The sequence below is a fragment of the Mycobacterium sp. genome, from assembly GCF_002863225.1.
Classification (GTDB): Bacteria; Actinomycetota; Actinomycetes; order Mycobacteriales; family Mycobacteriaceae; genus Mycobacterium.
In genome coordinates this window covers 1-56,414 of the sequence record NZ_PKEK01000048.1, presented here as the reverse complement: position 1 = coordinate 56,414, position 56,414 = coordinate 1, and the positions used below count along the sequence as shown (strand labels likewise).

The window sequence follows — 56,414 nt, the reverse complement described above, 5'->3', positions numbered from 1 at the left end:
ATCGCCGCCAACCGCGAGGCGGTGCTGCAACGCGGTCGCGCCCAGGTGCGTTAGGCACCTGGCGCCACGGGGGCAAAGAGCAGCGCTGTCAGCCGCTGAGTTCTCTGAGGACGCGGCAGGGGTTCCCGGCGGCCAACACCCGCGCCGGGATGTCTCTGGTGACGACGCTTCCGGCCCCGATCACCGCGTCGTCGCCGATGGTCACGCCCGGACACACGATGACGCCGGCCGCCAGCCAGACGTTGTCTCCGACGACGATTGGGGCCGCGGACTCGATGCCTGCTCGCCGAGCCGCGTAGTCGTCGACGGGATGCAGGGCCGTCAGCAACTGCACGCGCGGTCCGATCTGGACGTTGTCGCCGACGGTGATCGTCGCGCAGTCGAGGAAGATCGCGTCGTAGTTGACGAAGCAGTCGGCGCCGATCGTGATCTGGGTGCCGTAGTCGCACTGAAAACGCGGAAGGACTTCCGAACCCTCGCCCAGTCCTGCGAGCAACCGCCGCAACGCTTCCGGCTCCCCGGCGTTGAACATCTCGACCAAGCGCTGGCACGCCTTGCGGCCCGCAACCAGCTCGGGATCGTCGGCCCGATACGGCTCGCCGTCGAGCATTCGATCGCGTTGGCTCTTCACTGTCCGGTCACCAACCAGCGACCCGACATCGCCCGCCACCCGACAAAAGCCAACCGAAGCACGATGAAAAGGCTCAGCCCGGACCAGATTCCGGCCAGCCCCCAATCGAAGCGCAGCGACAGCCAGATCGGCGGCAGAAAGCCGACGACTGCACTGACGACCGTGGCCGTGCGCATGAACGCCGCATCCCCGGCGCCGAGCAGCACCCCGTCAAGCGCGAAAACGACTCCGGCGATCGGCAATTGGGCGACCATGAACCACCAGGGCACGCCGACCGCCGCCAGCACCGACGCGTCATCGGTGAACAATCGGGGCACGACCGCGGCACCGGAGGCGAAGAGTGCCGCCAGGCCGGTGGCCGCAGCGGCGGACCACACCGTCACCCGCCGGGCCGTCGAGGTTGCCTGCGGCGCATCGCCGGCGCCCAGCGCGGCACCGACCAACGCCTGGGCCGCGATTGCCAGCGAATCAAGCACCAGCGCAAGGAAATTCCACAGCTGCAGCACGATCTGGTGCGCCGCAACCGCCGCGGCGCCAAAGCGTGCGGCCACCGCGGCGGCGGAGACGAAACAAGCCTGGAACGCCAAGGTCCGCACCAGCAGGTCGCGCCCCAGCACGATCTGAGCCCGCAGCGCGCCGCGATCCACCCGTGCCGGCACATTCTCGGCGAGCAGGGCGCGCCCGAACAGCAGCGCGGCCAACCATTGACCCGACAGGTTGGCGACCGCCGACCCGGCCAAGCCCAACCGCGGCACCCCCAACCACCCGTAGACCAACACCGGACACAACAGGGCCGACAGGCCGAAGCCGGCGATCACGTAACGCAGCGGACGAACGGTGTCCTGCACGCCACGTAGCCATCCGTTGCCCGCCATCGACAGCAATATCGCCGGTGCGCCCAGGATCGCGATGCGCAGCCACGGCAGCGCCGCATGCGCGATGTCGTCCGACCCCGCGATCACCGACACCAGCGGAACCGCCGCCGCCTGCACCACGACGACGATCGAGACGCCGAGGGCCAGCGCCAGCCACGTCGCCTGAATGCCTTCGCCAACTGCCGCATCACGCTCGCCCGCACCGAAATAGCGGGCCGAGCGCGCGGTGGTGCCGTAGGAGAGGAAGGTCAGCTGCGAACCGACCATGCCGAGGATCAGAGCTCCGATCGCCAGACCGGCCAGGCTCAGCGCGCCCAGCCGGCCGACGATCGCGGTATCGAAGAGTAGGTAGAGCGGTTCAGCGGCGAGCACGCCGAGGGCCGGTACCGCCAGCTTCGCGATCTGGCGACCACCCGGCTGCGACCGAACCGGCTCGCTCACCCCAAAGCGGCGCTCAGCGCAGCCACGACCTCGTCGACGGAGCCCGTGGTCGAATAACCGGCGGCCAGCTTGTGTCCACCGCCGCCGAAGGTGGCCGCCACGGCGGAGAGGTCGACGGCGGCCTTGGCCCGCATCGACACCGACCAATGCTGCGGATCGATCTCCTTGAACACCGCGGCCACCTCGGCCTGCTGCGTCGTGCGAACGATGTCGACAATGCTTTCGACTTCTTCCGGCCGGGCGGTGGCCCACTCCTGGTTGGTGACCACGGCGTAGACCAGGCCGCGACCGCCGGCGGCCTCCGGCACCAACTGCGCCGAACCCAGCACCCGGGACAACATCGACAGCCACGCAAACGGATGGGTGTCCATCAGCGACCGGGTGATCGCGGCGTTGTCGATACCCAACTCGACCAGCCGTGCCGCCAACCGGTACGCACCTGCACTGGCCCAGCGGAACGACCCGGTGTCGGTGGTCAGGCCCGCGTACAGGCAGTAGGCGACGTCGGTGTCGATCGGCTTGTCCCACGCGTCGAGCAGCTCAGCCACCATCATCGTGGTCGAGTCTGCTGACGGCTCAACGAAATTCGCGGTGCCGAACATCTGGTTCGACGCGTGGTGATCGATCACCAGCACCTCGTGTCCGTTACCGGCCATGTCGCGGAGGTCGCCGAGCCGATTCATGCTCGGAATGTCCACCGTCACGACGAGGTCGACATCTCGGCGCATCGCACCGGGATCGACCAGCAGCCGTCCGCCGGGAAGCGACCGCAACGACTCCGGAAGCGCGGCCGGCGCCGCAAAGCTGACCTCGACGGACTTGCCGGACCGGTCGAGTACCAACGCCAACGCCAGCCCCGCGCCGATGGTGTCGGCATCGGGGTGCACGTGGCAGACCACCCCGACCGATGCCGCAGCGTCCAGCACCTTGGCAGCGCCGATGGCGTCCACCCGGTCTGCTGCGTTGGAATCAATCTTCGAATTCGTCGTCGTCACCGGCGCCTCCCCCGTTATCGGTTGGTGGTGCCCCCAGGTTCATAGCCCCGGCTCCTCCGCGGGCCGCAAGGCCCGAATCGTCGTCCGGGATGTCGTCTTCGTCGCCGGATACGCGGTACGGATCCGGGTCGCCGGCCGGTGTAGCCCCTTCTCGGACCCGAGCCACGTCAGCGTCGGCGGCACGGGCGCGGGCCAGCAGCTCCTCCATCCGCTGCACCGAGTCCGACACCGTGTCGCGGGTGAAGGTCAGCGTCGGCGTGAACCGGACTCTGGTGCCGGCGCCGACCTTGCTGCGCAGCACACCCTTTGCGCGCTCGAGCGCCGCAGCGGCCCCGGCGTAGTCGGGTTGCTCGTCCAACGAGGAACCCATCACCGTGTAATACAGCGTCGCGTCGTGCAGGTCGCCGGACAGCTTGGCGTCGATGATGGTGACTCCGACCAACCCCGGGTCTTTGATCTCGTACTCGATCGCCGTCGCGACGATCTCAGAGACCCGCTTGGCCAGCCGGCGCGCCCGCGCCGGGTCAGCCATGCCGCAGGTTCAGCTTGTCGGAGCTCATACTCAGACGCGCTCCTTCTCCACCAACTCGTAGGTCTCGATGACGTCGCCCTCTTTGAGGTCGTTGTAAGTCAGCGTCAGACCGCATTCGTAACCGTCGCGGACCTCGGTGACATCGTCCTTCTCCCGCCGCAGCGAGGACACCGTGAGGTTTTCGGCCACCACGATGTTGTCGCGAAGCAGCCGGGCCTTGGCGTTGCGGCGGACGACCCCGGACTGCACCAGGCAACCCGCGATGATGCCGACCTTGGACGACCGGAACAGCTGGCGAATCTCGGCGCGGCCCAACTGGTTCTCTTCGTAGATCGGCTTGAGCATGCCCTTGAGCGCGCTCTGGATCTCGTCGATGGCCTGGTAGATCACCGAGTAGTAGCGGATGTCCACACCCTCGCGGTTGGCCAGCTCGGTCGCCTTGCCCTCCGCGCGGACGTTGAACCCGATGATGATCGCGTCCGACGCCGACGCCAGGTTCACGTTGGTCTCGGTGACGCCACCGACACCGCGGTCGATGACGCGCAGTTCCACCTCGTCGTCGATCTCGATGCCCAGCAGGGCTTCCTCCAGAGCCTCGACGGTTCCGGAGTTGTCGCCCTTCAGGATCAGGTTCAGCTGACTGGTTTCCTTCAGCGCGGCATCCAGGTCGTCCAGGCTGATGCGCTTACGGGAACGTGCCGCCAGGGCGTTGCGCTTGCGGGCGCTGCGCCGGTCGGCGATCTGGCGGGCGATCCGGTCCTCGTCGACGACGAGCAGGTTGTCACCGGCACCGGGCACCGACGTGAAACCGATGACCTGGACGGGCCGCGAGGGCAGTGCCTCGTGGACGTCCTCGCCGTGCTCGTCGACCATCCGTCGAACGCGGCCGTAGGCGTCACCGGCGACAATCGAGTCACCGACCCGCAGCGTGCCGCGCTGGATCAGCACGGTGGCCACCGGGCCGCGACCACGGTCGAGGTGCGCCTCGATGGCTACACCCTGAGCCTCCATGTCGGGGTTGGCCCGCAGGTCCAAGGCTGCGTCGGCGGTCAGCAGAACCGCTTCCTCCAAGGCCTCGATGTTGGTGCCGGCCTTCGCGGAGATGTCGACGAACATCGTGTCGCCACCGAAATCCTCTGCCACCAAGTTGTATTCGGTGAGCTGAGCCCGGATCTTCGCCGGATCGGCACCCTCTTTGTCGATCTTGTTGACCGCCACCACAATTGGCACGTCCGCCGCTTGCGCGTGGTTGATGGCCTCCACCGTCTGCGGCATCACACCGTCGTCGGCGGCGACCACCAGGATCGCGATGTCGGTGGCCTTGGCACCACGGGCACGCATGGCGGTGAACGCCTCGTGACCCGGGGTGTCGATGAAGGTGATCAGCCGCTCGCTGCCTTCGAAATCGACACCGACCTGGTAGGCACCGATGTGCTGGGTGATGCCACCGGCCTCGCCCTCGCGGACGCTGGCGTTACGGATGGTGTCCAGCAGGCGGGTTTTACCGTGGTCGACGTGACCCATGACGGTCACCACCGGCGGGCGGATCTCGAGATCCTCTTCGCCGCCTTCGTCTTCGCCGTAGGTCAGGTCGAAGGACTCCAGCAGCTCGCGGTCCTCGTCCTCAGGACTGACGACCTGGACCACGTAGTTCATCTCGCTGCCCAGCAGCTCGAGTGTCTCGTCGCCGACCGACTGCGTGGCAGTCACCATCTCGCCGAGGTTGAACAGCGCCTGCACCAGCGAGGCCGGGTTGGCGTCGATCTTTTCGGCGAAGTCGGACAGCGAAGCGCCACGGGCCAGCCGGATCGTCTCGCCGTTGCCGTGCGGCAACCGCACCCCACCGACAACCGGGGCCTGCATGTTCTCGTATTCGGCGCGTTTCGCCCGCTTCGACTTACGGCCGCGTCGCGGAGCACCGCCGGGACGTCCGAATGCGCCGGCAGCACCACCACGCTGGCCGGGGCGTCCGCCGCCCCCGCCGCCGGGACGACCGCGGTAGCCGCCGCCTCCGGGTGGAGCGCCGACACCGCCGCCGCCGCCACCGCCGCCGCGGTAGTTACCGCCACCGCCGCCGCCGGGACGACCGCCGCCGGCAGGGGCGCCCGGGCGACCGCCGGGTCCACCGGGACGGGGACCACCGGGACGCGGCGGGCGACCGGCCGCGGCCGGACGTGGGGGCATGTTGCCTGGTGAAGCGCCACCGGGGCGCGGGGCACCGGGACGCGGCGCACCTGGTCGCGGCGCCTGTGGCCGTGGCATGGCGGGCCGCTCGACGGGTTGGGCCGAGGAGAACGGGTTGTTGCCGACGCGCGGTGTGCGGGCCGCCGGCTTCGGAGCCGCCGGGCGCGGGCCGGGCGTGGGGCCGGGTCGCGAGGGGCTGGCCGGTGGCGCCGCGGCAGCCGGCGGCTGCTCTACCGGGGGTGCGGGGGGCGCCGGCGGTTCGGGCACCGGCGGCGCGGACGGCTTGGGGGCGGCAGGCTTCGCCGCTGGTACCGGGGCCTTCGCAGCGGGCTTTGCCGCCGTCGAGCCGTTGCCGGATGCTTTGTCCGGGGCGGGCTTGCCGCCACCGAATGACTCACGCAGTCGACGCGCCACGGGCGCTTCTACCGTCGACGATGCGGATTTGACGAATTCGCCCTGTTCGCCTAAACGGGCGAGAACTTCCTTGCTGGTAACACCGAGTTCCTTAGCCAACTCGTGCACGCGGGCCTTGCCTGCCACTACATCTCCTGTCTATGAGGCGACAGCGGTAGTAGGCCGCGCCTCGGGTTTAGCTATGACACATGGTCATCGGGACTTCACGGTGTGCTCATGTTCTTTGCTGCCTGTTCTGTTGGCGGGGTGGTCGGCGCATCCAGAGCCTCGCAGAGACTCAAGGTACTCGACCACCGCTGACGTTTCCGGCGCGCCGGCGATGCGCAGCGCTCGAGCAAAAGCTCGCCGCCGGATTGCTTCTTTGGCGCACTGTGGCGCGGGATGCAGCCAAGCACCCCGCCCCGGCAGAGTACCTGCTGGGTCAACGGTCACGGCATAGCTGCCGGTCCCGGTCGACACAGCCACCACTCGGAGCAGTTCGACGGCCAACTCTCGCTTTCGGCATCCGACGCACGTCCGTACCGGTCCTTCGGTACGTCGATGCGCCGATGCTGAAGACTCGCGCTGGATCACGGCTCAGTTTACCTGCACCCGAGTGGTGCTCAGCACCGCCTACGCGTTGGTCAGAACGCTAGAGCTCCTGCGCCAGTCCCTGCGTCGCGTCGTGCCCGAGCCCGTCGTCGTCCTGTTCGGGCGCGTCCCCGCGAATGTCGATCCGCCAGCCGGTGAGGCGGGCCGCCAGCCGGGCGTTCTGGCCTTCCTTGCCGATTGCCAGCGACAATTGGAAGTCGGGTACCACCACCCGCGCGGCGCGGGCGTTCTGGTCGATGACGGTGACCGACACCACCTTGGCCGGCGACAGCGCGTTGGCGACGAACCGCGCCGGGTCGTCGTCGAAGTCGATGATGTCGATTTTCTCTCCGGACAGCTCGCTCATCACGTTGCGCACCCGCTGCCCCATCGGCCCGATGCAGGCACCCTTGGCGTTCAGGCCGGGCACCCGCGAGGCGACCGCGATCTTCGAGCGGTGGCCGGCTTCGCGCGCCACCGCCACGATCTCCACCGAGCCGTCGGCGATTTCGGGCACCTCCAGTGAGAACAGCTTGCGGACCAGATTGGGGTGCGTGCGTGACAGCGTGATCACCGGCTCGCGCGCTCCACGGCTGACGCCGACGACGTAGCAGCGCACCCGGTCGCCATGCTCGTACGTCTCACCGGGAACCTGCTCGGCCGTGAGGATCACGCCTTCGGAGCCCTTGGTCTCACTGCCCATCCGCACGACGATCAGACCTCGTGAGTTGGCCCGGCTGTCGCGCTGGATCACTCCGGCGACGATCTCACCCTCGTGGGTGGAGAACTCGCCGAAGGTGCGCTCGTTCTCCGCGTCGCGAAGCCGCTGCAGCATCACCTGGCGAGCGGTGGTCGCAGCAATTCGGCCGAACCCCTCGGGTGTGTCCTCCCACTCGCTGAGCACGTTGCCGTCTTCGTCCAACTCCCGGGCCAGCACCCGGACCCCACCCGACTTCCGGTCGATGTCGATATGGGCGTCCGGCTGATGGCCTTCGGTGTGGCGATACGCACTGAGCACTGCGGCCTTGACGTCTTCGAGTAGGTCGTCGAAGGAAATCCCACGCTCCACCACGATGGCGTGCAGGGCGGCCATGTCGATGTTCATCCGCCACTCCTCTCGCTCCGGGATCGCACTGGCCGGTCTACCGGTGTCGGCGGGTTCATGTCCTGCCCTCCGTCTCTCCGCTTCGATCGGCTGTCGCGAGCTCCAACTCCCGCTGAGGTGGCGGTGAAAACTCAACCTGGACAACGGCTTTGGCGACATCACTGAGTGCAATCGCCTGCACTGTCCAGTCCCGGCCGTCGCGGGTCACCAAGTTCAGCACGCCGTCGCGGGTTTCGCCGACCCGCCCGGTGACCTGCGTGCCGTCAGCCAGCGCCAGCTCGATCTTGCGGCCCCGCGCGCGGCGGAAGTGCTTCTCGGTGGTCAGCGGGCGGTCGACACCCGGCGAGCTGACTTCCAAGACGTAACTGCCGCCGATGTCGCGGGCGGCGTCCAGCAGGTTCGAGGCCGACCGGGACAGCTGGGCAACGGTGTCCAGCTCGAGTGCGGTGTCGCCATCGGCGATCACGGTGATTCGGGGTGGCCGCGCCCGCTCATCGATGACGACGTCTTCGATTTCGTAACCGGCGCGCGCGAATTCGCTATTGAGCAGCTCGATCATCTGCGTCTGTGACGGTAGCCCGGTGGCCACGGCGAGCTCCTCATCTTGAGTTGTCCAGTCAGCCAGCCCCGCGGCGCCGACTTCGGCGATCGCTGTGAGCAGCCTTCAACGATACGCCAGGAATGCCTTGTTAGACGTGATCGTTGCCAGGTCACCTGGTGTTACAGCCCGTCCCCGCCGCAATGGCAGGATGTGGCAATGCCGCGCACCGATCCAGTTTTCGAGCCGGTCGTCAACCGGCGGCGGATGCTGACAGGTGGTGTGGCGCTCGCGGTGTTCGCCGTCGCCACCCCTGCGTGCAGTCCCCCGCCCCCACCGCCGCCGGCGGTCGACGAACTCGAAGCCCAGTTGACTCTGGCGCGCCACGACAGCGAACTAGCTACCGCGGCCGCCGCTGGAGCCTCGCCGGCCGTCACCGCGGCGCTCCAGCAGGTCGCCGCCGAGCGCACGCAGCATGCACAAGCCTTGACCGCCGAGATCAAGCGCCTGGCGCCCACCTCGTCGTCTTCAGCTACCAGTCCCACCCCCACCACATCGGCGGTCTCGGCTCCCCCGCCGCCACTGGCGACCGTGATCAGCTCACTCAAGGGATCGGCGGACAGCGCGGCCTCGTTGGCGGCCGAATCGTCGGGTTATCGCGCGGGGCTGCTCGGCTCGATCGCCGCCGCCTGCACCGCGTCGCACTCGGTGGCGCTGGCTTTCGGGGCGTCCGCGTCGTGACCTCCACCGAGCCGTCGAACGCCGGCACTCCGGCCGACAAGGCATTGAGCGCCGCGCTGGCCAACGAGCATGCCGTCGTCTACGGCTATGGGATGGTCTCGGCGCGCTGCGCACCCGACGTCAACACCTTGGTGTCGTCGGCGCTCAACCAACACCGCGAACGGCGTGACCAGGCCATCGCTATGCTGGCCGGCCGTAAGGTCACCGCTCCGGTGGCGGCCGCCGGCTACCAACTGCCGATGCCGGTGGTCACGCCCACCGACGCGATGAGGCTGGCGGTCAGGATGGAATCGGACAGCGAGGCTGCCTGGCGGGCATTCATCGAACAGGCACAGAGCAACGAAGACCGGACCTTCGGCGTGACGGCGCTGACCCGAAGCGCCGTGCTGGCTGCCCGCTGGAAGCAGCAGCTCGGCGACTCGCCGATCACGACGGCTTTCCCGGGCGCCGACTAGCGGCCGGCGATTGCGGCAGTGATGTCGGTGGCCAGCCCGGCGCCGACGACCACCTCGCGGGTCTCGCCGCTGAACCGGTTGCGGAGTTCCACTTTGCCGTCCCCCCAGCCACGGCCCACCACCACGATCCACGGGACACCGAGGAGCTCGGCGTCCTTGAACTTGACGCCAGGCGACACCGTTCGATCGTCGAGCAGGACCTCGATGCCGAGCCGATCCAGGTCGCCGGCCAAAGTCGTTGCCCCACTGCGCGCTTCGGCGTCCTTATTGGCGATCACCAGGTGCACGTCGAACGGCGACACCTCCGAGGGCCAGCGCAGCCCGAGCTCGTCGTGGTGCTGCTCGGCAATGACCGCCACCAGCCGCGACACCCCGACTCCGTAGGAGCCCATCGTCAGCCGTACCGGCTTACCGTCCTCGCCGAGCACGTCCACCGTGAAGGCGTCGGTGTATTTACGGCCCAACTGGAAGATGTGACCGATCTCGATGCCGCGCGCGGCGACCAGCGCACCGCGGCCGTCCGGAGAGGGGTCGCCATCGCGCACCTCGGCGGCTTCGATGGTGCCGTCGGCGACGAAGTCACGGCCGGCGACCAGGCCGACAACGTGCTTGCCCTTCTCGTCCGCGCCGGTGATCCAGCTGGTGCCGTCCACCACCCGCGGGTCCACCAGATAGCGAACACCGTTGTCCAGCAACGCCTTCGGCCCAATGTATCCCTTCACCAGGAACGGATACCTGGCGAAGTCGGCGTCGTCGAGCAGGGCGTACTCGACCGGGTCGAGCGCGGCGCCCAGTCGCTTGTCGTCGACTTCGCGGTCCCCCGGCACCCCGATGCCCAGCAGCTCCCAATCACCGCCCGGCTGACGGACTTTCAGCAACACATTCTTCAGAGTGTCGGCGGCGGAGACGCTGCGGCCCAAATCTGCGGTGTTCGCCCACTCGACCAGCGTCGCGATGGTCGGGGTGTTGCCGGTCTCGTGCACCACCGCCTCGGGTTGCCCCTCGACGGGCCGGCTTTCCGGCCGCGCGGTGATGACGGCTTCGACGTTGGCGGCGTAGCCGGATTCCGGGCAGCGCACGAAAGTGTCTTCGCCGATCGGACTTTCGGCCAGAAACTCTTCTGACGCCGAGCCGCCCATGGCGCCCGATACCGCGGACACGATGACGTAGTCGATGTCGAGTCGGCCGAAGATGCGCTGATACGCCTCGCGGTGCGCGTGGTAGGCGTCCTTGAGTCCGCTGTCGTCGATGTCGAAGGAGTAGGAATCCTTCATGATGAATTCACGGCCGCGCAGGATGCCGGCCCGTGGCCGCGCCTCGTCGCGGTACTTGGTCTGGATTTGATACAGCGTCAGCGGAAAGTCCTTGTAGGAGCTGTACTCTGCCTTGACCGTCAGCGCGAAGAGCTCTTCGTGTGTCGGGCCGAGCATGTAGTCGTTGCCGCGCCGGTCCTTCAGCCGGAACACCCCGTCGCCGTATTCGGTCCACCGGTTCGTGGTCTCGTACGGTGCACGCGGCAGCAGGGCCGGGAACAAGATCTCCTGCCCGCCGATCGCGTTCATCTCCTCACGCACGACGCGTTCGATGTTGCGTAACACCCGCAGTCCCAGCGGCAGCCAGCTGTAGAGACCCGGCGCGATAGGTCGCACGTAGCCGGCGCGGATCAGCAGCTTGTGGCTGGCTACTTCGGCTTCGGCGGGGTCGTCACGCAGTGTGCGCACGAACAGCTCGGACATCCGGGTGATCACAGCGGGCAAGCCTAACTTTTCGTGAATGGTCTCCGCCAAACAGTAACCACGGCTGCGATCCTCGAGGGACTACAGCCGTGGCTTCTGAGCGGTTGTGACGACGCGCTAGAGCTCGCCGGCGTCGATGGCGTCCTTGACTTCCTGCGCGTGCGCTACCTGCTCGGCGGTGTAGCCGATGAACAGCGACACCACGCCGACGAGGACGGTCACACCGGCAACCCACAGCAACCCGTAGGTGTAGCCCTGATCAAGGGCGTGCAGTTGCGCGGCGTTCATGTTCTTCACCGGGCCGTTGATACCGCCGAGATACAGCGTGCGCGACGTGATGACGGCCTGGATGATCGCGAGAACGACGGGGCCGCCGAGGTTTTGCAGCATCAGCGCGATCGCCGAGGTGGGACCGATCTGGTCGAAGCCGACGCCCGCGATCGCCGACAGCGCCACCGGGACAACGACCATGCCGATGCCGATACCGGCGATCACGACGGGAACGATCAGGTTCGGGAAGTACGGCATGGCGCCGTTGAACGTCGACCCGTAGATCATCGCGCCGACCACCAGCGCGCCGCCGGCGATGACGATGGCCCGGGGCTGGAAGCGTGATACCAGCTGCGACGAGCCGCCCAGTCCGATGCCCATCGCGATGGCGAACGGGATGAACCCGACGCCGGCACGCAGCGCGCTGTAGCCCATGATGTCCTGCACGTAGAGCGCGACCAGGACGGTGACGGTGAACAACAGCCCACCGGCCATGAAGATCGCCACGAAGGTGGCCAGCCGGTTGCGGTCGAAGAACAGCGCGAACGGCACGACGGGGTTCTCGGCGGAACGCTCGACGAACGCGAAGGCGATGAACGCCACGAGGGCCAGTCCGGCGCAGCCAAGGGTGGGCAACGAGACCCAGCCGGCCTCGGGCCCAGTCGAAAACGCGAACACCGCGGCGGTGCAGGCCAAGGTCGCCAAGACGGCGCCGCCCGCGTCCAGCTTCATCCGCTCGCGGTTGGTCTCTCGTAGCGCGGTGCGGGCCAGGTAGATCATCGCCAGCCCGATCGGGACGTTCACCAAGAACGCCAGGCGCCAGGACAACTCGGTGAGCGCTCCACCGACGACCAATCCACCGACCGAACCGACACCGGTCATCGCGCCGAACACCGCGGTGGCGGCGTTGCGGGCGGGTCCCTTGGCGAAGGTGGTGGCGACCAGCGCGAAACCGGTCGGCGAGGCGATCGCGGCGCCCACACCTTGCAGCAGCCGGGCGATCACCAAGGTGACGTCGTCCCAGGCGATGCCGCACAGCGCGGAAGCGATGGTGAACAGGGTGACGCCGACGATGAAGGTCCGTTTGCGGCCGATGGTGTCGCCGAGGCGCCCACCCAGCAGCATCAGTCCGCCGAAGGTCAGCACGTAGGCGGTGATCACCCAGCTACGGCCGGCGTCGGACAGGCTCAGCTCGTTCTGGATCTTGGGGAGGGCGACGATCGCGATGGTGCCGTCCATGGTCGCCATCAGCTGCATACCGGCGATCGCGATGACCGCGGTGAAGAATCGCCGCGTCGGCATCCACGGAGCCGTCTTCGTCGGCGTGGCTGCAGCGTCGTGCTGTGGGGCGGTCTTTTCTGGGTGCGTATCGGGCATGTGAACTGCTCGCTTCGAGGGTTCAGTAGTCCATCGTTGGACAGCCCGCTCTGCATCGTTGAGAGCCGTCATAAGAACTTACCCTACAGTAATCTTAGGGAACTTTTAAATGCCGAAGGCCGCCACCGAGCCGATTATGACGATCGCGGGAGGTCGAATGCCCTCCGATCGGATCTTCTCCGGCGCGTCCGCCAGCGTGGCCCGCAACGTGTGCTCGGCGGCCGTCGTCCCCTGCTGAACCACAACCACCGGCGTATCCGCAGGTCGGCCGCCTTTTAGCAGGACCTCGGCGAAGAGTTCGATGCGCTCGACCGCCATCAGCAAAACGATGGTTCCGGTCATGGCTGCTAACGCATCCCAATTCACTAACGATTCGGGGTGGTCCGGCGCCAAGTGCCCGCTGACCACCACGAACTCGTGGTTGATCGCGCGGTGGGTGACCGGCACACCCGCCGAAGCAGGCACCGCTATGGCACTGGTCACACCCGGCACAACCGTCACTGGAATCCCGGCGTCGACGCAGGCGATCACTTCCTCATAACCGCGGGCGAACACGAACGGGTCGCCGCCCTTGAGGCGCACCACGAAGTGGCCCGCCCGCGCGCGCTCGATCATCACCGCATTGATGGCGTCCTGGGCCATCGCCCGCCCATAGGGAATCTTGGCGGCGTCGATCACCTCGACACTGGGTGCCAATTCGGCCAGGAGTTCCGGCGGTGCCAGCCGGTCGGCCACGACCACGTCGGCCTGAGCGAGCAACCGGCGGCCCCGCACGGTGATCAGCTCCGGATCGCCGGGACCGCCGCCGATCAGCGCCACCCCGCCGCGAACCACGTCGTCGCTCTCGAAGCTCTCCGGAGCGATGACGCCCTGCTGCAGCGCCTCGCGGATCGCCGAGCGGATGCCCGCCGACCGGCGGTGCTCACCGCCGGCCAGGACACCCACCGACAGGCCGGCGTATTCGAACGACGCCGGGGTCACCGCGCTGCCCTCGATCGCGATGTCGGCCCGCACGCAGAAGATTCGGTTGCGCTCGGCTTCGGCGACGATCGCCTCGTTCACCTGTGCGTCGTCGGTGGCCGCGATCGCGTACCAGGCGCCATCGAGGTCGCCGTCCCGGTAATCGCGCAGCGACAGTGTGATTCCATCCATCGCCTCGACCGCGCGGGTGGCGCTACGGCTGATGACATGGATGTCGGCGCCGCTGGCCACCAGAAGAGGCAGCCGGCGTTGCGCGACGCTGCCACCACCGACCATGACGACTTTCTTGCCGGCCAGCCGCAGCCCGACGAGGTAAGGGTTCTCCGGGGTCGTCATGTCCGTCAGATATACCCGAGCACCGAGTGCGCACGCGTATCGCTCATGACTCCAGCTCCAACGCCTTGGTGGTCCACGCCCGCAGCTCCTCGTACAAGGCGGGCTCGTCGGACAGGGTGACGCCCAGCGACGGCACCATCTCGGTGAGCGTCGGCAGCCAATTGCGATACCGGTCGGGGAAACAGCGCTGCAGCACATCGAGCATCGCCGTCACCGCCGTCGATGCTCCCGGCGATGCGCCGAGCAGCCCGGCGATGCTGCCGTCCGCGGCGGTCAGCACGGTCGTGTCGAACTCCACCCGACCACCGCGGCGCCCGTCCGGGCGGATGACCTGGACGCGCTGCCCGGACGTGATCAGGCCCCAATCGGAATCGTCTGCGCTGGGGGCGAATTCGCGTAGCGCTCCGACACGGGTCGCCTTGGTCGATCTCAGCTGCCCGATCAGGTAGCGGATCAGCTCTCGCTGCCCGAGCCCAGCCCCGGCCACCGTCATCAGGTTCGCGGGTGTGACAGATCGGGGCAGATCGCTGACATGCCCGTGCTTGAGGAACTTCGGCGACCACCCGGCAAACGGCCCGAACATCAGCCACGGCTTACCGTTCACGACGCGGGTGTCCAGGTGCGCCGCTGTCATCCCCGGCGCGCCGGGTGCGGGCAGGCCGTAGACCTTGGCGCGGTGCCGGCCGGTGATTGCCGGGTTGCCGCTGCGCAGGAATCGTCCGCCGACCGGGAAGCCGCCAAAACCCTTGGCCTCCTTGATGCCTGACTTCTGCAGCAACGGCAGCGCCTGTCCCCCGGCGCCGACGAAGACGAACGCGGCGTCCAGCTTGTGGCTGCTGCCGCTGCGCCGGTTGCGAATGGTCAGCCTCCAACTGCCGTCGCGCTGCCTGGTCAGGCCGCGGACCTCGTGGCCGAACAGCGCGGTGGTGCCGTTGGCGACCCCGTAGCCGACGAGCTGCCGGGAAAGAGCACCGAAGTCGACGTCGGTGCCTTCGGCGGCCCAGTTCAACGCGACAGGTTCGGAGAAATCCCGCTCGGCGGCCATATAGGGCAACCGGCGGGCGAATTCCTCAGCGCCCTCGACGAATTCGTTCCGGGCGAACAGCGGATTATCGGCCAGCGCCGCGCGCCGGCGGCGCAGATAGTCGACCCGCTCGGCGCCCTGGACGAAGCTGACGTGCGGGACGGAATTGAGAAACGCCCGCACGTCGGACACCATGCCGCTGTCGGCCGCGTGAGCCCAGAACTGTCGGGTCACCTGAAACTGCTCGTTGACCCGGACCGCTTTGGTGATGTCGATCGTGCCGTCAGCCAGCTGCGGGGTGTAGAACAGCTCGCACAAGCCGGCGTGCCCGGTGCCGGCGTTGTGCCACGGGTCGCTGCTCTCGGCCGCGGCACCGTCGAGTCGTTCGACGACGGTGATCGACCAATCCGGCTCCAGCCGACGCAACAGCGCAGACAGCGTGGCGCTCATGATCCCGGTCCCGACCAGCACGGCGTCGACCTTCGGGGTAACCCTGGGCTGCGGACCTGGCACCGAGCTGTTCATCCTCTCCACTGATGTGCGGCTTCGTCGATGGTCAGGCTATCCCCCGCCGATCCAGCCCGCCGTCCCGCGCGGTCTGCCACGCTATCGCGATGACCAGGCGAAATCGCGGAGCCATCGCAGCGCTTTCGGCAATCCTCGTCGTCGGCTGCACCCCGTCGACCCAGCCCGCGCCGCACGAACCAGGCGCCGCCGCCACATCGACTTCCGCGACGGTCGCGGCGCACGGTGTCGAGGCCGCTCTCGGCACGATCCCGTGGGGCCAGGTGGGTCCCGGCTGGATGCTGGCCACCTGGAGCCCCGCCCCAGGCCGGGGTTCCGGCGAGCCACCGCCCGGCCAGCCGACCGTCGGCAGCGTCCCCACCAGCTTGTTTCTGGTCAACCCGAACGGGGGTCGCTACCCGATCGCCACCTTCGCGCCGTCGGGGGACGGCCCGACGATGATGCTGGGCGATTGGTCGGGAGACGGCAGCCACGCGCTGCTGTACATGAACACGGCTGCGGGCCTCACCGTCACGACCGTCGATCTGCACAGCGGGCGACAGACGTCATTCACCGTCGACGGCTCCAACCTCATCCCGCACTACTCACGTCCCCGTGGCAAAGCCATCGTGCTGGCCAAGTGGCGCGACACCGAGCCGGCGTCGCTCCGACGGGTCGACCTGGCCGGCAAGCCCGAACTCACCTATCCGGTGGGACCGGAATTCCAGGGATCGTTTCTGTCCACGCCGGACGGCACCAAGCTGGTGCTGGGCTCTGCCGCGGGCCTCGCTCTGATGGGCAACGACGGCGCGGCCGGCAAGGTACTGCCGGTCCCGGGCGGCCACGACTGCGCACCCGCGCGGTGGTGGGACGCCGGGTCGACGGTCGTGCTGGCCCGGTGCCTGGACCACTACCTGCCACGGCTGTGGCTGGTACCCATCGACGGCCACCCCGTCACCGCGCTCACCGCACCACTGACCGGACACGACCAGGACCTCGGCGACGTGAACGCGTGGCAGTTGCCGGCGGGCATCTTCGTCCAGGACGAAGGCGCCTGTGGCAGCGAGTATCTCGGCAAACTGAGCCGGGTAGGTGGCACCACGACCCCGGTGTCGGTGCCGGAGGTGGCGCCGCACAGCAGTGTCCACGTGACCGGGGTGAGCGGCAGCCATCTGCGTCTGCAGGCCACGGTGTCGTGCGGCTCAGGTGAGTCGTTGCTCGACTACGACCCCGGCGCCGACGCGTCGGTTGTGCTGCTGGGGCCACCGCTCAACGGCGGTGGCGTGATCGCGGCGGTGCCCTACCCTGGTCAGGGGTAGCCGGCCTCTAAGCTGACGTGCGTGACTGGCTGGCAGCCCGACGTCCTGCCCGGCTACTGGCAGCTCACCATCCCGCTGGGTGAGGATCCCGACGGCGAGGGCCTCGTCGACGCGACGCTGTTGCGACGCGGCGAAGCGGCGCCGGCCGCCCGAGCAGTCCTGGCGGTGCACGGGTACACCGACTACTTCTTCCACACCTCGCTGGCCGACCACTTCGCCGGTCGAGGCTTCGCCTTCTACGCGCTCGACCTCCGCAAGTGCGGGCGCTCCTCGCGCCCCGGGCTGACCCCGCACTTCACCACCGATCTGGCCCACTACGACCGCGAGCTCGACCGGGCACTGGAGATCATCGGCCGGGAAACGGGCTCACCACCGGTGCTCGTGTACGGGCACTCGGCCGGCGGACTGATCGTGTCGCTGTGGCTGGATCGGCTCCGGCGACGCGGCGCGACCGCACGCAACCGGGTGGCCGGACTGGTGCTCAACAGCCCGTTCCTGGATCTGCCCGGTCCGGTGCCGCTGCGCTGGCCTCCGACCAGAGTGTTGATCGCCGCGATCGCGCGCCTCGGCGACAAGCGGGTCGCGCGGGCGCCGAGTCCGACCGGCGGTGGCTACGGCGCCAGCCTGCATCGCGACTATCACGGCGAGTTCGACTACAACCTGCAGTGGAAACCGTTGGGCGGCTTCCCTATCACCTTCGGCTGGTTGTCGGCCGTCCGGGCCGGCCAGATCAAACTCCACCGAGGTCTCGACGTCGGCGTGCCCAACCTGATCTTGCGCTCCGACCACAGCGTCATCGAGGCGTCGGACGCAGTCGCGCTGCAACACGGCGACGCCGTTCTCGACGTCAAGCACATCGCGCGCTGGGCCGGATGCATCGGCAATCGCACCACGATCGTTCCGGTGATCGATGCCAAACACGATGTGTTCCTGTCGATGCCGCAGCCACGACGTGTTGCATACCGTCAGCTGGACACCTGGTTGGACGACTACTTGGGTGCGGCCACCGGCGTCGCCTCCCAAAACGGCTGAAGGACTACGGAATGCAGAACTACGACCTGGCGATCATCGGAACCGGCTCCGGCAACAGCATTCTCGATGGCCGCTACGCCGAGAAGCGAGTAGCGATCTGCGAGCAGGGCACCTTCGGCGGCACCTGCCTCAACGTCGGCTGCATTCCGACCAAGATGTTCGTCTACGCCGCCGAGGTCGCCGACATCATCCGCAACTCGGCGCGTTACGGCATCGACGCCCACATCGACCGGGTGCGATGGGACGACATCGTCTCGCGCGTCTTCGGCCGCATCGACCCGATCGCAATCGGCGGCGAGGATTACCGCCGCGCCCAGCCACACATCGACGTCTACGACACCCACACCCGGTTCGCCGGGGTCCAGGCCGACGGCCACTACGTATTGCGCACCGACGACGGCATGGAGTTCACCGCCGAGCAGGTGGTGATCGCCGCGGGTGCGCGCGCACAAGTTCCGCCGGCCATCCTGGACTGCGGGGTGCATTACTACACCAGCGACGACGTCATGCGGATTCCCGAACTGCCCAAGCACATGGTGATCGTCGGCGGCGGTTTCGTGGCATGCGAATTCGCGCACATCTTCTCCGCGCTGGGAGTGAGGATCACGATGGTGATCCGCGGCGGCTCGCTGCTCCGGCATCTCGACGACACGCTGTCGCGTCGGTTCACCAGGATCGCGTCCAGCAAGTGGGAAGTGCGCAGCCACCGCAATATTCTCGGCTCGCACGAGAACCGCTCCGGCATCGTGCTCGAACTCGACGACGGCTCGGAGCTGCAGGCCGACGCCGTGCTGGTGGCCACCGGGCGGCGCTCCAACGGTGATCAGCTCGACGCCGAGAAGGCCGGGGTCGAGCTCGACGACCGCCGTGTCGTCGTCGACGAACACCAACGCACCAGCGCGCGCAACGTTTTCGCGCTCGGTGACGTGTCCTCGCCGTACGAACTCAAACACGTCGCAAATCACGAAGCGCGTGTCGTGCAGCGCAACCTGCTGCTGGACTGGGACGACACGGCGTCGATGGCCGTCACCGATCATCGTTACGTGCCGGCGGCAGTGTTCACCGACCCGCAGATCGCGTACGTCGGATTGACCGAGAACGAAGCCGTGGCACAGGGTTTCGACGTAGCGTGCAAAGTGCAGGATTACGCCGACGTCGCCTACGGCTGGGCCACCGAAGACACCACCGGCATCGTCAAACTTGTCTCTGACGCCCGGAGCGGTCGCCTGCTCGGCGCACACATCATGGGACAGCAGGCTTCGTCGATCATTCAACCGCTGATCCAGGCGATGACATTCGGTTTGAGCGTCCACGACATGGCCCGGGGCCAGTACTGGATCCACCCGGCGCTGCCCGAAGTCGTCGAGAACGCCCTACTGGGGCTCTCGGACTGACGTGGCGGCGTCGATCTGCGACGTGCTGCCGGCGGCAGCCGCGTTGCTCGCCGTGCCGCACGCGACCGACGCGCTGAACCTGACCGAGTCGGTCGGTGAGGTCCGGCGGGTCGTGGTGCTGTTGGTCGACGGGATGGGCTGGCATCTGCTACCCGAAATGGCCCCCAGTGCGCCACTTCTCGCCTCGGTGTGGGCCCGCGCCGCGGGCAGGCTGGACGAGTTGGTGTGCACGTTTCCCTCGACGACGCCGACCAGTCTGGCGTCGCTGGGCACCGGGGTGGGTCCGGGCCGGCACGGATTGCTGGGATTCACGCTCAACGTGCCCGGGACGGCTCGGGTGCTCACCCATATCTTCTGGCGTGACGATCCGCCGCCGGCCCAATGGCAGCCCGTCCCAACCTGGTTCGAGCGCCTGCGGGCGTCCGGTGTCGACGCCCGCGCGGTGCTGCCCGCGCCGTTCGTCGGCAGCGGGCTGACCGAGGCCGCCTATCGTGGCGCGCAGTTCTGCCCGGTCGACCACAACGACGACTATGGCCGGGCGGTCTGCGAACAGGTCAGCGCCTCAGCAGGATTGGTCTATGCCTACACCTCTGCTCTCGACACCGCCGCACACCTGTTCGGGGTCGGGTCAGCCGAGTGGCACGCCGCGGCCGGCTACGTGGACGCGCTGTTGACCAGAATGCTCGACGCGCTGCCGTCCGATGCCGTGCTGCTGGTCACCGCAGACCATGGTGGCCTCAACATCGCGGCCGACGCCAGGGTGGACCTCGACACCGATCCGCCACTGTCCGCCGGGGTGCGACTGGTGGCCGGCGAACCGCGGGTCCGCTACCTGCACACCGAATCCGGCGCCGCACCGGATGTGATCGCAACCTGGGCCGAAGTGCTGGCGGGCCGGGCCGACGTCCTGGGTCGCGATGACGCCGTCGCCGCCGGGCTGTTCGGGCAGGTCCGGCCCGAACATCTGGCCCGAATCGGCGATGTAGTCGTGATCTGCCACGACGACCTCGCGGTGCTGGCCAGCCGGCACGAGCCGCCCGAGGTTGCCCAGTTGGTGGGCATGCACGGCGGTGCGACACCCGTCGAGATGGCGATCCCGCTGATCACCTTGCGCCGCTGAGTGTTACAGCGGTGTGGTGTAGGCGGCGCTGATTCCGCCATCGACGAGATAACTCGCCGCGGTGATGAACGATGCGTCATCGCTGGCCAAAAAGGCCACCACCGCCGCGATTTCATCGGCCTCACCGAAGCGGCCCATCGGCACGTGCACCATTCGCCGGGCCGCACGTTCGGGGTCGCTGGCGAAAAGCTCTTGCAGCAGAGGGGTGTTCACCGGGCCCGGGCACAGCGCATTGACGCGGATGCCCTGTCGGGCGAATTGCACACCGAGCTCACGTGACATCGCCAACACCCCGCCTTTGGACGCCGTGTAGGAGATCTGCGAGGTGGCCGAGCCCATCACCGCGACGAACGAGGCGATGTTGACGATCGATCCCCGACCTGCGGGCGCCATGTGCCGCAGCGCGGCCCGGCAACACAGGTACACCGACTTCAGGTTGACGTCTTGCACCCGTTGCCAGGCGGGCAGTTCGGTGTTCTCGATCAGATCGTCGTCCGGCGGTGAGATACCGGCGTTGTTGACCGCGATGTCCACCGACCCGTGCCGGCCCACGACGGTGTCGAACAGGTTGTTCACCGATGCTTCGTCCGAAACATCGACGGGCACATACACACCGCCGAGCTCGTCGGCGGCCGCGGCGCCGGTCTCCTCGTCGATGTCGGCGATGACGACCGTGGCGCCCTCGGCATGCAGCCGCCGCGCCGACGCCAGCCCGATCCCGCCCCCGCCGCCGGTGACCACTGCGATCCGGCCGGCCAACCGCTGCGTGAGATCAATAGCCATCCGTGCCACTCCTTCTGCCCCTCATGGATCGCGCCGCTCCTTCGCGTACACCCGCGCCGCGTCGACGATCGCCGAGAACAGTCGCAGGTCGTCCAAACTCTCCTCCGGATGCCACTGCACCGCGAGGACGAAGCCGGGCCCCGGCAGCTCCAGCGCCTCGATCACGCCGTCAGCGTCCCAGCCACTGACCACCAGACCGTCGCCGAGATCGGCAATGGCCTGGTGGTGATAACACCGCGCATCAACGGATTCACCGACCAGCCCGGCCAGCCGCGTTCCCGCAACCGTGCGGACCGGCAGCGTGGTGAACACCGCGTTGCCGGCCCGGTGCCCACCGTGCCCGATCACGTCGGGCAGGTGTTGGTGCAGCGTTCCGCCGAGCGCGACGTTGAGCACCTGTACGCCGCGGCAGATGCCCAACACCGGTAGCTTCCGCTCGAGCGCCCCGCGCAGCAGCGCGAACTCCCACGCGTCGCGTTGCTGCGCCGGCCGGTCGGTGCTCGCGTGCGGCTGCTGGCCGTAGATCGTCGGGTCGACGTCCGTACCGCCGGTGATGATCAGACCGTCCAGGCTGTCGAGGACGCGATCGGCGACAACGGAATCCACCGGCTGCGGGGGCAACAGCACCGCAGCTCCACCGGCGGCCGTGACGCCCTGAAAGTACGCCGCCGGAAGGAAACTCGCCGGTACGTCCCAGACTCCGGTTTGGGCCCGCTGCAGATAGGTGGTCAGACCGATGACCGGGGGCGTCACGCGCCCGGCGTCTCCTCGGCCGGTACCGTCCCGCGTGGTCTCCGGATCAAAAGCGCTCAAACCCGCGAACCCTCTCCCAGTCGGTCACCGCCGCGTTGAAGGCGGCCACCTCGACGCGGGCATTGTTGACGTAATGCTCGACCACATCGTCGCCGAAAGCGTGCCGGGCCACCGCTGACCCACCGAACAGCGTTGCCGCTTCGGCCAGCGTACCGGGCAACCGCGCCGCACGGTGATCCTCAGCGAGCTGATAAGCGTTGCCGGTACAGGGATCCGGCAACGGCAATTCGTGTTCGATCCCGTGCAGCCCACCCGCGATCAAGGCCGCGACCGCCAGGTACTGGTTGACGTCCCCGCCCGGAACCCGGCACTCCACCCGCATACTGTCGCCGTGGCCGACGACTCGCAGCGCACAGGTCCTGTTGTCGACACCCCAGGCCGCCACCGTTGGCGCGAAGCTACGGTCGGCAAACCGCTTGTAGGAGTTGATGTTCGGCGCATGGAATAACGTCAGCTCCGGCAAAGTGGCAAGCAGCCCGGCGAGAAAACCGCGAAACGTCGACGACATGCCGAGCGGTTGATCGTCGTCGGCGAATACCGGCGTACCGTCCAGCGATCGCAACGACAGGTGGATGTGGCAGCTATTGCCTTCGCGCTCATCGTATTTCGACATGAAGGTCACCGATTTACCGTGCTGGTCGGCGATTTCCTTCGCGCCGTTCTTGTAGACCGCGTGGTTGTCGCAGGTGATCAGGGCCTCGTCGTAGCGGAAACCGAGTTCTTGCTGGCCCCGGTTGCACTCCCCTTTGAGGGCCTCCCAGCGCAGACCCGCGCCCTGCATGTGCCGGCGGATGTCGTGCAGCAGCGGCTCGATGCGGCTGGAGGCCATCACCGCGTAGTCCATGTTGTAGTCGCCGGCCGGGGTCAGGCCGCGATACCCACTCGCCCACGCTTCGCGATACGAATCGTCGAAGACCATGAACTCCAGTTCGGTGGCGGCGTAGGCCTGCAACCCGCTGCCATGCAGGCGATCCAGCTGCCGGCGCAGGACACGCCGCGGCGCGGGCTCGACGGCGCTGCCGTCGTGTCGCTCCACATCGGCAAGTACCAGCGCCGTGCCGGGCAGCCACGGAATTCGCCGCAGCGTCGTCAGGTCCGGTTTCATCACCATGTCGCCGTAACCGGTGTCCCATCCCGACACTGCGTATCCGGCGACGGTGTTCATGTCGACGTCGACGGCGAACAGATAATCGCAGCATTCCGCGCCCAGGTCGGCGACCTCGTCGATGAAGAAGTCCGCGGCGATGCGCTTACCCACCAGGCGACCCTGCATGTCGCCGAATGCGACGATCACGGTGTCGATGGCACCGGCTTCGACGAGTCGCCGAAGCTCGTCGCGGGACAGGTCCGCCGCGGTCACCAGGTGCTGGTGCGCAGGACGATCTCGGCGGCCAATTGTGCCGTCGACTCGTGCGCGTTGCGCCGGCCGAGTAACTCGACCACCCGGTAGTCGCCGTAGACGAACCGCTGGCTGGCCGTCGCCACCGAATGCGAGGCCGAGCTGCTGACCAGCGCGGTGGTGTCGATCTCGACCGGCGGGCACTCTCCGTCGCGGACCACGCCTTGATCGGCGACCCGCGGGTGGCCCCGGTCGATCACCACCAAACCGGTGAAGCGGTCCAATCTGGTGGCAGCCAGCTCCCAGGCGAGCTCGGCGCCGTCGCGGTCGCCGACCACCACGCCCCAGCTGACGTCGAGCACGTCGAGGATGCCCACCACCGACTTCGGCGTCAGGCGCGGATCAGCCGCGACGGCGATGGTGCGCAACGACGCGGTGTGCAGACGCTCGCAGACCGCGTCATAAGCGGGCAGCGCCCGCTGCGCCGCGCACAGCAGCACAACGACGGAGCCCTTCTCCGGACCGGTATCGCAGACCTGGATGGGAAACCCGTCGACGGTAGTCATCATCGTCAAGGGCACAGGAGCAAATTACAGTGAAATACCGCGCAAGCGGGCCGTTTTCGCGCGGAACTTTGCCGAGTGCCAATTGGAAACCTTCTCGCAACATGGCGCTGCTGCAACGCCTGTGACAGCGGAGGCGACACCATCGCATTGACGATCGAGTCGGCCATCGGTCACGCCGGGTCCAGTGTCGCGACGATCGTCGACCGTCGCGGCGGGCCGTCGCGCAGCAGTGCGCCGATCGCGTCGACGTCGAGGTGGGCGTCCAGGAGATCGGCCATCAGATCGAGCTGCGCGTCGCGCCGGGCACCCACGTCGGTGTCGTCGGCAACCACGAATCCGTCGCGCCCGGCCGCCGACGCCACGGCAACAAGCCAACATCGGCGGAAATCGTCGTTGTCGAACAAGCCGTGCCAATGCGTGCCGTACACCTGGCCGCGCCGATACCCCTCCGGCACGCCGTCCACGTCGAACCAGGTGTCTTCGCCGCAGCGTTCCACCCGCCCGTGGTGGATCTCGTAGCCATGCGGCGAGCCCTGCCGGCGACGCAGCACCTTGTCGCGGGCGAACGTGATCTCGGCGTCCAGCATCCCCAACCCGTCGATCCGGCCGGCTCGGCTCTCCACGGGGTCGTCGATCGACCGGCACAGCATCTGGAAGCCGCCGCAGATGCCCAGCACCGCCCGGCCCGAGGCAGCGTGCGACCGGAGCGCAGACTCGAGCCCGCGTTCGCGCAACCAGGCCAGATCGGCGACGGTGGCTTTGGTGCCCGGCAGCACGATGACGTCGGTGTCGGCCAGGTCGGCGGGCTCCCGGACCCAGCGGACCAGCACGCCGGGTTCGCAGGCCAGGGCTTCGACGTCGGTGGAGTTGGAGATGCGTGGCAGCCGCAGCACTGCCACTCGGAGCCACTGCGATCCACGCGGCGGCCGCGGCGTGCCGAGGACGCGGTGGGCCAACACCGGGACCGCGTCTTCGGTGTCGAGCCACAGGTCGTCGGTGTACGGCAGGACCCCATAGGTGGGCCGGCCGCTGAATTCGGCGAGCTGGCGCAGACCGGGCTCCAACAGCGACACGTCGCCGCGGAATTTGTTCACGATGAATCCAGCGACGAGTGCCTGGTCCTCTGGGTCGAGTACCGCCACGGTGCCGAACAGGTGCGCGAGCAGGCCGCCGCGGTCGATGTCGCCGACGATCACGACCGGAAGGTCCGCCGCGCGTGCCAGGCCCATGTTGACCAAGTCGTTTGCGCGCAGGTTGATTTCGGCGGGTGAGCCGGCTCCCTCGCATATGACCACGTCGAATTCGCTTCGCAATTGCGCCAATTCGTCTTGCACGATGACCGACAGCTTGTTGCGGTCCGACCAGTATCCGGCGGCGGTGGCCGTGCCTGCGACCTGCCCCTTGATCACCAGCTGCGAAGTCATGTCGCTGCCGGGCTTGAGCAGGATCGGGTTGAACCGGACGCTGGGCGCCAGGCCCGCTGCCCGCGCCTGCATCGCTTGAGCGCGGCCGATCTCGCCACCTTCGACGGTGACGGCCGAGTTGTTCGACATGTTCTGCGCCTTGAACGGTGCAACCCGAATTCCGTTGCGCGCCAGCGACCGGCACAGCCCGGCGACCACCATCGATTTGCCCGCGTCGGAGGTGGTGCCGGCGACCAACAGCGCGCCGCTCACGACCGCGTCGTCACGGCTGGGTGAGGATTTCCGCGCCGGAGTCGGTGACCAGCAGGGTGTGCTCGAATTGCGCGGTCCACTTGCGGTCCCTGGTGACGACGGTCCAGTCGTCGTCCCAGATCTCGTAGTCCAGCGACCCGAGGTTGATCATGGGTTCGATGGTGAACGTCATCCCCGGCTCGAGAATGGTCGTGACGGCGGGCTGGTCGTAGTGCAACACCACCAGTCCGTTGTGGAATGTGGTGCCGATGCCGTGACCGGTGAAGTCACGAACGACGTTGTAGCCGAATCGGTTTGCGTACGACTCGATCACCCGACCGACCACCGACAGTGCACGGCCGGGCTTGACGGCTTTGATCGCCCGCATGGTGGCCTCGTGGGTGCGCTCGACGAGCAGGCGGTTCTCTTCGGAGACGTCGCCGGCCAAGAACGTGGCGTTGGTGTCACCGTGCACGCCGTCGATGTAGGCGGTCACGTCGATGTTGACGATGTCGCCGTCTTCGATCACCGTCGAGTCGGGAATGCCGTGGCAGATAACCTCATTGAGCGAGGTGCAGCAGGATTTCGGGTAGCCCTTGTAGCCCAGCGTCGACGGGTAGGCGCCGTGGTCGACCATGTAGTCGTGGGCGATCCGGTCCAGCGCGTCGGTGGTCACCCCGGGAGCGACGGCCTTGCCTGCCTCCGCGAGGGCGCGGGCGGCAATCCGTCCGGCGACGCGCATCTTCTCGATCACCTCGGGCGTCTGCACCCAGGGCTCAGTGCCCTCGCGCGCGGTCGGCTTGCCGACGTATTCCGGGCGCTCGATCGACTTGGGCACCGGAAGGGTCGGCGACACGACGCCGGCGGACAGGGCGGAGCGAACAGGCATGCTGCCAGGGTATCCGTTCGCAGCAACGATGCGGGTGGTGCAGCCGCCTCACCGGAGGTCGGGTAGCCGGACCCGATCGGCCGTCTCAGCCCCGACCGCGTCGGCGAACCAGCGACCGGCGCGGGCCCTTGACCCTGACCGATCCGCAGACCACCCGGCCGGTCAGGACGACGTGCGGAGTGCCCTCGGCCGGCGCGATCTTGCGCCGATCGCTGGCGCTGCCGCCGTACACCTCGACATCGTCGATGGACGCGCTGGCGCCGTCGGGCAATCGAATCTCGACGGAGCCGAATCTGATGTCCAACTCGATGACGACGACCGGGCCGGCGAACCTGGCCTTGACCAGGTCCAGCTCGACCGAGCCCATCCGACGCACCAGGGCCAGCCTGGTGGGTACCGTCCATTCACCGTGACGCTTGAGCGAGCCGGCCCACCCCCGCAACTCGACTCGGTCGGCGGCCGAGGTGACGATCGCACCGGGTCCCGGCAGATCACCCACCAGGCTGTCCAACTCGTTGCGAGTTCGCGCGTAGGAGACGTGTGTCGAGCGCTCCTCGAACTCGGTGATGTCGATCAACCCGAGTGCGACGGCATTGTGTAGGCGACGCAGCGTGCCGTTGCGATCAGCGTCAGAGACGCGGAGTTCGGACAGCTCGTCAGGACGTGTCATGGCCCCTCCAATCTACCGCCCAGGTGAGCCCGACGAATGCTGCACAATCGCCCCGTTGTCCGCCGTCAGCTGATCCCAAAGGTATGGCAATCGACCGGTGCGCGGACTGGTACTGAGGTCTATTCACAGCTGGCCGTTCGTAATTAATGGCGAACCGAACAGATCGACCTCCCGGAGTCGGCACTATTGTGCAGACCGTCCAAACAATTGTTGAAAATTCTCAGACAGGCTGTTCAAAAATTCGGATCCGTGGTCTGATTCGTCGGATCCGGTCGTGCCCGGAGGTAATTCCAGCTGGGTGTCGGCGTCGTGGCAATCGATACTCCGCTAACGGAGAAGTGACACGATTAGAGCCACCAGCTGCTGTTTTGACCCTCTTGTTCTCTGACAGGAAATTCGACCCGGCGTCAGTGGCGCGGAATAGTTAAAATAGTGAACGGGTCGAACGGTGTAGAACCGCAGCTGAGAGTAGACTTAGTTCTTCTACAGTTTCACCTGAGTTTTTTATTTCGGATTTGCTTTAAAGGTGCCTGTTCTTGTTATACGCTTCGGCACGTCGAAGGCTCGTCCTCCGATAGGAGCTCTGAAGCAATCACAGATCCACCTCGATGAGGGGTGGCAGCCCGGACCGGAGGGTTGGGGGGTCAATCCCACGGTTTGGACGCCAAACGCCCGGCAAGCGGTCTGACCCACCCAGTAACCCTGGAGGCTGCCTGCTCGGCGGAAAACCTGTCGCCCGGTCGCCCCTCGCGGCCGGGCGACAGCTTTCTCCGGACTATTCAGGCCAGGTAGTCCGCGGGCAGGGACTCGAACATGAACTTGGTCATCCGGACCGCATATTCCGAGCTGCCTCCGCCGACGATCAGCGCCGCGAAAGCCAGATCGCCGCGGTAACCCGCGAACCAGGAATGTGAGCCGCCGGGGAATTCCGCCTCACCGGTCTTCCCGTACACCTCGCCACAGCCGGCGATCTCCTTGGCGGTGCCGTTGGTGACCACCAACCGCATCATCGGTCGGAGTCCCTCGATCATCTTCTCGCTGATCGGGGTCGTGTCGCCGGTGATCTGCGTGGGACGTCCCTCGATCAGCCGGGGCACTGGCGCCTTTCCGGCCGCCACCGTCGCCGCGACCATCGCCATCCCGAACGGGGAGGCCAACACTCGGCCCTGGCCGAAACCGTCCTCGGTGCGCTCGGCCAGATCGACGGTCGGCGGTACCGATCCGGTGACCGTGCTCAAGCCGTCGATCTGGTAATCGAGGCCCATGCCGTACTTGTTGGCGGCCTGGGTCAATCCGCGCGGAGGCATCTGGCTGGCCAGCTCGGCGAACGTGGTGTTGCACGAACTGGCGAAGGCACGCGACAGCGGGACCACGCCCAGATCGAAGCCGCCATAGTTGGGGACGACGCGCTGACCCACGTCCAGATGGCCGGGGCAGCCCAAAAGCGTGTTGGGGCTTGCCATATCGCGCTCGAGCGCCGCACCAGCGGTGACCATCTTGAACGTCGACCCGGGCGGGTATAGGCCGGTGGTGGCGAGTGGGCCCAGCGCGTCGGCCGCGGAATTCTGTGCGACGGCGAGGATTTCACCCGTCGACGGCTTGATCACGACGATCATCGCTTGACGGCCCTGGTTGTCCACCGCGCGTTGGGCGGCGTTCTGCACGGCTCGGTCCAGGCTGATCGAGACCGAGGGGGCCGGGGCCGGCGCAACCTCGTGCAGCACAGCCAGATCGACGTTGTTCTGGTTGATGCTGACCACCCGCCAGCCCGCCTCGCCGTCGAGTTCGTCGATCACCGCCTTCTTGACCTGACCGATCAGCGCCGGCGCGAAGTGGTAGTCGGTCGGCAGCAGCTCCGCCTGCGGCGTGATCACCACACCGGGCAGGCTGCCCAGCGCCGGCGCGATCCGGTTGTTGTCGTCGGTGCGCAGCGTGATCAGGTCCACCGGCTTACCGGTGCCGCTGGCCTGCTCGGCCAGTCGCTGCGGGTCGTTGATCGTGTCGTCGAAGGGATGTAGCGCGTCGATGATCGATCGGGCGGTGCTGATCAGGAAGGCGCCGGCTTTCGAGGCGTCCAGCGAGTAGTGGTACAGATAGCCGGGCGCCAACACGTCGGTTCCGCCGACTTCGTTGACCGAGGCACGCTTCGGCGGGTCGGCCCGCAGGGCGAGTGTCTGGTGCTCACCGAGGCGCGGATGCAGGTCGGTGCTGTTCCAGCGAACCTGCCAATGCCCTTCGTAGCGGGCCATTTTCAGCTGCCCGTCGTAGGTCCAGTTTCGGTTCTTCGGCAGATGCCAGGTGTAGCGATAGCTCACCGAGCCGGTGTCCTCGGCGTACTTCGAGCCGAGAATCTGGGTGTCCAGATGGCTGGCCTGCAGACCGGCCCAGGCGGCGTTCAGCGCTTCGCGTGCGTCGCTGGGGTTGTCGCTGAATTCAGCGGCCGCCGCGGTGTCGCCGGTGGCCAGGGCGGTGAAGAACTGCTGGGCCGCCGAGGCGGGCCCCTCCTGCTTCGGCGTGCAGGCCGAAACCGATGTCGTCGTGACGAGCGCCGCGACGGCGGCTGTGGCAGCTGATGCCACTGTGAATTTTGTTGCCATTGTGGCTGATGTTAGAACCGCTGTCGCCAGACGCGTGGCGACACACCGAGACAGAACCGTTATGCGGCCGATGCATCTGCGCCGAGATCGACGCCAGCGCGCGATACTTCGAGCAAAGACCGCGTCAACGTCGACCTCGAGGGTCGGTCAGTCGAGCAGGACGGTGGCGAACGTGCCGACCTCGCTGAAGCCGATCCGGTCGTACGTCGCCCGCGCGACAGTGTTGAAGTCGTTGACGTACAGGCTGGCCGTGCGGCCGGTGCCGACGATGACCGCCGACAGGGTCGCGGTTCCCGCCGTGCCGAGGCCGCGTCCGCGCCACTCGGGATGCACCCAGACCCCTTGGATCTGACTGACCGTCGGCGACTGCGACCCGACCTCCGCCTTGAACACCACCTCACCGTTCTCGAAACGCGCCCACGCACGTCCGGCCGCGATCAGGCTGGCGACCCGACGCCGGTAGCCGCGCCCGCCATCGCCAAGCCGAGGGTCGACGCCCACCTCGCCGATGAACATGTCGATCGCCGCCACCAGATAGGTGTCGAGTTCGTCGGGCTTGACCTGGCGCACACCGGGATCGATCGCGCAGATCGGCATCGTGGTCAGCGACATCAACGGCTGCCGGTCGCGAACGTCGCGGGCCGGACCCCAGGCCGGCTCCAAGCGCTGCCACATCGGCAGCACCAACTCGGCGCGCCCGACCAGCGACGAGCAGCGGCGCGAGCCGGTCAATGCCGCATCGGCGAACGCGTGCAGATCGTCGACCCGCCCGCGCAGCGGGATCAGGTTGGCGCCGGCGTAACACAGCGACTCGTCTGGCCCGCGACGCGTCCACAGCTCACCGCCGATCGAGTGCGGGTCCATGCCGTGATCGGCCACCCTGGCGGCCACCATGCAGGAACCCACCGGGTCGTCGTCGAAAACGCGGCGCACGGCGACTCCGTCGCGCACAACAGATACCCGTCGCTCGCTGACCATGCGGCGGATGGGCGGAGCCGACATACTGACTCTTTCTGCGACGAATACTGAGCCCGATTAGGCCAATGTCAGCTTACGGTCACAACTGGCGCGCCGCTTGCCGTTGATCCGTCCGCGCCCGTCTCGTTAGCCAATCGCATCGCCTCTTCGATCAACGTCTCGACGATCTGTGCTTCGGGGACGGTCTTGATCACCTCGCCCCGGACGAAGATCTGGCCCTTGCCGTTACCCGAGGCGACACCGAGATCGGCCTCGCGAGCCTCCCCCGGCCCGTTGACCACGCAGCCCATCACGGCCACCCGCAACGGGACATCGAGTCCGTCGAGGCCGGCCGTCACTTCGTTGGCCAGGCGGTAGACGTCCACCTGCGCCCGCCCGCACGACGGGCACGACACGATCTCCAGGCCGCGCGGGCGCAGGTTCAGCGACTCGAGGATCTGCGATCCGACCTTGACTTCTTCGACCGGCGGCGCTGACAACGAGACCCGGATGGTGTCTCCGATGCCTCGCGACAGCAGCGCGCCGAACGCGACCGCAGACTTGATGGTGCCCTGAAACGCCGGCCCCGCCTCGGTGACGCCGAGATGCAAGGGGTAGTCGCATTGCGCGGCGAGTTGCTCGTACGCCGCGACCATCACCACCGGGTCGTTGTGCTTGACGCTGATCTTGATGTCGCCGAACCCGTGTTCTTCGAACAGCGAGGCCTCCCACAGCGCGGACTCGACCAGCGCCTCCGGGGTCGCCTTGCCGTACTTCTCCATGAACCGCTTGTCCAGCGATCCGGCGTTGACGCCGATACGGATCGGAATACCCGCTGCAGCAGCGGCTTTCGCGACCTCGCCGACACGGCCGTCGAATTCCTTGATGTTGCCGGGGTTCACCCGCACTGCGGCGCAGCCCGCGTCGATCGCGGCGAAGATGTACTTCGGCTGGAAGTGAATGTCAGCGATGACCGGGATCTGACTCTTGGTCGCGATCGCGGCCAATGCGTCGGCGTCTTCCTGACGCGGGCACGCCACCCGGACGATGTCGCAGCCGGACGCGGTCAGCTCGGCGATCTGCTGCAACGTCGCGTTGACGTCGTGCGTCTTGGTGGTGCACATCGACTGCACGGCAATCGGGTGGTCGCTGCCGACACCGACGTCTCGGACCATCAGTTGTCGCGTTTTGCGCCGTGGCGCCAGCGTGGGCGCCGGCGCGGCCGGCATACCCAGACCTGTGGTCACTTTTAGCCTTCTCTCGCTTCCTTCGGTTGCGCCTGCGGCATAGGGCCGGCGGGGCAGCGCTACCGGAACAGCCGAATCGGGTTGACCACGTCCGCGGTCACCGTCAGCAGCATGTAACCGACGACCAACACCAACACTACGTACGTTGCGGGCATCAGCTTGAGGTAGTTGACCGGCGCCGCCGCGACTTTGCCGCGGGCCGTGCGAATCACGTTGCGCAGCTTCTCGAACAGCGCGATCGCGATGTGTCCGCCGTCGAACGGCAACAACGGCACCAGGTTGATCACGCCGAGAATGAAGTTCAGCTGCGCCAGGAACAGCCAGAACGCCACCCAGACACCGTGGTCCACGGTGTCACCGCCGATGATGCTCGCGCCGACGACGCTGATCGGAGTGTCGAGGGAACGCTCGCCGCCGCCGATCGCATGGACCAGCGCGCCGACCTTCGTCGGGATTGCGATGAGTGACTTGCCCAGCAGCACAGTCAAGTTGCCGGTGAAGCCGAAGGTGGCCGGCACCGCGGTGATCGGGTTGTACTGGGTCGGTCCTGGCTGGGTGCCGACGACGCCCATCACCCCCAGCGTGGCCGGCTTCGCACCGCCCTTACCGTCGGTGACCCAGCGCTGCCGCTGGGTGATCTCGACGTACTTGGTCATCGTCTGACCGTCGCGTTTGATCACGACGGGGACGGTGCCGTGCAGCTTCTGCACTACGCCGGCCATGTCGGAGAAGTCGCTCACCGGTTTGCCGTCGACCTTGAGCACCACGTCGCCGGCGCGGATGCCGGCAGCGGCCGCTGGACCGTCGCCCGTGCACTTCTCGAAGTCGCCCTGCTTGACTTCGCTTGCAGCACAAGCAGTTTGACCAATCACCGCGGTGGGATGCAGGTTCGGCAGGCCCCAGATGACCGCGATCGCGTAGATCAAGACCAACCCGATCACAAAGTTCATGCCCGGACCGGCGAACAACACCGCGACCCGCTTCCAGGTCTTCTGCTTGTACATCGCGCGCTCGTGCTCGTCGGGCTGGAGTTCTTCGACCGACGTCATACCGGCGATGTCGCAGAAACCGCCGGCCGGGATCGCCTTGAGCCCGTATTCGGTTTCGCCACGGCGCGTCGACCACACGGTCGGACCGAAGCCCACGAAATAGCGGCGCACCTTCATGCCGGTGCCCAGCGCGACCCACATGTGGCCGCATTCGTGCAGCGCCACCGAGATCAAGATGGCGAGCGCGAACAGCACGATGCCGATTACGAACATCATCGGGTCGGTGAAACCTCCTGTGTGACCGCATTGCGCGCGCGTCCGCGTGCCCAGCGCTGCGCTTCGAGTACGTCTTCCACGGTAGCGGGTTCTGCGGCCCACTGGTCCGCGGCGCTCAGGACATCGCCAATTGTTTGCACGATCGCCGGAAACCCGATCCGGCCGGCCAGGAATGCCTCGGCCGCCTCTTCGTTGGCGGCGTTGTAGACCGCCGTCATGCAGCCCCCGGTCTCGCCGGCCGCGCGGGCAAGTGCGACCGCAGGGAACACGGTGTCATCCAGCGGCTCGAACTCCCACGTCGACGCGGTGGAGAAGTCGCAGGCCGCGGCCGCCCCCGGCACCCGGTCCGGCCAGCCCAGTGCCAGCGCGATCGGCAGCTTCATGTCCGGCGGACTGGCCTGGGCGATCGTCGACCCGTCGGTGAACGTCACCATCGAATGAACGATCGACTGCGGGTGTACGACGACGTCGATGCGGCCGTACGGGATGCCGAACAGCAGGTGGGCTTCAATGAGCTCGAGCCCCTTGTTGACCAGCGACGCCGAATTGAGCGTGTTCATCGGACCCATCGACCAGGTCGGATGCGCGCCCGCCTGCTCGGGAGTCACGCCTTCGAGCTGAGTGGCCGACCAGCCGCGAAACGGCCCGCCGGATGCGGTGAGCACCAGCTTGGCGACTTCCCCGGCGCTGCCTCCGCGCAGGCACTGCGCCAGCGCGGAGTGCTCGGAGTCCACCGGCACGATCTGTCCGGGCTGCGCGGCGGCCAGCACCAGCGGCCCGCCGGCGATCAGCGACTCCTTGTTCGCCAGAGCCAGGCGCGCTCCGGATGCCAGCGCGGTCAGTGTCGGCTGCAGGCCGAGCGCTCCGACCAGCGCGTTGAGCACGACGTCGGCCTCGGTGTTCTCGATCAGCCGGGTGGCAGCCTCGGTTCCGGTGTAGGTGACGTCGCCGATGCTCTGCGCGGCGCGCTCATCGGCGACGGCGAGGTTGGTCACCCCGGTCTGGTCGCGCTGCTGAGCGAGCAGGTCTGGATGGCCTCCGCCGGCGGCCAGCCCGACGAGCTCGAAGCGGTCGGGGTTGGCAGCGATGACCTCGAGCGCCTGGGTGCCGATCGAACCGGTGCTGCCCAGCACCAGAGTTTTGAGGCGGCGGTCGCCGCCGTACGTGCGGCCGGTGTCACGGTGGGGACCGAGGGTGAAGCCTGCTTCACTGTCGGCGCTGCGCGGGCGACCGTCGGGGCGGGTGGACACCCATTCATTGTGCCGCGCCACCGGCGCGGCCGACGAATCCCCGGCCGGGGGCCGGCTGGCGACGATGCGGGCTGCTCAGGCGGCCCGCTGAGGAGCCGGCCCCGTGAGCCGGCTGGCGACGATGCGGGCTGCTCAGGCGGCCCGCTGAGGAGCCGGCCCCGTGAGTCATGTGCCAGAATGTGCTGACGTCCCGATCCCGACCCGAGGAGTTTGCCGTGGCCAGTACCGAGGTGGAGCGCTCCGACGGAGTCCACGTCGCTGACGTGCCGTCCGCGGACTGGGGTTGGAGCAAAATCAACTACCGCACCTGGCACATCACCGGCCTGTTGATCATCGGGCTGCTGGTGGCCTTCCTGCGCGGCAACCACGTCGGCCACGTCGAGGACATCTGGGTGATCGGCTTCGCCCTACTGGGCCTGTTCTTCCTGGTGCGCGACTGGTGGGGCCGTCGGCGCGGCTGGCTCCGCTAGCGCGACCGGGCGTCGCTTCCGCCGGTAGGCCGCGGCGACGCCGGCACCGGTGAGCAACAACACCAGCGCCCATACCCACGGCCACCCGCCGTGCCGCAGCACCCAACCCGACCATGTGCCCTGCACGCGTGCAGCCAGTGTGAGCACCGCATCCGGGCCCGGGCCGGCGCCAGCCAGTAGCGCGATCTCGTAGTAGGCGTAGTAAGCGACATACAGCCCGACGGCGATCAGTAGCGCCCCGCCAAATCGGTTGACGTAGGGCAGGATTCGCCGCAGCCGGGTGACGGCCGGCGAGCTCGCCGTCGCGGCGGCCACCGCCAGCACGCCGACCACCAGAGTCAGGCCCGCGATGTAGGCAAGGTAGACCGCGACGCTGCCGATCAACGACTGCCGCCGCAGACCCGCGGTGGTGACCGCCAGAAACGGGCCCACCGTGCAGGACAGCGAGGCGATCGCGTAGCTCACGCCGTAGCCGTACATCGAACCCAGTCGAGCAGTGGGCGCCAGCCGGGAGGACCACGGCGCCGACAGCCTCAACTCGCGGCCCGCAAGCAACCAACCCCCCAGCGCGACGATCACGACGCCGATCACGACGGTCACGTACGGCAGGTACCGCTGCAGCACGCCGCCGGCCGAGACCGTCAGCGCGCCGAAGGCACCGAACACCGTCAGAAACCCCAGCCCCATCGCGGCCGTCGCGGCAAGCGCCCGCCCCACCGCGGCCAGGCCGGTCGAAGCGGCAGCGCCCTCCCGCCGGACCACCAGCACCAGATAAGCCGGCAGCAGCGCAAAACCACACGGGTTCAGCGCGGCCACCAGCCCCGCGGCGAACGCCAAACTGATCAGCCGCTGATCCACCACTGTCCCGATCGGGCTAGGACTTCAGCGCAGCCACTCGATCGGAGAGTTCCTGCTGCGACATGGCCGAGGTGGTGTTGTTGACGAAAGTCGAAGTGCCGTCGGCACGGTAGAAGACCCAGGCCGGCTGCCACGGCACGTTGTAGCGGGCCCAGATCGAACCGTCGGCGTCGTTCAGGTTAGGGAAATTCAGGTTGTACTTCGAGACGAAGGCCTGCTGCGCGCTGGGATCGGAATGCGCTGCCACCCCGACGAACGCGACGCCCGGGTTGGCGGCAGCGACCTGGCTCAACGTCGGAGCTTCGGAATTACAGAACGGGCAGAACGGCGTCCAGAACCACAACACCGCCGGCTTGCCCTGCAAGCTCGCTCCGTTGAACGGCGCACCCGACACGGTGGTTCCACTGAACTGCAGACGATCGTCGGCGGCTAGCGCCCGCGGCGCCCCGACCAATCCGAGCACCGCTACGACGGCGCCTGCGAACAGGGCCAGCTTCCTCATCGTTCCCATTTGCGCTCCTTCTCGGCGGCTTGGCAGCACCCGATTACCCGCTCCCCGCAGTTTGCACTCAGGCTTCGGCGGCCAGCTGGCCGCACGCTCGGGTCAAAGCGCGTCCGCTCCCGCTACCCGCCTTCGGCGGCCAGCTGGCCGCACGCTCGGGTCAAAGCGCGTCCGCTCCCGCTACCCGCCTTCGGCGGCCAGCTGGCCGCACGCGGCGGCAATCTCACGCCCACGGGTGTCGCGCACCGTACAGGCCACACCCGCCGCCCGGACCCGGCGGACGAATTCCCGCTCCGCCGCCTTCGGGCTGGCATCCCACTCGCTGCCCGGCGTCGGGTTCAGCGGAATCAAATTCACGTGCACCAACGGGCCCAGCGCCCGATGCAGCCGCTTGCCCAGCAGGTCCGCGCGCCAAGGCTGGTCGTTGACGTCGCGGATCAGGGCGTACTCCACCGATACCCGCCGACCGGTCTGCTCGGCGTAGTAGTGCGCGGCGTCCAGCGCCTCGCTGACCTTCCACCGGTTGTTGACCGGCACCAGGGTGTCGCGCAACTCATCGTCGGGAGCGTGCAGCGACAGGGCCAGCGTCACCCCGAGCCGCTCGTCGGCCAGTTTGCGAATGGCCGGGGCTAGCCCCACCGTCGAGACCGTCACCGACCGCGCCGATATGCCGAAGCCGGCACCCTTGTCTGCCGGCCCGGTGATGCGACGCACCGCGGTCAGCACCCGGGCATAGTTGGCCAGCGGCTCCCCCATTCCCATGAACACGATGTTGGACAACCGGTCGCCCCATTCGTCACGCAGCGTCACCGCCGCGGACCGCACCTGTTCGATGATCTCGGCCGCAGACAGATTGCGGGTCAAACCGCCCTGACCGGTCGCGCAGAACGGACACGCCATGCCGCAGCCCGCCTGCGACGAGATGCATACGGTGTTGCGTTTGGGGTAGCGCATCAGCACCGATTCGAACGTGGTCCCGTCGACCGCCCGCCACAGCGTCTTACGCGTTTCGCCTGCGTCACAGGTGATTTCGCGGGCCGGCGTGAGCAGGGTCGGGAACAACGCCTCGGCCACCGGACCCCGGACCGCCGCCGGCAGATCGGTCATGAGCTCCGGGTCGGCAATCAGCCGGCCGAAGTACTGGTTGGCCAGCTGCTTGGCCCGGAACGCCGGCAGGCCCAGCGCCGCAACGGCTTCGGCGACAGCGGCCTCGTCGAGGTCGGCCAGGTGTCGCGGCGGCAGCGCGCGCCGGGGCGCTTCGAAAACCAGCTCTTGCTTCAACGGGACCTCAGGGCAGCAGCGTCAAGACGGTCCAGGTCGCCACCGCCGATGGCAGCGTCCCGTCCAGCCGGTCCATCAGGCCGCCATGGCCGGGCAGGATCCGGCCCATGTCCTTGATACCCAGGTCACGCTTGATTTGCGACTCGACCAGGTCACCCAGCGTTGCCGTGGCCACGATCGTCAGGCCCAGCAGTACCCCGATCCACACCGGCCGGTGGGCCAGCAGCACCGCGGCCAGCGTGACCGCGGTGACTCCGAAGAGCAACGAACCGGCCAGGCCCTCCCACGACTTGTTCGGGCTGATCGACGGGACCATCGGGTGCTTGCCGAACAACACCCCGACCGCATAGCCGCCGACATCGGACGCCACCACCCCGATCATCAGGCAGAACACCCGTCCAGAACCGTTCGGTGGGTAGACCAGCAGCACGCTGAACGACGCGAACAATGGCACCCAGGCCGCCAGAAAGACCGAGGCGGCAACGTCGCGCAGGTAGTTTCCCGACGGCGAGTCGGCGGATCCTTCCGGCGCGGACGAAGCGCCCAGCGCCAGTCGCCAGAACATGCAGGCCACCGCCGTCACGCCGAAGCCGGCCAGCGCGCCCGCCGCGTGGTACGGCCAGGTCAGCCAGATCATCAGCTGGGTGCCGACCAGCAACGGAATTGCCGGGATGACGTAGCCCGCCTCACGCAGCCTGCGTATCACCTCGTGGGTCGCGACCGGCATCGCGGCAGCCACCAGCAGGACCCAGAGGTAACGGTCCCAGATCAGAATCGCCACGATGGTGAACGCCAAGGCGGCGCCCACCGCGATCGCGGCGGGTAGGTTGCGGCCGGCCCGCGACTTCTTCTGCGCGGGCTGCGCCACCGAATCTCCGGTCGGGATACCTGCGCCGGTATCAGTTTCTGCCACGGACGTCGTCTGCTGAGCGGCCGCTAGACCTCCAGCAGCTCGCCTTCCTTGTGCTTGACGAGGTCCTCGATCTGGGTCACGTACTGCTGAGTGGACTTGTCCAGGTCCTTCTCGGCGCGCCCGACCTCGTCCTCGCCGGCTTCGCCGTCTTTGCGGATCCGGTGCAACTCTTCCATCGCCTTACGGCGGATGTTGCGGACCGACACCTTGGCGTCCTCGCCCTTGGCCTTGGCCTGCTTGACGAGTTCGCGACGGCGTTCCTCGGTCAGTTGCGGCACCGCAACCCGGATCAGCGTGCCGTCGTTGGTGGGGTTCACGCCAAGGTCCGAATTGCGGATGGCCGCTTCGATGTTGCCGAGCTGGCTGGCTTCGTAGGGCTTGATGACGACAAGCCGCGCCTCAGGAACATTGATGCTGGCCAATTGCGTGATCGGGGTGGCAGAACCGTAGTAGTCGATGACGATGCGGTTGAACATGCTGGGGTTCGCCCGACCTGTCCGGATGGTCGACAAATCGTCGCGACTCACCGATACGGCCTTTTCCATCTTCTCTTCAGCATCAAAAAGAGTCTCGTCAATCAATTTCCGCCGCTCCTTCTCATCGCCGTGCTCTGCATCGTCGTCGGCGGGCATTTCCGCCGACCCTCCTGATCGCAGAGTTCTGCGTCGTCGTCGGCGGACATTTTCGGCCGCTCTTCCCTTCTAAGTAGTTACGAGCGTTCCGATCTTCTCACCCGCAACGGCCCGAGCGATATTGCCATCGGTCAACAAGTTGAAAACCAGGATCGGCATGCGATTGTCCATGCACAAACTGAACGCGGTGGCATCGGCCACCTGCAGCCCGCGCTCGATGACCTCGCGGTGCGAGATCGCAGAGAACAGTTCGGCCGCGGGGTTGATCCGCGGGTCCTCGGTGAACACCCCGTCGACCGCCTTGGCCATCAGCACCACATCGGCGCCGATCTCCAGCGCCCGCTGCGCGGCGGTGGTGTCGGTGGAGAAGTACGGCAAGCCCATGCCGGCGCCGAAGATGACCACCCGTCCCTTTTCCAGGTGTCGCACGGCACGCAGCGGCAGGTAGGGCTCGGCAACCTGGCCCATGGTGATCGCCGTCTGGACCCGGGTGGCGATGCCTTCCTTCTCCAGAAAGTCTTGCAGCGCAAGGCTGTTCATCACGGTGCCGAGCATTCCCATGTAGTCCGAGCGGGTGCGCTCCATTCCGCGCTGCTGCAACTGTGCGCCTCGGAAGAAGTTGCCGCCGCCGATCACCACCGCGACTTGCACACCGGTGCGGACCACCTCGGCGATTTGGCGGGCGACCTGCGCCACCACATCAGGGTCCAAGCCGACCTGACCACCGCCGAACATCTCGCCACCGAGTTTGAGCAACACGCGGGTGTAATGAGGCCGGTTGGACGACCCGGCGCCGTTGCTACCCTGCTCCGTCATCTGACTCCTCGCACACCGAGAACGCTCTCCAGCTGCCCTCGCGACGGCTGTCCCCGAAACAGCCGGGTCCATCCTGCCTCATCGCCCGGCGGCGCGTCCCGAGAGTCGACGGCTTTTGACCGTGCCGGTCCGAATTTGCGGTGTCCGGCATCACACTCGCGCCACCGGTGCTTCTACCAGGGCTTCGCAACCCGTCGGCTCCGACACCGGACGACGCGACGGTCGACAACGTTTGGCGCTCTGGCACCAGGGGAACAGCCTGTGCTGAGGCGCGAGGGGGATGCGTTACACGCTCCCGCCACGCCGAGATCGGTCCAGCCCCGGGCCGGCGACGATCAGGCGCAAGCCAACAGGAGGACTTCATGTCGGACGACAACAAGAGCGGGCCTGAAGAAGGCATCAAGGGTGTAGTCGAAGGCGCCAAGGGTCTCGCCAAAGAGGCCGTCGGCAGCGTGATCGGCCACGATGACCTGAAAGAAGAAGGTCAGGCCCAGCAGGACAAGGCTTCTGCTCAGCGCGACGTGGCCAAGAAGGAAGCCGAGGCTGAGGCGGCTCGCGGTGCTGAAGAGGCCGCTGAGAAAAAGCAGCAGGCTCACCAAGACTAAGTACGACGCAGGCAAGGCCCGGTCCACCACGGACCGGGCCTTGTTGCGTGTCAGGAGGTTCTACCACCCGAACGGTGTCGTGAACGGAAGACCCTGGACCACAATGTTTCTGCGCCCGCCGAATCGCCGACCGGCATCTGATGCGGCGGTGAGCTAACGGGTCGCGACACCTACTTGCATCGGTAGGCTCAGCGGCCCCGCACCTTGCGGTTGTATTTCTTGATGGCGTCGACCAATTGCGCCTTATCCATCGTCGAGCGTCCGGCGATGTCGAGTTTGCGCGCGATGTCGAGCAGATGCTTCTTGCTGGCGTTGGCGTCAACACCTTCCTCAGACGGGATGGGGTTGTTCAACCCTCCCCGCTCGGCGCGGGCGTCCGAGGGCCCGCTCTCTTTCTTGGCCAGCCAACGGTCACCGACCTTTTCGAAGCTGCGCTTGAGCGCCGCGTAGGCAACCCGGTGGGCCCGCTCCTCGCTGCCGTATTCGTCGGCGGCGGCGTCGTGCGCCTTGGCAAAGGTGCGCTGCGCCTTGGCGTTCGAACGCTCCAGGGTGCTCGGGAGCTCGTTCTTCTTGGGTTTGCCGTCTTTTGTGGTCTTCGGCATTGCTCACCTCTCGTAATTGGTGGCTGTCTTCGGTGTCGCGCCGGTCAGTGTGGGTGCCCCGGCCGACTACGGGACTACCTGAGTCATCGGGTCTGGTTCGGGGTACCCACCGCGGGTCCCAATTCCACCGAAAATTGCCCAGGTCTATGACAAACCCCTCGATGTGCACAAGCACATCGAGGGGTTTGGCCAACTCGTTGGGAGGTAACGACTTTCGGAGAGTCGTGCCTCAGCCCAGGTGGGCTGACAGCAGCCAGGCCGGCACCGACGTGCGTCCGTCGCCTTCGTCCCGCAGATCATCGAAGGGGAATTCGGTGCCCCCGGCGTTGTGGAAGTTGGCGTGGATGCGAGCCGGCCGGATCTCGTCGACGACCCAATACTTCGAAACCACGTCGCGCAGCTCGTCCTCGGTGACGGGATTGATCGGCGCGCCCTCGCCGGTCTTGGCGAAGACGAGCACGAAGTACGACGCGCCCGGCTTGGCGGCCCGGACGATCGAGCGCTGGTAGCCGTCGCGTAGTTCGACGGGCATCGAGTGAAACAGTGTGCTGTCCACGATGGTGTCGAACCGTGCTTCGGAACCGGGCGGGTAACTGGCGAAGTCGGAGATGTCGGCCACCGCGAACGACGCCCTGGTCAGTCCCTGCCTGGCCGCCTCCGCCTTCGCCAGCTCGATCGCCGTGGGCGAGGCGTCGAGCCCGACGGCGTTGTGTCCCAACGCCGCCATGTGCAGCGACAACGCCGCCTCTCCACACCCGGCATCGAGTACGTCGCCGGTGATCTTGCCCTGGTCGATGAGCGCAGCGATCTCAGGTTGCGGCTCGCCCAGGCTCCAGGGCGGCCGACCGCCCGCGAACTCCGCGGCCTCACCGCGGTAGGCCGGGTCGAAATCGAAATCAAACTTCTGGGTTTCAGTCATACCTCAGGTATATCAACCTGACTGATATATGTCAACATTATTGATATGGGCGCAACCGAGGACGCACCGCTGGGATATCTGCTGTTTCAGGTCACGGCCACGCTGCGGCCGGAAGTGTCGGCCGCGTTGAGTCCGCTGAGTCTGACGCTTCCCGAATTCGTCTGCATGCGAATGCTTTCCATGAGTCCTGGGTTGTCCAGCGCGGAGCTGGCCCGGCTGGGCAACGTCTCACCGCAGGCAATGAACACGGTGCTGCATCGGCTGGAGAACGCGCACTTCGTGGCGCGTCCCGCGTCGGTGGCCTCGGGGCGTGCGCTGCCCGCTTCGCTCACCGCCGACGGTCGTGCGCTGTTGAAGCGTGCCGAGGCCGCGGTCGGCGAGGCCGACGCCCGCGTGCTGGCGAAGTTGTCGCCAACGCAGCAACGCGAATTCAAACGAATGCTGGCGGCCCTGGGGCCCGACTAGGTCTGCTGCTGGTCGATCCGCGCCCACGGCCGGGCGCTCTCGAGTTCGTAGGCCAGTTCCAACAACCGGGCTTCATGACCGAGCGGGGCGGAGAACATCATTCCGACCGGCAGTCCGTTGGCGGACATCGCCAGCGGCAGCGAGATGGCCGGCTCCCCCGTCACGTTCTGCAGCGGCGTGAACGCAACCCAGCCCTGTAGCCGGTCGATGATCTGCTCGTAGTCGGCCATCGGGTCGAGATAACCGATCTGCGGCGTCTCGTCGGCCAACGTCGGTGTCAACACCACGTCGTAGGTGCGAGCCAGGCGGTTCGTATACCGGCGCGTGCGGGACAGTCGCGCCAGCGCGAGCGGAACCTTGTGCAGGTTGCGTCGGGCATGCCGGTCCAGGCCGCGAGAAAGGTTGTCCAGCCGGGTCACGTCGAATCCCGGGTAGGCCCGTTTGTTCTGCTGGATCTGACCAAACGCCAGCAGCCCCCAGTACAACACGAAGTCGGGCACGAAACTGTTTGGCACTGGCGGCTTTTCGAGGTGGTCGACCCGGTGGCCGAGCTCTTCGAGCAGGCTCGCCGTTTTGAGCGTCAGCTCCCGTACCTCGGGGCTGGATTCCCGCAGCAGCGAATGGGTGATCGCGGCGATCCGCAGCCGCTTGGTGCCCGGGTGCTGGACGTGGCCGATCGGTGCAAGCTTGGCGGTCGGCCAGATGCGCTCGGCTTCCGCATAGAACGCCGCGGTGTCACGCACCGATCGGCTCAGCACGCCGTTGGCAACGATGCGGATCGGCATCTGCCGAACCTCTTTGTCCAACGGGAGTCGACCGCGAGAGGGCTTGAGCCCCACAAGTCCGTTGCACGACGCGGGAATTCGAATCGACCCACCGCCGTCGTTGGCATGCGCTAACGGCACCGCGCCCGCTGCCACGAACGCACCGGAGCCCGACGACGACGCACCGGCGGTGTGGTCGGTGTGCCAGGGATTGCGCACCGGTCCCAGCCTCGGGTGTTCGGCTGAGGCGCTGAAGCCGTATTCCGACATCCGGGTCTTACCCAGCGGCGTCATCCCGGTAGCCAGGTACATCGCGGTGAACTCGCTGTCGGCGCCGGCAGGTTGCGGCGGCCAGGCGTCGGTGCCGCGCATCGTCGGCAGCCCGCCCACATCGACGTTGTCCTTGAGGAACGTCGGCACGCCGCTGAACGAACCCGATGCCGGCGATGCTCGCGCCTGAGTCCGGGCACGGTCGAAGGCGTTGAACGCCAAGCCATTCAGTGTGGCGTTGACCGACTCGGTCCGGGCGATGGCCGCCTCGACCACCTCCGCGCGACCGACCCGGCCGGAGCTGACGGCCTCGGCCACCCCCACTGCGTCGAGGTGGCCGAGCGCGTCGTCACCGAATGCGTGCACGTGTCGCATTCGGCTGATGCTACTGCTGGCCGACCTCGAAGCGGACGAACCGCGTGACAGTGACACCCGCTTCGTCGAGCAGCGCCTTGACGGACTTCTTGTTGTCGGACACCGACGGCTGCTCCAGCAGGACGGCGTCCTTGAAGAAGCCGTTCAGCCGGCCCTCGACGATCTTGGGCAGAGCCTGCTCCGGCTTGCCCTCTTCCTTCGCGGTCTCCTCGGCGATGCGTCGCTCGCTGGCCACGATGTCTTCGGGCACGTCGTCGCGGGACAGGTAGCGCGCCTTGAGCGCGGCGATCTGCAAGGCAGCAGCGTGTGCGGCCTCAGCGTTACCACCGGTGTACTCGACCAGCACACCGACGCCCGGGGGCAGGTCGGCGGCACGCTTGTGCAGGTAGGTCTCCACAGTCCCGTCGAAGTAGGCGGCCCGGCGCAGCTCGAGCTTTTCGCCGATCTTCGCGGACAGCTCGGCGATGACCTGTTCGACGGTCTTGTCACCGATCTTGGCGGCCTTGAGGGCGTCGACGTCGGTCGCCTTGGCGGCGGCCGCCGCGGTGACCACCTCGTCGGCGACCTTCTGGAACTCCGCGTTCTTGGCGACGAAGTCGGTCTCGCTGTTGAGCTCGATCAGCGCGCCGTCCTTGGCCGCCACCAGACCCTCGGCGGTGGCGCGCTCGGCACGCTTGCCGACGTCCTTGGCGCCCTTGATCCGCAACGCCTCGACAGCCTTGTCGAAGTCGCCGTCGCTTTCGGCGAGTGCATTTTTACAGTCGAGCATGCCGGCGCCGGTCAGCTCACGAAGACGCTTGACGTCGGCAGCGGTGAAGTTGGCCACTGCTCAGCCTTTCCTACGAAGATTCGGTGGTTGATTCAGATGCGACCGCGGCGGCCTGTTCGGCCGGCGCGGCGGTTGCGGTCGCCGACGCGAGCAGCTCCTGCTCCCACTCGGCCAGCGGCTCGGCACCTTCGGCTTCGGGCTTGCCGTCGGCGCGGCCCACACCGGCCCGCGCCTGCAGGCCTTCGGCCACCGCGGAGGCGATCACCTTGGTCAGCAGCGCTGCGGAGCGGATCGCGTCGTCGTTGCCCGGGATCGGGTAGTCGACCAAGTCCGGGTCGCAGTTGGTGTCCAGGATCGCGATGATCGGGATGTTCAGCTTGCGAGCCTCTGCGACCGCGAGGTGCTCCTTGTTGGTGTCGACGACCCAGACAGCGGACGGAACCTTGGCCATGTCGCGGATACCGCCCAGGCTGCGGTCCAGTTTGTTCTTCTCCCGGGTCAGCATCAAGATTTCCTTCTTGGTGCGGCCCTCGAAGCCACCGGTCTGCTCCATCGCCTCGAGCTCCTTGAGGCGCTGCAGACGCTTGTGGACGGTCTGGAAGTTGGTCAGCATGCCGCCCAGCCAGCGCTGGTTGACGTAGGGCATGCCCACCCGGGTCGCCTCGGCGGCGATGGATTCCTGCGCCTGCTTCTTGGTGCCGACGAACAAGATCGAACCACCGTGGGCGACAGTCTCTTTGACGAACTCGTACGCCTGGTCGATGAAGGTCAGCGTCTGCTGCAGGTCGATGATGTAGATGCCGTTGCGGTCGGTGAAGATGAACCGCTTCATCTTGGGGTTCCAGCGACGGGTCTGATGCCCGAAGTGGGTGCCGCTGTCAAGCAGCTGCTTCATGGTTACGACAGCCATGATGGCCATGTCCTTTTGTCGGTTCATGCCTGACGACGGGTGACGCCGGGCCCTGGCGACTGCTGCGATGCCGAACCCGCCAGTACTGCAGCGGCGGGACCGCTCGGCACGCGGTGCGAGCTCCTAGTGAAACGGGAGACGCGATGCAGACGCGCGAAGTCAGCTCGTGGTACGGGCTGCGGACAGAAGTTTACACGCTCGGGCCAGGTGCTTTGTCCACAGCGCTGGCTGGCCGCCGTGTGGCGGGCGCGGTGAACTGAGCGGGTGCGATGGACGGCGACCATCTCGGCCCTGCTGCTGCTCTACACCCCCTCAGCCGGCGCCGACACGGTCCGGCTGCAGTGGCCGCTGCGGCCGGCGCCGCGGGTGGTGCGGGCCTTCGACGCCCCGTCACCGAACTGGACCCGCGGCCATCGCGGCGTGGACCTGGCGGGTGCCGCAGGTCAGCCGGTGTACGCGGCCGGCGACGCGACGGTGGTGTACGCCGGAACACTGGCCGGCCGTCAGCTGGTCTCGCTGGCTCATCCGGGCGGCCTGCACACCAGCTACGAGCCGGTCCGGGCCGCCGTTCGAGTCGGGCAACGCGTGACCGCAGGGACGGCGGTCGGTGAACTGCTCAGCGGGCACGCGGGCTGCCCGGCGGCGGCCTGCCTGCACTGGGGCGCGATGTGGGGCCCGGCCTCGCGCGCCGACTACGTCGATCCGCTGGGGCTGTTGGCGTCGACTCCGGTGCGGCTCAAACCACTGCATCGTCAGGCACGCTCGAATCATGACCAGGCCGGTGGGCCTTGTGCCCACCTCTCAGCGACAACTCCAGCTGTCGTGACCCGCCTCAGGCCCGGGGATGGGCCTGGTCGTGCACCGCCCGCAGCCGGGCCACGGTGACATGGGTGTAGAGCTGTGTCGTGGCCAGGCTCGAATGGCCCAGGAGTTCCTGCACGATGCGCAGGTCGGCGCCGCCTTCGAGGAGATGGGTCGCCGCGGTGTGCCGCAGGCCGTGCGGGCCCATGTCGGGCGCGCCGTCGACGGCGCCGACGGTCTGGTGCACCACGGTCCGGGCCTGCCGGACGTCGAGCCGTCTACCCCGCGCGCCGAGCAGCAGCGCCGGCCCGGAGTCCGCGTTGGCCAGCGCCGGGCGGCCGTCGGCCAGCCACGCCCGCAGCGCCTCGGCGGCGGGCTCGCCGAACGGCACGCTGCGCTGCTTGTTGCCCTTGCCGAGCACCCGCAGTATCCGGTGACCGGTGTCGATGTCGTCGACGTCCAGCCCGCACAGCTCACTGACGCGAATACCGGTGGCATACAACAACTCGACGATCAGCCGGTCGCGCAGGGCCAGCGGATCGCCTTGCTGTGAACCGGATTTGGCCGCTGCCATGGCGGCCATCGCCTGGTCCTGCCGCAGCACCGAGGGCAGCGCCCGGCGCGCTTTGGGCACCTGCAGCCTGGTTGCGGGATCACCGGCCAGCAAGCCTCGTCGCACCGCCCACGCGGTGAACGTCTTGACCGCAGAGGTGCGGCGCGCCAGCGTGGTGCGCGCGGCCCCGGCTCCCGCCCCGGCGGCCAGCCACGACCGCAGAATCGGCAGACTCAACGCCTGCAGACCGGCGTCCGGAGCGCGCTCGGCGAGGAACGCGAACAAGGACCGCAGGTCACCCAGGTATGCGCGCCGGGTGTGCGCCGAACGAAGGCACTGCAGGTCCAGGTAGCTGTCGAATTCGTCGAGGATCGCCTCCACCACCTCACGGTCGCAAAGACTGGCCGCCACGCTCAGCTGACGCGCCGCAGAGTGTCCGGAGTGAGATCTTTCAGCGTCGGATAGCCGTCGACGGCCATGGTGAGGTCGGCCTCGGCCAGCAGCGATCGCAAGACATGCACGATGCCGTCGACGCCGTCGAGCGCCAGGCCGTAGGCGTACGGTCGCCCGACGCCGACCGCGGTCGCACCGAGAGCGAGCGCTTTGACCGCGTCGGCGCCGCTGCGGACTCCCGAGTCGAACAGCACCGGCAGCCCGTCGGCCGCTTCCACCACGCCCGGCAGGCAGTCCAGCGCCGGCAGTCCCCCGTTGGCCTGGCGACCCCCGTGGTTGGAGCAGTAGATCCCGTCGACTCCGCCGTCTTTGGCCCGGCGCGCGTCCTCGGGGTGGCAGATGCCCTTCACGATCAGCGGCAGCGCGGTCAGCGAGCGCAGCCACGGCAGGTCGTCCCACGTCAACGGGTTGCCGAAGATCGAGATCCACTTCAGCACCGCGCCCTGCGGGTTTTCTTCGGGGCTTTGCGCCAGGCTGGCCCGGAAGACGGGATCGCTGGTGTAGTTGCTCAGACACTTGCCGCGCAGCTGGGGAAAGTTCGACGTGCTCAGATCGCGCGGGCGCCAACCCGTGACCCAGGTGTCCAGGGTGACGACGATGCCCTTGAAACCGGCCGCTTCGGCGCGGTGCACCAAACTGGCGGCCAGGTCGCGATCGGTCGGGGTGTAGAGCTGGAAGAACCCGGGCGTCTCACCGAATTCAGCGGCGACGTCTTCGAGTGGATCCTCGGTGAGTGTCGACATCACCATCGGCACCCCGGTTCGGGCGGCGGCGCGGGCGGTGGCCAGATCGCCGTGGCCGTCCTGGGCGCACAGCGCGATCACGCCGATCGGCGCCATGAAAAGCGGGCTCGGCAAGGTCAGACCGAACAGGTCGACGCTCAGATCCCGCTGGGCGGCGCCGACGAACATCCGCGGGATCAGGCCCCAGCCCTGAAACGCCTCGGCGTTGGCCCGCTGGGTGCGCTCGTCACCGGCCCCGCCCGCGACGTACGACCAGATCGACGGCGGCAACGCCCTCTCTGCCTTGGCTTCCAGCTCCGCGAAGACCATCGGCAGTTTGGGTACCACCCCGCCGAGGCCCTGCAGGTAAATCTCGTTCTGATAGTCGCCGAATGCCATGCGACGAGCATGCCAGCCGACGGTTCGGGCGGACAGGCCCTACCTACTGGGCTCCGGCCTCGGCCGCGGCGAGTTCCTTCTTCCACTGTCGGAAGGTCTCTTCGGTGCGACCGCGCCGCCAGTAACCCGAAATCGACGCCCACTTCGACTCGACACCACGCTCTTTGCGGATGTAGGGCCGGAGATTGTGCATGACGGCCTGCGCCTCGCCGTGGACGAAGGCATGGACCTGGCCGGGCAGCCAGAATGCGGTCTTGACGGCTTCCACCAGGGGTGCGTTGTCACCGGCCCGGTCCGCTCCGACCAGGTCGGCCCGGCCGCCTCGGTAGAGCCAGTTGATCTGGACACCCTCGGGCGCGGTCAGCGGAACCTCGTCCTCGGGCTCGGCGATCTCGATGAACACCTTGCCAATTGCGTTGGCGGGCAGAGCTTCCAACGCGACGCTGATGGCGGGCAGCGCGGTCTCGTCACCCGCCAGCAGATGCCAATCGGCGGACGGGTCGGGGGTGTATGCCCCGCTCGGGCCCATCACGTACATCGGCTGGCCGGGCTGTGCCGTCGCGGCCCACGGTCCGGCGGCGCCGTGATCGCCGTGAACTGCGATGTCGACGGCGATCTCCCGGGCGACCGGGTCCGCGCGCCGAACCGTGATGGTCCGCACCACCGGCTTCCTGGCTTCCGGCAGGGCGTTGAAGGAGTCCAGCGTGAGGGGGTGCGGCAACGCGGCCACGTCCACATCGTCGGCCACGAAAATCAGCTTGACGTAGGAGTCGGTGAATTCGCTGGGCGTGAACGTGTCGAAACCGTTGCCGCCCAGTACAACCCGGACCATGTGAGACGTGAGCTGTTCGGTGCGCACCACTTCGAACGTGTGCACTGGTCGACCTGCCACCTGGATCCTCTCGTCAGCACCGCCCACTCGACTATAGAGGCGAGCGTTTCATGCCGGTTGCCTACGAGTTCGGACGATCCGCCAGCAGCCGTCCTGACGTTCGATCAGGCCGGCGATCTCGAGCATGGCCAACGGGGCCAGGATCCGGGCCGGCTCGATGGCCGCGGCGACCGCGATCTCATCGACGGTCGCGGTCCCGCGTCCCGGTAGCGCCTCGTACACCCGCCGCTCCACCTCGTCCAGTCCGTCGAGGGGGTTCGCCGGACCGCTGCGCTCGCAGCCGAATTCACCCATCCGACCGACCAACTCGACGACGTCCTCGGCGCGGGTGATCACTTCGGCGCCGGTTCGCAGCAGCGCGTGACACCCGCTCGATGCCGAGGAGGTCACCGGGCCCGGCACCGCGCCGACGACTCTGCCCAGGGCTCGCGACCAGGCCGCGGTATTGGCGGCGCCGCTGCGCAGACCGGCTTCCACGACGACCGACGCTCCGGCACACGCGGCCACCAACCGGTTGCGGGTCAGAAAGCGGTGCCGGGCGGGCCTGACTCCCGGCGGATACTCGGTGACGAGCAAGCCGTCGCGGGCAATGCGGTGGAGCAACGCCGAATGCCCTGCCGGATAGGGAATGTCGATGCCGCCGGCGAGCACCGCCACCGTGACGCCGTCGACCGACAACGCGGCCCGATGCGCCGTCCCGTCGATGCCGTAAGCCCCACCGGAGACGACCGCGACGTCGTGCTCGGCCAGACCGACGGCCAGGTCCGCGCAGACATGCTCGCCGTAGCTGGTCGCGGCCCGGGTTCCGACGATGGCCGCAGCCCGTCGCGCGGTGTCGTCGAGCCTGGCCGGACCGAGTAGCCACAACGCCAACGGAGCCCTGCCCTCCGGCCTCGCCGCAACCGCGGCACCGCGGAACGCCATGAACTCCAGCGTCGGCCATTCGTCGTCCTCTGCCGTGATCAACCGGCCCCCGCGACGTGCGAGCAGCTCGAGATCTTCGGCACCGCGGTCGATTTCGCGCCTGGCTTGGGTGCGTCGCAACAGGGCTTCGACGACATCGCCCCGCCGCACTCGTTCAGCCGCTTCGACCGGCCCGACCGCGGTCACCAAGGTGGCGAGTTCCGCGCAGGGCGGCTCCACCACCCTGGACAAGTAGGCCCAGGCGCGCCGAGTCGGATCGGTCATCGCGACGCCCCGGGCTGGCGGAAGCTGAGCGCGGTGGCCACCTCGTCGCGCCCATGTGACGTGTGCCCGGCCAGGTCGCACAGTGTCCACGCGACGACGAACGTCACAAGTTCGCGTACCTAGCCCTGACCTTAGGAGCCTCTCATGCCGACCGAAACTGTGCCCGAGCTACCCACTCCGCCGGATGCCGATGAGCTGTACGACTGGTCGCAAAGCGGCCCGGAGCTTTTGAAGCGGCCTTTCACTGGGACTGTCCGTGAGGCGGCCGGCTTTATGGTTCGCGTCGAGGGTGTTCACTGGGAGAACGGGACCTGCTCGCGTCGGGTGGTCGTGGTGGCGTCTTCGTTGCAGACGCAGCTGGAGTTGGAGGCGGTGCGCCAGTTGGCGGCGGCGCTGTCCGCGGCTGCCGACGAGATCGAGGCCCTGCGATGACCACCGCAGCCGCATTCGATGAGATGGTCGCCGGACTCGCCCTATCGCCGAGCTGCGAGAGCGACAACCCGTGCCCGCGGCCAGCGCGGTGGCGGATCAACCTGCACGGCTGCGAGCACGTCAACATGTGCGGGCAGCACAAGACAGCGTGGCTACGCCGAGTAGCAGCTAAGGCGGGGACACCGCGGTGTGCGCACTGAGGTGTCGAATTCGACAGCCTCGACGACGCTTTCACAGTGACCGCGATATGAGCGCCGCACTGCACCTGATCCGCGGAGACGGCGGCGAGGGCAGCGGCCTGCCACCGCTGGAAGCCTGGGAGCTTTTCCTACGGGGGGCGGGTCGGTCTGAACGCACAGTTCGGGGCGGACTCGCAACGATGCGGTTACTCGAGAGGCACGCCGGGAAAGACTGCACCGAAATTCGCGCGGTCGACGTCTCACGGTTCCTATCCAACTCGAGTCTAGGAATGTCAGCGAGGGCAACGTATTTCGGGTCAATCCACTCGTTCTACAGGTGGTGGAGCGGCCAAGGCGGCCACCACGCCACGATGCATCTTCCACGCCCGAAGGCACCGAAAGGATCCCCCAGACCGGTGTCGACCCCAGGCTTGGGAGAACTGCTTCAGGTCCCGATGCATCACCGCACGCGCATCATGATCGTGCTGGCGGCCTACGCCGGACTCCGCGTACATGAGATCGCAAAGGTGCGCGGCGAAGACGTCGACCTCGATCGTCGCGTCCTGCGGGTTACGGGAAAGGGTGCCCGTACCGACGAAATTCCAATGCACAGCGTGATGCTGGCGGCTGCGTTGACGATGCCGAAGCGTGGGTGGTGGTTTCCTGCGAACTCGCGCCGGCCGGGCGACCATGTTCATCCCAAGAGCGTCTCGGACATCATCGGGAACGCGATGCGGCGTGCTGAACTTTCTGGTACGCCGCACAGCTTACGCCATTGGTACGCAACAACTCTCGTGGAAGGCGGCGCCGATATCTGGACCGTCAAAGAGCTCATGCGCCACGCAAATTTGCAGACCACAGCTATTTACGTGCGGGTCGCCGACACTCGACGCCAAGAAGCGATCGAGCGGCTCGCATTACCGATGACTCCTGGCTCTGATATCTCGGAGTTGCCGGGAAACAACGTTGGTCGATATAAGTCCGCGGTTGTCCTGGTCCTCGAGAAGCTCAACGCCGGCGACTACATGACGCGGTGGAAGCTGAACGAGGCGGTGCGGTCTGAGCTGCGCTCCCAACTCGACGCCGCCCTCGACGAGCTTGTGCGGGAAGGGCTGATTGACCTGAGTAGCACCGACCGTGGAACCCGCAGCTACCAATTGACTGCCAAGCTGCCGACGCCTGGACGGCGCCACGTCTCATGACCGCGCCCTACATTCAGGTCGCCGACGACAAGAGAGTTGAAGTCATCGACCGGCTAGCACCGGCGAACATCATCGGAGGACGCCAGGGCAGGGATTTGGTAACCTAGGGAGAGGTTCAGGTGAACCGGTTGCTAGATGCGCCCCTATCGGAGGGGTCAGGCAGCCACCTTACTCGGAAGGAATTTTTTGATGCTCAGTCGTCGTGCGCGTGAATTTGCCGCCGAAATCTTCTCTCACGATTGGTCGGACGCGCCGTACCGGTTGGACCGGGCCGGTCACCAGCGAAGCACCGACACGCGAAGCCGAGACAGCGACCAGCAGCCACTCAGCGTCGAGCAGACGGATTACGTCCGCACCAATGTGGTGTGGGTGGTCGCTCAGGTCTTGAGGCACGAAGATCCGAACCTCGACATTTACGAGTTCGCCGCAGCGTGCGGTGTGCCGCGTTCAATCACCCACCGCACCAATGGATCCCGCAGCGGAGTCCTGTCCAACGGCCTTCGCTGGTCGGACCAGGATGGCGTCCCGCTACCGCCGGGTGCGCCGCTGTGGCGGGTACGACTGCAGTGCGAGATCGGTAACCTCGTCGTGTTCAAGCGCTTGCTGAATCAAGTTGTCGGACTTGATCCCTCCCAGGAACCGGAGGTTGACGCCGAAGTCGAGGAAGTCGATGTCAAGCCCGTAGGGGGCGCCACGCGGTTGGTGACCATCGCGGTGCGCGGCTGGGACGAGAACACGGTGGCACGGCGTGCCGCCGAGTTGGTGAGCCAAGCCAGCCTCGACGTCGCCAACGGCAGTGCCGCGGTCGTCGTCAGCGCCGAGAAAATCTGAACCAGCGCATCGACTGGAACCGAATCCGTTCAGCTCGCGTCCTACGACAGATCGGTCCGCCCCGTTCTCTCCTCGGGGCGGGCCGATCGCTTTCGTGGGCTATGGGCTCACCTGGATTGGCTCGGACAGGTCCGCGCTGGACGCGTCCGCTGGCCCAGAACCTGTTCGCTCCCAGATTTTCCCGCTGGCATCGGTCCACCGGACCGTTGCCGTCAGCTGGGTATCCGATGTGATGGTTGGCAGCTCACCGTTCGGGCCACCTTTGACCGCAACGTAGTAGGGATGCGTGGGGCCGTACGCCTCCGGGTTGAAGCTGAACATCGAGGATCCGGCGAGCGGTCCGGCAGCGAAGTTAGATGCGGCCGGAGAGGCCACCACGGGAAACGGCCCGATCGTCGGCTCCAGATTTCCAAAGTCATGGTCTTGCACTGTAATTCGGACGAGTCTGAGGTTCACGATGGCCCGCGTGCCGAGATTTTTGATCTTGACCTGCAACTCGAGCGGGTTGGCGGGTCGGCGCGGTGAGATGATGACCATTCTGGCTTGCGCCGCGTCCTCGGCGTCGTGCTCACGTTTTCGTTCCTGCCGATCGGTCGTTGCGATCCAGAGAGCAGCGCCGGCCGCCGAGATAGAACCCATCGCGGCCAATGCGTTGACGATGAGGCCAACATCGACGCCGTAACCGAGCCACAAAGGCGCAGCGACGAACACACCGACGAAGGTCGCAATCGCCAACACCGTGGCGGCCGCGGGCAAGAGACGGCGATCGGACATTATTCGAATCGTAATGTCTTGAGGAAAAGCCCGACCGATCCGGCGTCGCGCGGCGGATACTCCAGGGGTGGACACACTCAGACGCAACTACGACCTGGTCGCCACCGCCAGCACCGCCGGCGTCTTCGCGATCGTCGACACTCCGTGGCCGCTGTGGGTCGCGTGGGGCGTAATGGCCTCACTGCAGGTCGGTAATCGGGTTGTGCGCGGGTGGGCACGATAATCCGATTCGCCGTATTGGCGCTGGCTGCCGTGTGGTTGGGCGGCGCCGGGATCGCCAATGCGGACCCTCCGCCGGCGGACCCGTCGCCACCACCAGACGCGCCGCGCTGCATGACGATGGCTACCGATCCGTGGCCGCATCCGCAGTACCTACCGTGTGGGTGGTCATGGGACGGCGCGCATTGGACGAAGCTGCCGAGCTGATTCAGAGAGTCAGCGGCTGCTGTCGGATCACCAGATGAGGACTTCGGCGGTGTCGTTGTCGCCGCCCACGCAGCGGGTTGCGACGCGCTGCGACCCGTCGTCGAAGTGCGCGCGGTACCCGCCGGCGCAGGTCATCTCGTAACGTTCGCCGGTCACCGGCGAGTAGGCGACGATGCTGCTGCTCGCGCCGCCGCCGAAGAAAGCACGCCGCACGTTCTGGGCGAACAGGCAGCTAGTGTGACCGCCGATCACCCCTTCTCTGCCGTCACCGCAGATGAGGAATGTCGCCGACGTTGATTCTGCCGGGGCGGGTGGCGGTGCGGCCGCGACAGTTCTGGTTTCTGTCACCGTGGGTGCCGCCGCTGGCTCGGGCGCGGTCTGGGCGACCGGAGCTGACGCGACCGCGGGCGGGGGTGCTGCGGGCGCCGGCGGCGCGGCGTTCTTGCCGTTGAACACGAACAGCAGCACAGCGATCAGCGCCGCGACCGAGACACCGGTCAGCGCAACACACACTCGCAGCAGCATGGTCGTGTTCTGCCGCGTATCGAGATACGGCACCGTGTCGTCAGCCCAGTTGTCGACCGACCACGCCCGGCCGTGCTCGGTTGGGCTTTCGGTGGACGCCAGTTCGGTTTCGTCATCGCTCATCGCGGCCCCCTACTTCTCACTCAAAGGTAAGACCTGTGACCGAAATCAGCAGCGCGTTTGCGCGAATGCAGGTCGCCGGGCGATAACGCGTCCCGCTGTTCTCGGCGGACAGCATGCGCCGCAAGGCACACCCCGTGGGTGAGGGCGGCCGACTCAGACCCGAGGTAAATTCGGCGCATGACAGACGGTCGTCTTGGCAAGAACCGACCCGCGCGCCGCACTTTCATCTGGGTCGGTATTTCCGTGTTGGTCACAGTGGCCATCGCCGCGACGGTGTGGGCCGTCCAGGTCAAGCACCGCGCAGTCCCGCACAGCGACTGCTCCGTCGTGGAGGGTCTTGGGCCGAAGTGGAACAAGATGCAGCAGTCGGTGGCTGCGCTGGAAAGCGGGCCCGGGGAAACGAAAGATCTGGTTGCAGTCGCCGATGCGGAATCGGCTATGGCCAAAGACATTCGGGCCGCGCAGGCGTCGGTGTCTTCCCCCGGCACGAAGACTCAATTAGGCAATTGGGCTGAGGGCACCGATTTAACGGCGAAGAACCAGCGCGAGGCGGCCACCGCGCCAGTTAATTCGACATCGGCGCCGCGCGCGGACAGTGACAGCGTGCGGGCAACCACCCTGGTTTATAACGCGACGGCGGTCCTGCGAAAGACGTGCCCAAACCTGCAGCTATCTCAGGCCGGCAAAAGCTGACAGGCTGACCACCATGTTGCTCGTCGCGGCGAAAGTCGTTCTGTTGACGTTCATTATCGGCGGGGCAGTTGCCATCGTCATCCGCGGTATTCGCCGGAGTCGGGCCAATCGGGGCGACCCACGTTGGAACGAGTTTCGAGCTCCTCCAGGCCATGAAGCCTCAGCGTACGGAGCGACGCCCTTCACACCACTGCCAGAATGGGCCTACTGGGACCGCGACACCGACCACGAGGATCAAGACTGACTACGGCCCGGCGGTCATGCTGGGAATGGTTGGCGGAGGCGCCATCCCGCCCACCGGGACGCCGCCGCTGAACGTGAACTGGCCGCCGCACCCGTCAGGTATGTAAAACGTCGCTGCCGGGCTGCCGGCTGACAATGACGAGATCTGCGGAAGCGACATCGGCTTCCACCCCTCCATTATCGGTGGCGGCGTTATCCCACTGAGCCCGCCCGTTGCCACAC

57 protein-coding genes and 2 pseudogenes (1 of these 59 running past the window's edge) are annotated in these 56,414 nt (G+C 67.2%); 16 read left to right on the top strand and 43 right to left on the bottom strand.

Annotation, left to right across the window (positions count from 1 at the left end; all coding sequences use genetic code 11):
* On the top strand, positions 1 to 54 hold the end of the coding sequence (locus tag CYU59_RS14640; RefSeq protein WP_292990775.1) for an enoyl-CoA hydratase. It extends 696 nt beyond the left edge of the window; the window shows 54 of its 750 coding nt (coding positions 697–750); its start codon lies off the left edge, out of view; its stop codon occupies positions 52 to 54.
* A 34-nt stretch (positions 55 to 88) separates the two neighbouring features.
* On the opposite strand, the gene CYU59_RS14635 is transcribed toward CYU59_RS14640, so the two are convergent.
* From CYU59_RS14635 to rimP, 8 genes are all read right to left on the bottom strand, one after another.
* Positions 89 to 631 carry a sugar O-acetyltransferase gene (locus tag CYU59_RS14635; RefSeq protein WP_292990773.1) on the bottom strand — a complete coding sequence of 181 codons (543 nt, stop codon included), beginning with the start codon at positions 629 to 631 and terminating at the stop codon, positions 89 to 91.
* Complete coding sequence (locus CYU59_RS14630) at positions 628 to 1,947, bottom strand: MATE family efflux transporter (protein WP_292990771.1); 1,320 nt, start codon at positions 1,945 to 1,947, stop codon at positions 628 to 630. The genes CYU59_RS14635 and CYU59_RS14630 overlap by 4 nt, the downstream gene beginning before the upstream one ends.
* On the bottom strand, positions 1,944 to 2,942 hold the full coding sequence (locus CYU59_RS14625) for a bifunctional oligoribonuclease/PAP phosphatase NrnA (RefSeq protein ID WP_292990769.1): 999 nt from the start codon (positions 2,940 to 2,942) through the stop codon (positions 1,944 to 1,946). Before CYU59_RS14625 ends, CYU59_RS14630 begins: the two co-directional genes overlap by 4 nt.
* Positions 2,917 to 3,474: a 30S ribosome-binding factor RbfA gene (rbfA, locus tag CYU59_RS14620; protein WP_292990767.1), complete on the bottom strand. Its 558-nt coding sequence runs from the start codon at positions 3,472 to 3,474 to the stop codon at positions 2,917 to 2,919. Before rbfA ends, CYU59_RS14625 begins: the two co-directional genes overlap by 26 nt.
* A 30-nt stretch (positions 3,475 to 3,504) precedes the next feature.
* The gene (infB, locus tag CYU59_RS14615; protein WP_292990765.1) at positions 3,505 to 6,198 is read right to left on the bottom strand and encodes a translation initiation factor IF-2; all 2,694 of its coding nucleotides are present in this window, start codon (positions 6,196 to 6,198) and stop codon (positions 3,505 to 3,507) included.
* A 66-nt stretch (positions 6,199 to 6,264) separates the two neighbouring features.
* Positions 6,265 to 6,645 carry a YlxR family protein gene (locus tag CYU59_RS14610; RefSeq protein WP_292990763.1) on the bottom strand — a complete coding sequence of 127 codons (381 nt, stop codon included), beginning with the start codon at positions 6,643 to 6,645 and terminating at the stop codon, positions 6,265 to 6,267.
* 58 nt (positions 6,646 to 6,703) lie between these two features.
* Positions 6,704 to 7,747, bottom strand: coding sequence for a transcription termination factor NusA (nusA, locus tag CYU59_RS14605; RefSeq protein WP_292990761.1), 1,044 nt, complete (start codon positions 7,745 to 7,747; stop codon positions 6,704 to 6,706).
* Positions 7,748 to 7,802: 55 nt separating this feature from the next.
* Positions 7,803 to 8,336, bottom strand: a complete 534-nt coding sequence (gene rimP / locus CYU59_RS14600) for a ribosome maturation factor RimP (RefSeq protein WP_292990759.1) — start codon at positions 8,334 to 8,336, stop codon at positions 7,803 to 7,805.
* 168 nt (positions 8,337 to 8,504) lie between these two features.
* On the opposite strand from rimP, the gene CYU59_RS14595 reads away from it, so the two are divergent.
* Together CYU59_RS14595 and CYU59_RS14590 are read left to right on the top strand one after the other, a co-directional pair.
* The gene (locus CYU59_RS14595) at positions 8,505 to 9,026 is read left to right on the top strand and encodes a hypothetical protein (protein ID WP_292990757.1); all 522 of its coding nucleotides are present in this window, start codon (positions 8,505 to 8,507) and stop codon (positions 9,024 to 9,026) included.
* Positions 9,023 to 9,481 (top strand): ferritin-like domain-containing protein, encoded by a 459-nt coding sequence (locus CYU59_RS14590; RefSeq protein ID WP_292990755.1) that lies wholly within the window; start codon positions 9,023 to 9,025, stop codon positions 9,479 to 9,481. The genes CYU59_RS14595 and CYU59_RS14590 overlap by 4 nt, the downstream gene beginning before the upstream one ends.
* On the opposite strand, the gene CYU59_RS14585 is transcribed toward CYU59_RS14590, so the two are convergent.
* The 4 genes from CYU59_RS14585 to mqo form a co-directional block, all read right to left on the bottom strand.
* Positions 9,478 to 11,229, bottom strand: a complete 1,752-nt coding sequence (locus tag CYU59_RS14585) for a proline--tRNA ligase (RefSeq protein WP_292990752.1) — start codon at positions 11,227 to 11,229, stop codon at positions 9,478 to 9,480. The genes CYU59_RS14590 and CYU59_RS14585 overlap by 4 nt on opposite strands.
* A gap of 105 nt (positions 11,230 to 11,334) precedes the next feature.
* Entirely contained in the window at positions 11,335 to 12,936 is a 1,602-nt protein-coding gene (locus CYU59_RS14580; protein WP_292990749.1) for an MFS transporter, read from the bottom strand.
* Positions 12,937 to 12,969: 33 nt separating this feature from the next.
* On the bottom strand, positions 12,970 to 14,181 hold the full coding sequence (gene cobA / locus CYU59_RS14575) for a uroporphyrinogen-III C-methyltransferase (RefSeq protein WP_292990746.1): 1,212 nt from the start codon (positions 14,179 to 14,181) through the stop codon (positions 12,970 to 12,972).
* Between the two features lie 43 nt (positions 14,182 to 14,224).
* Positions 14,225 to 15,718, bottom strand: coding sequence for a malate dehydrogenase (quinone) (mqo, locus tag CYU59_RS14570; RefSeq protein WP_292990743.1), 1,494 nt, complete (start codon positions 15,716 to 15,718; stop codon positions 14,225 to 14,227).
* Between the two features lie 101 nt (positions 15,719 to 15,819).
* Here mqo and CYU59_RS14565 point away from each other — a divergent pair, with 101 nt between their 5' ends.
* From CYU59_RS14565 to CYU59_RS14550, 4 genes are read left to right on the top strand one after another with little or no spacing between them, the layout of a single operon-like run.
* Positions 15,820 to 17,028 (top strand): hypothetical protein, encoded by a 1,209-nt coding sequence (locus CYU59_RS14565; protein WP_292990740.1) that lies wholly within the window; start codon positions 15,820 to 15,822, stop codon positions 17,026 to 17,028.
* Between the two features lie 21 nt (positions 17,029 to 17,049).
* Positions 17,050 to 18,060, top strand: a complete 1,011-nt coding sequence (locus CYU59_RS14560; protein ID WP_292990737.1) for an alpha/beta hydrolase — start codon at positions 17,050 to 17,052, stop codon at positions 18,058 to 18,060.
* A gap of 11 nt (positions 18,061 to 18,071) precedes the next feature.
* Entirely contained in the window at positions 18,072 to 19,454 is a 1,383-nt protein-coding gene (gene mtr / locus CYU59_RS14555) for a mycothione reductase (RefSeq protein WP_292990735.1), read from the top strand.
* A 1-nt stretch (position 19,455) separates the two neighbouring features.
* Positions 19,456 to 20,574, top strand: coding sequence for a nucleotide pyrophosphatase/phosphodiesterase family protein (locus tag CYU59_RS14550; protein ID WP_292990733.1), 1,119 nt, complete (start codon positions 19,456 to 19,458; stop codon positions 20,572 to 20,574).
* 3 nt (positions 20,575 to 20,577) lie between these two features.
* Here the strand turns inward: CYU59_RS14550 and CYU59_RS14545 are convergent, their stop codons facing one another.
* From CYU59_RS14545 to dxr, 12 genes are all read right to left on the bottom strand, one after another.
* Entirely contained in the window at positions 20,578 to 21,357 is a 780-nt protein-coding gene (locus CYU59_RS14545) for a 3-oxoacyl-ACP reductase (RefSeq protein ID WP_292990730.1), read from the bottom strand.
* 21 nt (positions 21,358 to 21,378) lie between these two features.
* Positions 21,379 to 22,110: a gamma-glutamyl-gamma-aminobutyrate hydrolase family protein gene (locus CYU59_RS14540; RefSeq protein WP_292990727.1), complete on the bottom strand. Its 732-nt coding sequence runs from the start codon at positions 22,108 to 22,110 to the stop codon at positions 21,379 to 21,381.
* 46 nt (positions 22,111 to 22,156) lie between these two features.
* Positions 22,157 to 23,530: a glutamine synthetase family protein gene (locus CYU59_RS14535; RefSeq protein ID WP_292990724.1), complete on the bottom strand. Its 1,374-nt coding sequence runs from the start codon at positions 23,528 to 23,530 to the stop codon at positions 22,157 to 22,159.
* Complete coding sequence (locus CYU59_RS14530; protein ID WP_292990721.1) at positions 23,527 to 24,075, bottom strand: alpha/beta hydrolase; 549 nt, start codon at positions 24,073 to 24,075, stop codon at positions 23,527 to 23,529. The genes CYU59_RS14535 and CYU59_RS14530 overlap by 4 nt, the downstream gene beginning before the upstream one ends.
* A gap of 170 nt (positions 24,076 to 24,245) precedes the next feature.
* Positions 24,246 to 25,751, bottom strand: a complete 1,506-nt coding sequence (locus CYU59_RS14525) for a cobyric acid synthase (protein ID WP_292990720.1) — start codon at positions 25,749 to 25,751, stop codon at positions 24,246 to 24,248.
* Positions 25,752 to 25,761: 10 nt separating this feature from the next.
* Entirely contained in the window at positions 25,762 to 26,619 is an 858-nt protein-coding gene (gene map / locus CYU59_RS14520) for a type I methionyl aminopeptidase (protein ID WP_292990718.1), read from the bottom strand.
* 85 nt (positions 26,620 to 26,704) lie between these two features.
* On the bottom strand, positions 26,705 to 27,289 hold the full coding sequence (locus tag CYU59_RS14515) for a DUF1707 domain-containing protein (RefSeq protein WP_292990716.1): 585 nt from the start codon (positions 27,287 to 27,289) through the stop codon (positions 26,705 to 26,707).
* A gap of 779 nt (positions 27,290 to 28,068) precedes the next feature.
* A complete protein-coding gene (locus tag CYU59_RS14510; RefSeq protein ID WP_292990714.1) occupies positions 28,069 to 29,886 on the bottom strand; it encodes a penicillin-binding transpeptidase domain-containing protein in 1,818 nt (605 codons plus the stop codon).
* 147 nt (positions 29,887 to 30,033) lie between these two features.
* Entirely contained in the window at positions 30,034 to 30,888 is an 855-nt protein-coding gene (locus CYU59_RS14505) for a GNAT family N-acetyltransferase (protein ID WP_292990712.1), read from the bottom strand.
* A gap of 44 nt (positions 30,889 to 30,932) precedes the next feature.
* Positions 30,933 to 32,090 (bottom strand): flavodoxin-dependent (E)-4-hydroxy-3-methylbut-2-enyl-diphosphate synthase, encoded by a 1,158-nt coding sequence (gene ispG, locus CYU59_RS14500; protein WP_292990710.1) that lies wholly within the window; start codon positions 32,088 to 32,090, stop codon positions 30,933 to 30,935.
* Positions 32,091 to 32,149: 59 nt separating this feature from the next.
* Complete coding sequence (locus CYU59_RS14495) at positions 32,150 to 33,355, bottom strand: M50 family metallopeptidase (RefSeq protein ID WP_292990707.1); 1,206 nt, start codon at positions 33,353 to 33,355, stop codon at positions 32,150 to 32,152.
* Positions 33,352 to 34,491: a 1-deoxy-D-xylulose-5-phosphate reductoisomerase gene (gene dxr, locus CYU59_RS14490; RefSeq protein ID WP_292991027.1), complete on the bottom strand. Its 1,140-nt coding sequence runs from the start codon at positions 34,489 to 34,491 to the stop codon at positions 33,352 to 33,354. The genes CYU59_RS14495 and dxr overlap by 4 nt, the downstream gene beginning before the upstream one ends.
* 329 nt (positions 34,492 to 34,820) lie before the next feature.
* Between dxr and CYU59_RS14485 the strand changes: the two genes are divergently transcribed.
* The gene (locus CYU59_RS14485) at positions 34,821 to 35,075 is read left to right on the top strand and encodes a DUF2631 domain-containing protein (RefSeq protein WP_292990704.1); all 255 of its coding nucleotides are present in this window, start codon (positions 34,821 to 34,823) and stop codon (positions 35,073 to 35,075) included.
* Here the strand turns inward: CYU59_RS14485 and CYU59_RS14480 are convergent.
* From CYU59_RS14480 to pyrH, 6 genes are all read right to left on the bottom strand, one after another.
* A complete protein-coding gene (locus CYU59_RS14480; RefSeq protein ID WP_292991025.1) occupies positions 35,013 to 35,933 on the bottom strand; it encodes a cytochrome c biogenesis CcdA family protein in 921 nt (306 codons plus the stop codon). The genes CYU59_RS14485 and CYU59_RS14480 overlap by 63 nt on opposite strands.
* A 16-nt stretch (positions 35,934 to 35,949) precedes the next feature.
* Positions 35,950 to 36,435, bottom strand: coding sequence for a protein disulfide oxidoreductase (locus tag CYU59_RS14475; protein ID WP_292991023.1), 486 nt, complete (start codon positions 36,433 to 36,435; stop codon positions 35,950 to 35,952).
* Between the two features lie 180 nt (positions 36,436 to 36,615).
* Positions 36,616 to 37,716 (bottom strand): 23S rRNA (adenine(2503)-C(2))-methyltransferase RlmN, encoded by a 1,101-nt coding sequence (gene rlmN / locus CYU59_RS14470; protein ID WP_292990683.1) that lies wholly within the window; start codon positions 37,714 to 37,716, stop codon positions 36,616 to 36,618.
* Between the two features lie 7 nt (positions 37,717 to 37,723).
* Positions 37,724 to 38,629, bottom strand: coding sequence for a phosphatidate cytidylyltransferase (locus tag CYU59_RS14465; protein ID WP_292990681.1), 906 nt, complete (start codon positions 38,627 to 38,629; stop codon positions 37,724 to 37,726).
* 23 nt (positions 38,630 to 38,652) lie between these two features.
* Entirely contained in the window at positions 38,653 to 39,210 is a 558-nt protein-coding gene (frr, locus tag CYU59_RS14460) for a ribosome recycling factor (protein WP_292991021.1), read from the bottom strand.
* 120 nt (positions 39,211 to 39,330) lie between these two features.
* Positions 39,331 to 40,077, bottom strand: a complete 747-nt coding sequence (gene pyrH, locus CYU59_RS14455; RefSeq protein WP_292990679.1) for a UMP kinase — start codon at positions 40,075 to 40,077, stop codon at positions 39,331 to 39,333.
* A 362-nt stretch (positions 40,078 to 40,439) separates the two neighbouring features.
* On the opposite strand from pyrH, the gene CYU59_RS14450 reads away from it, so the two are divergent.
* Positions 40,440 to 40,682, top strand: a complete 243-nt coding sequence (locus CYU59_RS14450; protein WP_292990677.1) for a CsbD family protein — start codon at positions 40,440 to 40,442, stop codon at positions 40,680 to 40,682.
* Positions 40,683 to 40,870: 188 nt separating this feature from the next.
* Here the strand turns inward: CYU59_RS14450 and CYU59_RS14445 are convergent, their stop codons facing one another.
* Together CYU59_RS14445 and CYU59_RS14440 are read right to left on the bottom strand one after the other, a co-directional pair.
* Complete coding sequence (locus CYU59_RS14445; RefSeq protein ID WP_292990675.1) at positions 40,871 to 41,284, bottom strand: ChaB family protein; 414 nt, start codon at positions 41,282 to 41,284, stop codon at positions 40,871 to 40,873.
* A gap of 229 nt (positions 41,285 to 41,513) precedes the next feature.
* Positions 41,514 to 42,203: a class I SAM-dependent methyltransferase gene (locus CYU59_RS14440; RefSeq protein WP_292990673.1), complete on the bottom strand. Its 690-nt coding sequence runs from the start codon at positions 42,201 to 42,203 to the stop codon at positions 41,514 to 41,516.
* Between the two features lie 45 nt (positions 42,204 to 42,248).
* On the opposite strand from CYU59_RS14440, the gene CYU59_RS14435 reads away from it, so the two are divergent.
* Complete coding sequence (locus tag CYU59_RS14435) at positions 42,249 to 42,668, top strand: MarR family transcriptional regulator (RefSeq protein ID WP_292990671.1); 420 nt, start codon at positions 42,249 to 42,251, stop codon at positions 42,666 to 42,668.
* On the opposite strand, the gene CYU59_RS14430 is transcribed toward CYU59_RS14435, so the two are convergent.
* From CYU59_RS14430 to rpsB, 3 genes are read right to left on the bottom strand one after another with little or no spacing between them, the layout of a single operon-like run.
* Positions 42,665 to 44,077: an amidase gene (locus tag CYU59_RS14430; RefSeq protein ID WP_292990669.1), complete on the bottom strand. Its 1,413-nt coding sequence runs from the start codon at positions 44,075 to 44,077 to the stop codon at positions 42,665 to 42,667. The genes CYU59_RS14435 and CYU59_RS14430 overlap by 4 nt on opposite strands.
* A gap of 10 nt (positions 44,078 to 44,087) precedes the next feature.
* On the bottom strand, positions 44,088 to 44,903 hold the full coding sequence (tsf, locus tag CYU59_RS14425; protein WP_292990667.1) for a translation elongation factor Ts: 816 nt from the start codon (positions 44,901 to 44,903) through the stop codon (positions 44,088 to 44,090).
* A 13-nt stretch (positions 44,904 to 44,916) separates the two neighbouring features.
* Positions 44,917 to 45,756 (bottom strand): 30S ribosomal protein S2, encoded by an 840-nt coding sequence (gene rpsB, locus CYU59_RS14420; protein ID WP_292990665.1) that lies wholly within the window; start codon positions 45,754 to 45,756, stop codon positions 44,917 to 44,919.
* A gap of 264 nt (positions 45,757 to 46,020) precedes the next feature.
* Here rpsB and CYU59_RS14415 point away from each other — a divergent pair.
* A pseudogene (locus tag CYU59_RS14415) lies at positions 46,021 to 46,503 on the top strand (M23 family metallopeptidase); the annotation flags it as partial.
* Between the two features lie 85 nt (positions 46,504 to 46,588).
* Here CYU59_RS14415 and CYU59_RS14410 read toward each other — a convergent pair.
* The 5 genes and pseudogenes from CYU59_RS14410 to CYU59_RS14390 all read right to left on the bottom strand — a co-directional run.
* The gene (locus CYU59_RS14410) at positions 46,589 to 47,491 is read right to left on the bottom strand and encodes a tyrosine recombinase XerC (RefSeq protein WP_292991019.1); all 903 of its coding nucleotides are present in this window, start codon (positions 47,489 to 47,491) and stop codon (positions 46,589 to 46,591) included.
* A 32-nt stretch (positions 47,492 to 47,523) separates the two neighbouring features.
* Positions 47,524 to 48,684 (bottom strand): alpha-hydroxy-acid oxidizing protein, encoded by a 1,161-nt coding sequence (locus CYU59_RS14405; RefSeq protein ID WP_292990663.1) that lies wholly within the window; start codon positions 48,682 to 48,684, stop codon positions 47,524 to 47,526.
* A 43-nt stretch (positions 48,685 to 48,727) separates the two neighbouring features.
* Positions 48,728 to 49,576 carry a siderophore-interacting protein gene (locus tag CYU59_RS14400; RefSeq protein WP_292990661.1) on the bottom strand — a complete coding sequence of 283 codons (849 nt, stop codon included), beginning with the start codon at positions 49,574 to 49,576 and terminating at the stop codon, positions 48,728 to 48,730.
* A gap of 48 nt (positions 49,577 to 49,624) precedes the next feature.
* On the bottom strand, positions 49,625 to 50,764 hold the full coding sequence (dprA, locus tag CYU59_RS14395; RefSeq protein ID WP_292990658.1) for a DNA-processing protein DprA: 1,140 nt from the start codon (positions 50,762 to 50,764) through the stop codon (positions 49,625 to 49,627).
* Positions 50,761 to 50,859, bottom strand: a pseudogene (locus tag CYU59_RS14390) (hypothetical protein); the annotation flags it as partial. The gene dprA and the pseudogene CYU59_RS14390, both read right to left, overlap by 4 nt.
* Before the next feature lie 49 nt (positions 50,860 to 50,908).
* On the opposite strand from CYU59_RS14390, the gene CYU59_RS14385 reads away from it, so the two are divergent.
* The 3 genes from CYU59_RS14385 (at position 50,909) to CYU59_RS14375 (ending at position 53,408) form a co-directional block, all read left to right on the top strand.
* Complete coding sequence (locus CYU59_RS14385; protein WP_292990655.1) at positions 50,909 to 51,196, top strand: hypothetical protein; 288 nt, start codon at positions 50,909 to 50,911, stop codon at positions 51,194 to 51,196.
* A 595-nt stretch (positions 51,197 to 51,791) separates the two neighbouring features.
* Complete coding sequence (locus CYU59_RS14380; RefSeq protein ID WP_292990653.1) at positions 51,792 to 52,577, top strand: tyrosine-type recombinase/integrase; 786 nt, start codon at positions 51,792 to 51,794, stop codon at positions 52,575 to 52,577.
* Between the two features lie 189 nt (positions 52,578 to 52,766).
* Positions 52,767 to 53,408, top strand: a complete 642-nt coding sequence (locus tag CYU59_RS14375; protein WP_292990650.1) for a hypothetical protein — start codon at positions 52,767 to 52,769, stop codon at positions 53,406 to 53,408.
* A gap of 99 nt (positions 53,409 to 53,507) precedes the next feature.
* Here the strand turns inward: CYU59_RS14375 and CYU59_RS14370 are convergent, their stop codons facing one another.
* The gene (locus tag CYU59_RS14370; protein ID WP_292990647.1) at positions 53,508 to 54,182 is read right to left on the bottom strand and encodes a hypothetical protein; all 675 of its coding nucleotides are present in this window, start codon (positions 54,180 to 54,182) and stop codon (positions 53,508 to 53,510) included.
* A 67-nt stretch (positions 54,183 to 54,249) separates the two neighbouring features.
* Here CYU59_RS14370 and CYU59_RS14365 point away from each other — a divergent pair, with 67 nt between their 5' ends.
* On the top strand, positions 54,250 to 54,405 hold the full coding sequence (locus tag CYU59_RS14365; protein ID WP_292990645.1) for a hypothetical protein: 156 nt from the start codon (positions 54,250 to 54,252) through the stop codon (positions 54,403 to 54,405).
* 230 nt (positions 54,406 to 54,635) lie between these two features.
* Here the strand turns inward: CYU59_RS14365 and CYU59_RS14360 are convergent, their stop codons facing one another.
* Complete coding sequence (locus CYU59_RS14360; RefSeq protein WP_292990643.1) at positions 54,636 to 55,256, bottom strand: hypothetical protein; 621 nt, start codon at positions 55,254 to 55,256, stop codon at positions 54,636 to 54,638.
* A 177-nt stretch (positions 55,257 to 55,433) separates the two neighbouring features.
* Between CYU59_RS14360 and CYU59_RS14355 the strand changes: the two genes are divergently transcribed.
* Entirely contained in the window at positions 55,434 to 55,949 is a 516-nt protein-coding gene (locus CYU59_RS14355; RefSeq protein WP_292990641.1) for a hypothetical protein, read from the top strand.
* A 244-nt stretch (positions 55,950 to 56,193) separates the two neighbouring features.
* On the opposite strand, the gene CYU59_RS14350 is transcribed toward CYU59_RS14355, so the two are convergent.
* Positions 56,194 to 56,414 (bottom strand): hypothetical protein (locus CYU59_RS14350; protein ID WP_292990637.1); only part of this gene is annotated, 221 nt, incomplete at its 5' end.

Excerpts from the sequence above, each read along its gene's own strand:
- rbfA (WP_292990767.1), bottom strand. The coding sequence starts at position 3,474 with ATGGCTGACCCGGCGCGGGCGCGCCGGCTGGCCAAGCGGGTCTCTGAG.
- nusA (WP_292990761.1), bottom strand. The coding sequence starts at position 7,747 with ATGAACATCGACATGGCCGCCCTGCACGCCATCGTGGTGGAGCGTGGG.
- CYU59_RS14595 (WP_292990757.1), top strand. The coding sequence starts at position 8,505 with ATGCCGCGCACCGATCCAGTTTTCGAGCCGGTCGTCAACCGGCGGCGG.
- CYU59_RS14580 (WP_292990749.1), bottom strand. The coding sequence starts at position 12,936 with ATGACGGCTCTCAACGATGCAGAGCGGGCTGTCCAACGATGGACTACT.
- cobA (WP_292990746.1), bottom strand. The coding sequence starts at position 14,181 with ATGACGACCCCGGAGAACCCTTACCTCGTCGGGCTGCGGCTGGCCGGC.
- CYU59_RS14565 (WP_292990740.1), top strand. The coding sequence starts at position 15,820 with ATGACCAGGCGAAATCGCGGAGCCATCGCAGCGCTTTCGGCAATCCTC.
- mtr (WP_292990735.1), top strand. The coding sequence starts at position 18,072 with ATGCAGAACTACGACCTGGCGATCATCGGAACCGGCTCCGGCAACAGC.
- CYU59_RS14545 (WP_292990730.1), bottom strand. The coding sequence starts at position 21,357 with ATGGCTATTGATCTCACGCAGCGGTTGGCCGGCCGGATCGCAGTGGTC.
- CYU59_RS14530 (WP_292990721.1), bottom strand. The coding sequence starts at position 24,075 with ATGACTACCGTCGACGGGTTTCCCATCCAGGTCTGCGATACCGGTCCG.
- map (WP_292990718.1), bottom strand. The coding sequence starts at position 26,619 with ATGCCTGTTCGCTCCGCCCTGTCCGCCGGCGTCGTGTCGCCGACCCTT.
- CYU59_RS14515 (WP_292990716.1), bottom strand. The coding sequence starts at position 27,289 with ATGACACGTCCTGACGAGCTGTCCGAACTCCGCGTCTCTGACGCTGAT.
- CYU59_RS14510 (WP_292990714.1), bottom strand. The coding sequence starts at position 29,886 with ATGGCAACAAAATTCACAGTGGCATCAGCTGCCACAGCCGCCGTCGCG.
- CYU59_RS14505 (WP_292990712.1), bottom strand. The coding sequence starts at position 30,888 with ATGTCGGCTCCGCCCATCCGCCGCATGGTCAGCGAGCGACGGGTATCT.
- CYU59_RS14495 (WP_292990707.1), bottom strand. The coding sequence starts at position 33,355 with ATGATGTTCGTAATCGGCATCGTGCTGTTCGCGCTCGCCATCTTGATC.
- CYU59_RS14475 (WP_292991023.1), bottom strand. The coding sequence starts at position 36,435 with ATGAGGAAGCTGGCCCTGTTCGCAGGCGCCGTCGTAGCGGTGCTCGGA.
- pyrH (WP_292990679.1), bottom strand. The coding sequence starts at position 40,077 with ATGACGGAGCAGGGTAGCAACGGCGCCGGGTCGTCCAACCGGCCTCAT.
- CYU59_RS14450 (WP_292990677.1), top strand. The coding sequence starts at position 40,440 with ATGTCGGACGACAACAAGAGCGGGCCTGAAGAAGGCATCAAGGGTGTA.
- CYU59_RS14445 (WP_292990675.1), bottom strand. The coding sequence starts at position 41,284 with ATGCCGAAGACCACAAAAGACGGCAAACCCAAGAAGAACGAGCTCCCG.
- CYU59_RS14440 (WP_292990673.1), bottom strand. The coding sequence starts at position 42,203 with ATGACTGAAACCCAGAAGTTTGATTTCGATTTCGACCCGGCCTACCGC.
- CYU59_RS14435 (WP_292990671.1), top strand. The coding sequence starts at position 42,249 with ATGGGCGCAACCGAGGACGCACCGCTGGGATATCTGCTGTTTCAGGTC.
- CYU59_RS14430 (WP_292990669.1), bottom strand. The coding sequence starts at position 44,077 with ATGCGACACGTGCACGCATTCGGTGACGACGCGCTCGGCCACCTCGAC.
- rpsB (WP_292990665.1), bottom strand. The coding sequence starts at position 45,756 with ATGGCTGTCGTAACCATGAAGCAGCTGCTTGACAGCGGCACCCACTTC.
- CYU59_RS14405 (WP_292990663.1), bottom strand. The coding sequence starts at position 48,684 with ATGGCATTCGGCGACTATCAGAACGAGATTTACCTGCAGGGCCTCGGC.
- dprA (WP_292990658.1), bottom strand. The coding sequence starts at position 50,764 with ATGACCGATCCGACTCGGCGCGCCTGGGCCTACTTGTCCAGGGTGGTG.
- CYU59_RS14385 (WP_292990655.1), top strand. The coding sequence starts at position 50,909 with ATGCCGACCGAAACTGTGCCCGAGCTACCCACTCCGCCGGATGCCGAT.
- CYU59_RS14375 (WP_292990650.1), top strand. The coding sequence starts at position 52,767 with ATGCTCAGTCGTCGTGCGCGTGAATTTGCCGCCGAAATCTTCTCTCAC.
- CYU59_RS14370 (WP_292990647.1), bottom strand. The coding sequence starts at position 54,182 with ATGTCCGATCGCCGTCTCTTGCCCGCGGCCGCCACGGTGTTGGCGATT.
- CYU59_RS14360 (WP_292990643.1), bottom strand. The coding sequence starts at position 55,256 with ATGAGCGATGACGAAACCGAACTGGCGTCCACCGAAAGCCCAACCGAG.
- CYU59_RS14355 (WP_292990641.1), top strand. The coding sequence starts at position 55,434 with ATGACAGACGGTCGTCTTGGCAAGAACCGACCCGCGCGCCGCACTTTC.